Raw genomic sequence first — 57,671 nt, 5'->3', positions numbered from 1 at the left:
TGCTTTTCCTTAACGAACTGCTGAGCGTAACCAGAATGAACAGCGAGATGATTTTGAACATGCAAGTATTCCAGAAAGGGAAACGATCCGAAATTCACCAATTATGGACCAACCCTAAGGATCTTAGCAGGAATCGGCTTACGATGATGGGGGCATGACATACCTCAGTCATGCTCTCATAAACTCAGGTCATTAGGGTAGGGACTTTTGCACTAAGGCAAGCCAATCAGATTCGCTAAGAAGGGGGGCAATGGTCGCAGCAGGTTCATACTTATGGGCCTCGATCTCGCGGTCTGTATTGAATATCCGATAACAACTGCTGTGATGAGCCTCAGAATAGTCACCAACTGGTACAAAAGTGTAAACGCCATTCTCTATCCAGGATTTACTTCGCAAATCATTGCATTTTTTGATGCCAAATTGATACCCGTCCAGAGTTGTTTCATCATTCTTACCTAATATTGCATTTGCATCCGCTATCAAAAGTGGTTGCAAGCCGATTCCAGCGAGAGCTTCTGCAGCGAAGTCATCCGCTTCCTGCTCATATGTATATTGCCCAATGCGAAGGTCCTTGGCCCGTTTTAAGTGAAACAAGTTTTCTGAGTCCAACCTGTCGAGTGTCGCACTTGCTTGGATGAGTGCCTCCTTTAATGTTGAGTTCGAAGGTGCCGCCTTGCGGAGTCGTCCTGCCGTAATCTTGACTACACCTTTAAACCAGTCTGTCTCAAGAAAGTAAGCGAGGCTGCTCGGAACCCACAGGGAATCACGTGTCATACTTTCCACTTTCTCCCAGCTTATGCTTGAGGCGGTTAGCTTGCCATTCGCAGGAACCAGGCTGATCTTCTCAGCGCATGCGAACACTGCAGTCTCAAAGTCACTGTAATCTGAGGCGGCGATATCAGCGAACGGATACGCTGCCAATGCAGTATTGACCTTCGGATCATTGATATGGATTCGAGCCTGAGCGCACTCTTTCGGACAAGAGCCGACTGAGCAAACCTCCTGAACTGCCGAGCCAGCACCTATGAAGAGCTCCGGTCGCATCTTCTGAGCATTGATCTTCCCGTACGCTTGAGTGTTGTTCAAATCAATAGCGGCATTAACAGCCAAATCACCGGGTGTTTTGAGCGAAGGTTCTGCTATGGGGCGCCGGTCGCTGTTGTGTCGATCCATCGTATAGAAAAAGTCGTATTCCGACGAGTGTGCCGTAATATGGGAACGGTAGTAGTGCCCAAGCTCGTGTGCCAGGACTGCAACGAGAGTTGGCTCAGTCATCTCTTTAATGATTCCAGTATGAACGGTGATTTTATTTGACGTCTGAGAGATCACAAGTTTCTTTGCTTGAAGCACGTCAGTAAGCTCTGGATCGCGCTCGCAAGTCCTGTTGACGCCGAGTGCGACATTCGTCCCGTCCCCGCTCAAGGTCAACTTGCAAGCGGGGGACTTGCTGGTCAGATACTTTACCAAGGGACGTAACGTCTCTTCGGGCGAGGTCCCCTCGACACAAGGGTAACTGGAGTCCCAGGGATAAAACTTGCCATCAGAATCCATGTAAACGGTGTCAACAGCATTCAAGGGAGGGGGCATGGTATCCGCTGCAAAGTTCACTTCGATTTGATAACATACCGGCATTGGTGATGCGAACGCTTGAGGCTCACTATTTTCTATTATTTTAACCAATGGCTTCGGTACATTCGCGAGATCGTTTGGATGGCTCTTGCGCAAATATGCATCAATACCGTCTAGCCAGAGTTGTAATCTCTTTGTCATAGGATTGGAATCCGAGAGATAATCGATCGGTTCCTCTCCTGCGATGAGCTGGTGGAAGCTGAAGTAGTCCGGATCAGGTGTTTCCACCCACATCCAGGCGTCTCTGCCTCGCGTCGGCTCATCCGGAGTATGCTTAACGTGGCTGTCATTCACTTTGCTGTAACACCCAATAAAAAGGCCAGCAAGAGCAGTTGTTCCCAGGATGCTTTTCAGAATCGTCGATGTCTTCATGAATGAAATCCTCAAAATGAAAATCACACGTTCCACGGCTCGCCACTGTGCAAGCTTCAGGCCACCAAGGTTTTGAACCGAAGTCATTTGGGATCTGGTATCCAAGAGCGTCCACTTCGCTCCTACAGCTGTTTTTGCGCTGTATGACATCAACGGCTTGACCCATTCGTCTCCGAAGTGGAATCTGATGTCCGCTGTTCCTGTGAAACCCGGAAAGAGATTACGGGAAAGAGGAGCTTGGCTAACTTATGTCATTGCGATAGTTGGCTGTACAGGCCCTTAACATTGTTATGTCCGTGCTTTCGTCTCGTTAACGAGATCGAAGAAAGAAGCCCGCCATTCGATGAACGGCGGGCTCAAATTGGAAGTTCCAAGTTTCAACTGCTCATGAGAGCTTGAGCATGTGATAACAATCGGTGATTCGCAAACTCAGTGGGCAAAGACGTCAATGGAAGTATAGTTTTTGTAATCCTGGGCTTCCTTCAACGACCGACCGATCAAACAAATTCGAAAATTACCCTGTCCATTATCCGAAGGGGAAAGGAAATTACCCTTCAAAAAGTCGCCTGTCATTCGTTGGTCGACGCTTGGAATTTGGATGTATCCGCTTGGATCATCGCAATCGACAGACTCAAAGCGTCCAAATTTGACATCAAAAGCAGTTACACCCGAACCTGTGACTTGGAAGTCAATGTCATCCAGGCTGCTTAGGCGTGCGCCAGGTTCCGGATGTGCCTGAGCAAAGATGCCTCCATAGATGGCATTTAACGTATTGATATCTCCTTGGCTGAGCGAGAGCTTGTGATTTCTATAATTGGCAACGAAAACACGGCAGTAATTCATCACGGATTGGTCGTCGTAGTGTCCGATCTGAACAGAACTCCATTCCCCTTCGCCAGTCGTTTGGTCTAAAGGACAGCGTTCATCGTTGTCTCGCCTATTCATCTCATGATGCAAGCCAAGTAAGTGGCCGAATTCGTGCAGAGCTACATTATGCAGGCAGTTGGAATCGAGGTAGTTGGTATCATTGCCTTTTCCATCCTGGCAGAATGCGTTGATGCCTATTGCTACATTTTTGCCTCGAGAGCCGAAGTCGTCGACGATGGCAGCTTCAGACTTCACAAAGGTCATGGCGATGTCAGATTGAGTGTTGTCGCAATCATTAAAACCATGGAATCTAAAACCTATTTTTCCAAATTCCTCGTTCAAACCAGCAGAGATGATTTGAATGGCCTTTAGTCGACTCTCGTTGCTCAGGACGGCAAGTTCATTTAAGGAATCGTCCTCAAGGAAATTTACGCGAATGCTGTTGCTGACGCAAACGTTGAACTCGCGTTTGATCCAACGGTCATCTTCGGCGGAAACATAACCGTCTGTGTCCGATACTTGCGGTTCGCCATAGTTGCAGGCCGTCGTGGCGTTAAACAGAACCAAAGCTCCTGCCAACTTCAAAAAGTGTCCAAAGTTCTCGGATTTAATCATATGAATTGCCTCCATACACACGGATTATCCCGTGATTATGCTGATGACGTTATTGATCCATCGTAGAAAAGCAACGGGGTCCTGTGCAGCTGGTGTTTGAAGTAGACTAATGCATGGGATTTATCAAGCGTGTTTGAAGTGCAGTCTCAAATCTCTAACATTTTTTATTCCGTTAACGAAACGATCTGTATGTCGTTAACAAATCGAATCCATCTCAATAAGCTGGAGCCCGTTATCCAACGTCAACCGTCTATGATGGTGTTCACCAGGATGCTCAAGGGTAGGTTGGATGGCAGAGAAATGGCGTTAAAAGCTTAAAGAAGGATAGAGAGGGGGGTGAGTCCCCCTCCCAGACTCACGAGCATTGGCAGAAGTTCTCAGGACAAAAGCTTGGAATGTGATTGCAATTGACGTTGCACCACGCGTCATCAGCTTGGCTTCCAGGCAATGCGTTGCATTCCTTCAAATTAGGACGTGGCTGGTTATCCCCCTCGCAGCTACAGAGATTGGCTGGGCAAAAGCTGGGGCTATGATTGCAGTTTATGGTGCACCAGCTATCATTGGTAACAGAACTGATCGCCTTGCAGTTTCTGTCGCCTGAGCTGGGACTGATGGTACTACCACCCTCACAATTCGAAGTTGTGGGAAGTGTGGTAGTTTCTTTGGGAGTATCAGTGGGGGTGTTGCGCTCTTTTTCGGGCAGCACAATGTCGTTTGTTCCTGTGCCTTGGAATTGAACGTCAATGACTTGATAGAACGTTTTCGTCGTATCGCCGACATCCCAGAGGGCAAGAATCACATGATAACCTTGGCGTCCTGGTACATTGCAGACATGTGTGGTGTTCACAGACGGGACGGCCATACCGCCACTTTGCGTGCAAAAGGGATTGAGGTCAAAAGAATCACGGGTCAGCTGACTGTTGGGATTCCAATTGCTTTTGGTGATAAAGTACTTCCAATCCCTTGTTGCGTGGGGTGCTGTAAAGTGCCAGCTGAAGGAGTTGAAACCGGATTGTATAAGGTTTTTGCTCCACCGGGCAGCGGATTGTTCATTCAATTGCCCCCATTTTGCCAGTCCTGCTGATGCAATCTGTCCGTCTGGTACGCTAAATCCAGGGAACCCATCTTCCCCTTCGACGCTTTGGGGTTCATATTGAACGTGGCCGCAATTGATGTTGGCGTTTTGGTTGCAGAGTAAAGAACGGGACTTAGGAGAGCTGACATATCCATGGGAAAAGCCCGATTCGGGGAAAACCCAGGTTATTTGTAGGGCGCAGAGCGCGAACTGAAAAAAGCGGAAAATAGCTGATCTGTTCATCGTAGCCTCACTCATGTCGGTCTATGGGATTCTGATGCGGTTCGATTTATTGTAGCTCCCAAGCGGCCATCCAGTTCGATCCAAGGCCGGGCTCAAACCTGGTGGAAGCAGGCGACCACTGTCTGCAAAAGTTGCTGTAAGGAAGGCGCTTGCATCGATAGATTCGCCCATTTCTTGGCTGCATGACCGTCGTTCCTTCTCTATAGACGGATATGCCGTCCGGGAACACGAATTGATAGTCTCCCGGGGTATTAACAAGGGTCAAAGCATGAGGGTGAGCATGAGCATGGCATTGGGCATCAGCTTCACTTGATGCAACGCTTGCCTGTTGGCTATTGTCACAGGCAACATGAGCGAAATAAGCTAGTCCCAATATCAGGGACATACGGTGGATCGTTCTCATCGAATTCTCCTCTTCTCAATATTTTGGACCTTCAGCACAGCTGGGCTCACTCTGCATGAGACATTCCATGTAGAAGCGGAACACATTCCGTTGAATTGAGTTGGAAAATTTTAACGATGCAGAGCATCCAACCGTTACAGGATGGACATCGCAAAGCCGGGTAGACAGGCGTGATTCGGTTTGATTTCGTTAACGAAGCTTGTATTCGATCATGAAAGCGGGCAGAAGGTGGCGAAGGGAAACTAAGCTATCTCATAGCCCCCAATACTGCAGGATGGACTGGATAACTTTGGTTAGAGCCTCAGGGTTGGAAGGCTTGAGTACAATTGAATTTGCACCCAAAGCATAGAGTTCCTTGGAGTTTTCACTGGAAATTGTCGAAGAGAAAACGACAACGGGAATATCTTTTAAAGCCGGATCAGATTTGATCCGGCGCAGAGCTTCGTAACCATCCATGCCGGGCATCTGTAAGTCGAGAAGGATAATATGTGGCCTTGGAAAGTCAGGATCATTCTGTTTGGTCCGTGACAGATGCATCAGGAGCTCTTGCCCATTTCGGCAAGGGAAGAACGTGATCTTTCCTTTGAACAGTTCCTCAGCCCGTCTTGCTATCCCCTCAAGCAGGATTGGGTCGTCATCAGCGGAAAGGATGATTCGCGAATTGATTGACAGGGGGTCTTCGTCGGCAGTCGTGGCTGCATACTGCAAAACGAGTCTGACGACCTCAGCTTTGCTGCGGCACCCGACCTTGGTAAAGATATTGGAAAAATGTACATTGACCGTTGCCAGAGAGCAGCCGATTTTCGCCGCGATTTCTGCTGAGGCCATGTGTTCATTTTCAATAAAGTGCTTCAGGATCTCCCTCTGTCGGGAGGTCAGCTGGTGCTTGTCGGAAAACTTCTGAAGGGTCTCTTTCTTAATCATATAAGCATTATCTCAGAATCGGATTGGGAGGGCAATGATATCAGGCGGGAACCTTGAGCGGCCTCTGGTTGAATCCTGGAACCCAAGTGCTTCCGGGAAGCTCTATTCGGAAAAGAAAGGGAACTGAAACAGAGTCCGGAGTCGCTTTTTGAGGTTCGGGGAAAACCATGGTGATAGTCCCGCCAGCGTCTTCAAGCATCGTACGAACGGCGTCAAGCCCCACACCCCGCCCTGAAATCTCTGAAAGCTGTGAAGCTGTCGAAAATCCCGAATTAAAAATGGCACTGGAGATTATATGTATATCCTGACAGTTCTCGTCGATGATACCTTTTTCAAGAGCTTTTTCTCTAATCCTTTTCAGGTTCAGGCCCTGGCCATCATCTCCACTCATGATAATCAGGTTTTCGCTCTCGATCGCGCCGGATATCGTGATTAGCCCTTGGGGAGGCTTGTTTTTTGATACACGAACATCCGGTGTTTCCAGGCCGTGATCGACAGCATTGCGAAGAAGGTGAACGAATACGTTCTGGAGCAATTCGACTGTTTGAGGGAGTAAATCGACGTCCGCGCAGTTCACGATGAACTGGGGCTCGTTTTTGCCTAGCTCCATAGCTATCTTGGCAACTTTATCACAGCAGCCTTTGAGTATGGCTGCAAGGTCCTGATAGTACAAATAGTGAAGTGCGGCTTCCTCGTGGGAAAGGGCCTGCCTGTTTGTCGGTGAAAGATGTTGGAACATATCCAGCAGTTTCTTTATCTCCTCCTTTTTGAAGCTAATAGCGCTTGATGCTGATCGGCCAAGCTTATCCCGGGAAATGGAGATGTAGCTTTCAAGGATCGATCGTATTTGAGAATAATCAGCCTTAAGGCTCTCAATATTGACCAAACCCGGGTTGGATTGATACTGGCTGCAGAGATGCTCCGCCTTATGTATTTCGTTGGTAAGGTCCTTGAAACCCAGACTGCGGACATGCCCCTTCATCGTATGATAGTTCATGAAGATCGATTTCAATTTTGTTTCGTCGAAGGGCATGTCTGAATTCAAGATCCCATCGACATCGGACAGCATCCTGGTCGAAGTGTCAAAAAATCTCTGACAATTCTCTATATCGACCGCAAGGATTTCTGATATCCTGGAAATCTCTCTTGCGTGATCTTCGGCCTGTCCTCTCAATTTCTTGATTTCGGTCACATCTCTGATGGTTACAAGCAGCTTTTCTGTCTGATTGCTGTCGTCTTCAATCACCAGCCAGTCTATTTCCACTGACTTCCCGTGCATTTCCATTGCTCTGGGGAGATGGCTTTCATTCAGTTCGAATTCAAAAGGGGAATTCAACGAAAGGTCGACTGCAGACCTCATTCGGGCCACGTCATCATCGTTTAAATTGGAACCTTCGCTTAGAAGCAGGACGGGGTCGGTCCCTAAAATATCCGTTCTTCCGACAAGTTTGCAAAGATGCTGGCTATAGTCCTCGTGAATCCTGAACCCTGGAAGGATGGAGAAGATTCCTTGATTGATATGCCTCATGATGGACCGAATTTCGCGGGTCTTTTTTTCTACGATTTCTTCGACTTTACGAATATGTTTTTCAAGACTTAGGTTCAATGTTCGGAGCTGATCTCCCATGGCAATTGATAGGATGAGGGATTCTATCAACGAGCCGATCTCCATAATGTGATCCAGAAAGAAATAGCTGGGGAGAGATCCGCTCATCATCAACGCCTTGAGAAACGACCCTACCATAAAAACGAAAATAGCCAGTATATAGAAGTACGCTTGCCTGTCTTTCTTCGTCATAAGCCAAATGGCTGGACCAACAGCGATTGGTACAATGGTAAATATCATGAGGATGGCAATAGGAAGCATGGTCTCAGCAGAGCCTAGAATGTAGATAGGCGTTGCTATGGCAGCGATCCTTTGAGTGATCGTTGTCAGCCTGTTGAGTCTCTTGTAGGAGGCGAAATTGAGGAATTCCCGAGCGAAGGCCAGAAGGAAAATTCCATGAATGCCTAGAGCCAAAAGGAACTGATGAGTCCAGATTACGGCTGCGTTTTCAGTAAAGATATTGAAATAAAACCCATTGAGCTCGGCTGCCATGAGGAGATTGGTGCCAACAGACAAAACGTAGTACAGGTAGACTTTTTGCCTTGCGACCAGGAAAACGCCCAGATTATAGATCAGAAGTCCGACAGTGGCTCCAGTATATGCCCATTGGAAAGGGAGCCAGCCAGCAGTGGTCTCCTCAAGGTGTTGCTCGGAATGAAGCTCAATATTGAAATGATGAGGAGCGATCGAGGTGTAAGCCATGAAATAAACTTCGACCTCTCGTCTTTGGGAACTCAATTCCAAGACGAACGTTGTATTGTTTCCAGTGTCAAATTTGGATTTAAGTTCCTGGGGTTCCAGGAGGCTTCGTCGGAAAGTGGCTGCGATTGCATCACGATTCTCAACGACGAAATAGTGAGAATCAAGTACGAAGCCATTGAGATTAATGAGGATCTTCTTTGTCGATTGCTGTCCTTGATAGCCGACCTTAAGCCTGTACCAGATGGGGCGATTTATGAAACCAAAGTTGGGTCTATTCTGGTCAAAAACCAAAAAGCGGCCACGATTTTCTGGCTTCAAAATATCGGATATACTCAGGAGGGAAATCGATTCATAGAGGGAATCGTAGTAGGCAAAAAGCTTTTGCTTCTTCCGCTTAGGGTCTTTTTCCTGGATGAAATCAACGGCATCAATAGGGTGCCAGTCAACCTTCTCGTCCTGATAAAAATAACCAATATTCCCAGTTCCGGCCTGGAAGAATTCAAAATTATCATCAACGATTATGGTTTCCTGAGCAAACGCTTGTGTCTCAAGGGATACCATGATGAGAAAAAGGATGAATGTACAGGCCCGATACAATGGTAAACATCTTTCTTTTGGGTTGAGCGTCTGCATCAATTGCTGCAGCTTCATGATAAAGCCATATGGACGTGGTGGCAATATGAGGATTTACAAATGTCTGCTCGCGGCAAGATTGCTGTGGCAAGTAGCATGGGACACAATGAAATGGATGGGTGTCTAGGTCCTTTTAAAAAGCCCAGCAGAACTGATCGAGGCATAGCCTTACGACCAGCTCTGTTGGGATAAAACGGGGAAGACTGTGGTGCCAACCTAAGAGACTTCGCCCCAAGAAACCCTACGCTAGGAGCGTATTCACAGTTCCCTGATTGCAAAGTGCAGACCAAAGCCACCTTGGCTTTTCGCAGGTAAGTTGATGGAGTCTCGCCTGTCAGCAGCGAGGTCTATCGCTTTCATTAATGAATCGACTGCTGTCATACGAAGCTTCAGTGAAAGGAGATCAGACGACATTTCAGAAGAGGATTGAGGGAAGGCTGGAAAAACAAACGCTACACCCGTTTTTCGAGGGGGGATAACGGGCGATAGCGTTCTCAAGCGAGGTTTTTTTCGACATGTTTTCCTTGGCTGGTCAATTCCCGTACCCTAGGACATGTGTTCGGATACGGACCTGATTCCTGCCAAGAACTTTTCCATAGGCGTCTCTCCTATCTCGTTGAATTCAATATCTATGTGGGTATCGTTGTAGCGACTCATGAATGTATCCAGGTCGTGCTGGAGCTCGCTCAGAGACGAATAACTGCGCGTTCTTAACACAACATCGTAGAACGACTTTTGGATGTAGAGGTTCAGTTTGTCTATTTTACTCAGGGTCTCCAATGAAGCTGATTTGGAACGGATGTGTTCAATGTCATTAATGTGCAGAAAGACCTCATACGGATGACTTTCGCTTATTCCGCAGAATTCAGTGCCCAGGTCGGTCACAATGCGTTGCACACGAAGTCCGTAACTATCAAAGAAGGGTAGGACTTTATCATTCAGAAGATCCGCGGCAGTCAGAGAGGTGCGATCATTGTAGAGTTTCGCAAAAGCAACGCCGGAATAGAAATCGATGCCAGTCTGCTGATAAATCTTTCCAACGCCTTTGGCGTAGCCTATGAAGTAGGTGTCCTGTGCCAAAAGGTAAGCCGGGAGTTGGGGCTTGCCGCCGAGGGCTGACGCTGCCTTTTCTTCTTCTGCTTCCCGCCTTTTTTCATGGGGGGAATCTGTACTTTTGCCGAGCTGCTGCTGATGCTTGATTCGTTGATCCTTCCTTTCGAGCCTGTATTTCAACCAGATTCCTCTGACTGTGCCTGCACTGACAACTATACCCTTGCGCTTCATCTCACTGCTGACTCTGTCCTGGCCGTGGGTTGGGAATTCCAAGGTGTAGGCCAATATTCGATCTTCAATGTCTTTTGAAATCCGACCTGATGGCTTGGGGTGTTTCGTCTTTGCCTTCACCAATTCCAGAAATCTTTCTATCCCCACCTCTCTGAGGGTGTTTTTGATGTCGGTGTTGTCGTGCGATGTGAGGCTCAAGCGTTTATAGGCTTCAGCAACATTGAATAGGCATTTGCCGAGTTCCGTGATGTTCATTTTCCTTTGAATGATGTTCCTATCGTTTCTCATGATTCATACCCCAGGTATTAGGTGTGTGGTTTTCCGTTTTGTCGTCAGTCAAGTGGAGTGCTCGCCGTTCGTCACCCTGACCAAGGAATCTGGTGCGGGTGGTGGACAATCGTCCAAGGGAAACTGATGCCGTAACACCGATTTTTTAAGTCTTTGGTCAAAGAAGATTTCTTTCATTGTTAGCTCCGATCAGACGATTTGTTAATGGGTACTTTGCAAATGTCAATCCCGAGTCCGAGGTAAAGGAAATTAGTGGTTTGGGTTTGCACGCCTGATAAGACGTCTGTCACTGGGGATATCAGTTACACTTCTATAAATAATAATTTAGGCAAATATATTCGATGCATCGGGACGTGGAAACGAGGCACGACTCGACACTTTCATACCTTTGGTAGTATTGAGGGAAACTGCGCCTCTTCTGCGACCGCGTGTACCAATGAATTAATGTACAGGTGCGTTCGATGCTGCGGACGCCTTAAGATTGGTCCTTCGCTCTTCCATCTCTTTTTACATCCTCCTCGTCCGATGTGTATTTCGTTAACGAAGTGAAACTATTGCGGGTACGTGCGAACACATCTTTATTAGGAAACTGCAAAATCTTGTCAAGGTCTTGATTTCCTGGTCTTGTCAGCCTTGTCTTAGGCAGGGTCACTTATGGGTACTGAAGAGGAAATGGTGATGGAGTCGTATAATTTTCTTTTAAAATCTGAAGACACTTGGTATCTAGATGCGTGCAGGGGCAGAATAACTTCAATGATAGGAGCTTGTGCACCCACATTAATTGTCATCCTACTGCCGACATTTTCCTGGAAAGTGGCGGCAATTTTTGTTTTGGTGGGGAGGGGAGCCGCGTAAGGAAAAGAACCGCTTCATTCAGATGCAGCGGTCCTATCAAATGAGGGGAATCAGTCAACTACGGAAATCACGAACTTGTGGGAGTCGTAGCTTGGATTACGGGGATCAGAATCCCAGGCAAACAGATAACCTTTCCAGTCGCCGGACTGCCATGTTCTCACATAGTAGTCGCCGATTTTCAGAAATACTTCACTATTGTTCTTTATACAGCCACCATCGGAATGGGAATTCGCATCAATGATCTGAACTTTTTCCGCTTGTGGATAATAAGTCAGACCCCAGCTATATCCCCCCCTGGCTCCACCGTAGTAAGACAGCCCTCTGTCAAGGCCTTCATGGAGCAGGACTTGCGAATTGTTGGTGAGAGTGACGCCATCCCCGATCAGTGAAAACTTGCTGGGGTTCAAGCGACTTTCTGCTGAGTAGGATTCGTAATTTTCGTTGTAGCTGATATAATTGTCATTCTCCACGGACTTCAAAGTGACCCTTGACTGCATGGAAATACACTGACGGTCCATCCCATCAGGCTTAACATCGGGCGCTTTGTGGGTGATCACTGCGCCGTCCGCTTCAGCGATAAGACTGTCAGCTGATGCACATGCCTTCTCAATGCATGAGACAAGCCGATCCCTGATGTCGACCAGAGCCTTGATGTTGACCTCCACTTGATCCAGCAACGACGCGGGATGTCCTCCGGAAGCGTTCTGTTTTACTACAATATTGTTCTTGAGTTGCAGCCAGACCTTGTTGATCGCCGCATTCAAGGAATCCGCCGCAGGCAAAGGCTCGCTAGGAGCCTCTTCGAGGATCGTCGCGTAGGGCATTGTTTCGAAGGAGTAGACGGAAATATATTTTTCATTTTTGAGAGACTCTTTGAGGTCAGCCAGGTATGCTGGCAGGTTCACGATCTCATTCAAACATTTATCTGGTGTGGAAAGATCGCATTGAATCCCTTTGGCTGCTGCCAAACTGGACGCAGGGTCTCCCCCCATCTGGCTGATTTCAACTGATACCTTGATCCGTTTCTGCAGGGACTCATCGATCTTGCTGATTTCGTTTTTGACACCAGCCACTGGCTCTCCACCAAGGACGTTGGATAGGGAGGCCTGCAAGCCGGCCGAGACCGATGCTTTGTCTTCCAGGCTGCTGAATTGGAGTTTTAGGGTCGCCATCATCCAGGCAGCGCGGTTGACCCGGTAAACGAACTCATCGCCGCAGAATTGGGCGAAATTCTCTTTCCCGGCCGCATCCTGTCCGCCCGGCAGGTGCCTTTTGCCAAATTCAGACCATGTGATTCCCTCGGCAATTTGAGTCGGATAGTCGCCTTTCCAGAGGAGTGTATAGCTTTCCTCGAGTTCATTCGCAGAATGAGAGCGAGCGACCTTGAGAGACGCTTTGATATCAACGTACTGAACCTTGGCAGAAACTTCGCTTGAGATGTTCAATTCCTCCAGAATCTTGTCCATGCTCAAGTTTTTTTCAATTTTGGTATAGCTCTTTGTATTGCCGCGCAGAGCCGGGGTTTGCGTAATGCAGGAATTGGGAAGGATTTTCTTGATGTCGGATCGATAGGCATCTCCGAGCTTGTGGGTGTCATTCAACAGTGCTGAAATTGTGTCTTTGCTATTTGATGGGGACGATATATCGGAGCATGAGGTTGAAATTAGTAATATGAAAGAAAAATAACCTAACGTTTTCATGTGAAATCCTTTGATAATATGCCTCTCGTTAACGAAATGAAACTACTACTCTTCAGCTGAAAACGATCTCTTTATGGGAAACGATGAAGGGCTTGTCAAGTCATTGATTGCTTTGAGAGGTCGGTGCAAGTGAAGTGTGAAGAGTGTTCGCTCATTTTATTTTGTGAATTCATAACGCTTATCTTTTGCTGAGAGCAAAAATGAAAAGGAGTGGCCTTATAGGCCACTCCTCGCTAAGGGGATATGGGGCATAGTGCGAAGAGTCAGGGGGACTCTTTAAGCTATTGTTTCAGTGTCTGCTGATACTGTATTCTGACAAGGCTTGAGTGCATGGTTCCGTCTTTTGCCTTGGCTGAAACCTTGACCATGTGAGGGAACTGGCCGGTGCCCTCACCCAGCAGCACGAAGGGCTGGGTTTCAAAAACCCAGGCTTTGGGGTTATCAGGGTCCATTGCGAACCGATTGATTTTCAAATCGGCTTCCGGTTGATAGGGTTCCACTGTCAGGGACGCTTTGACGTCAGTCGCATCAAAGCTTCCTGTCAGGTCTTTGCTGACTTCGACCACTAGAGTCTCTGCAGAGTCAACCGTGACGACGCGATCGTCCGAACCAATGGTTTCCACAAGATTTTTGACGCCTACTGTATCCTCCTGAAGGCCAGCTTGCTTGTTCTGCAAGAAAAAGGCATTAAAGTACAGATTTTCAAGCGATTTCAAACGTGTTGCCGCTTCCTTGCCTGCCGCTACCGGATCCATGCCGCCTGCCGTCGGTCGACCATCCGTTATGAAGTATACTGCTTTGCGATCTTTCGTATTCTTCAGGAACTCGAAAGCTCGTTCGAAGGCAGCAGCATAGTTGGTTGAACTGTTAACCTCCGGGTTCGGGACAGCCATCTCCTGGTCGGCAAACGCGGGTTCCGGGGCGATGTAACTGCAAAAGCTCTTCAGTCCATTCGCTCCATCAAGGACACCTGTCCGGAACACACCAGCCTCGATTGGCGCTTTTGTATGGGTTTCGACAATGCCTCCGGCGAAAGCTACGGTGCCGACAGCGACATTATCTCCAGCTTTGACCTTGGAGAGGATGGCCTGTGCCGCTTGCAGGCGACCACACGTTTTGCCGGAAGCAGCAGCCACTCGAGGGTCATTGCCTATTGCCGGTTGAAAGGCCATATTGCTTGCGTCCGGTTTTAGCGGACCCATGGATCCAGAGAAATCAATGATGAACAGAATTGTGAGGCCGCTGGATATGGAGGGGCAGAATCTTCCCTTGACGCTCATGGCGACACGAGCATTGTCCTGGATCTTAATATCTGCACCTGCGCTTGGTGTTACTGTGATGGAATGCTCCGTTGTCGCATTACAACTCAGGTCCAGAGGGTGGTTCAGTAACGTGCCTGTTCCTGGCAAAGGACCACCCGCCTTCTTCTTTGCCTCGTTTTCAGTAAGTTCTGAGACATTAAGTGTTTGTTCATCGACATCGAGCCCTGGTGATGTAGGCTTATCCCTGGAAGGGCGGAATCCATTGAATTTACTGGGTTTACAACCCACGAAAAGTATGACCAGCACAAGAGCTGATGTCAGTTTGCAGAGGTTCATGGTTTCTCTCTTTTTCTCAGCAGGTGGAACATTTCGCAAGATGGATATGTGCAAGACCTGTTCCGCAGGGACATTATCCGGAAAATAGTGGTGCTGGTCATGCTGAGTGTAAGAATGTTGTGCCCGCTTAGTGGTTCTGCGATCGGAAGTTGTTGATTATGTGTTGGAGGGAATGCAGTGCGAACCAGAATGATCAATGAATTTTTGTTTAGGAAGGTTATACTACTTCGACAGTGTAAATATCTGGATTTTACAGTGCCTCATAAAACTCAGTTAGCCTAGTTCCTCTCAACGACAATCAAAGTTGTAGTTTATCGTTTCCGCGGGCCGGCATGCGTAGCAAACTACACCAGTTTTGACGTTTGATCTGACGGCTTTTAAAGTGTGGCAAGGAAGCTGCATGATAAGAGGCAAACAGATTGAGGAGAACGGATATGTTTGGTCAGTCGAAAATTTTTGGCGTCGCAGTACTGGGTTTTCTTGCGATGGGTGCATGGTCATGCTCATCGTCCAAAAAACATGCTGAGAAGAAAGAAGAAGGCGCTGCGCATAATGCTGCCGATTCATCCGATAAAGAGACAGCTGATGATGAAGGAGCCACTGATTCCGGCGCGGATGGAAAAAATGAGGAACCTAACAAGTCACCTGATTCTGCGGCTGATATAAACATACCGGTATTGATCACGAAGTTAACATGGTACATGGAAGGAAATTACTTCGGCGATAAAATTTTCACGGGATTCGATGGAACAAATTCGTTCAAGGTCCTGGTCGAACCGATGCTCTACGGAGGCCTTCCCGAATCAATTCAGTTGACAGAAGAACAGGAGGAAAGATTCTATAATAGCCCTGAGTTTAACGATGCTTGGAAGGCCGAGTTCAATAAGATCACCGTAGTGCCAGATCCTGCATTTTTCACGGTCAATCCTGTTGAGGTGCTGCCGGGGTGGAATGTTCTTGAATTGACGTCACTGAAAGCTGGTTCGTCCGTTGTAAAAATGAAGTATGGTGCGGAAGAAATTTCGTTGGCGGCGACTATCTCAGCCTATACGTCTGCGCAGGTGGCTGCTGGCAAGCAACGCTACAATACAGCAGTAGAAGGAGCGACACCGTCGCCATCCTGTATCACTTGTCATGGAGGAGGGGATGGGAGAAGCCATGGAGCATTTTCCCTGTACTCTGATGCTGGCCAACTTGCGTTCATAGAGACCGGCGTGAATAGCGACGATGATTATGAGACTGAAGCGCCCCACAAGATGACGTTTGCTAGCGCAGATGGCAAAGCTGGAATTGTCCCCTATTTGAGAAGTCTTGATCCTAAGTCTTTTTTCAATGGAGAGTAACAGGGATTTTGAGAAAGATGGTCGGATGTAACGGCCATCCATAGCGTAGGTTTTGTCCTGGATTTTTTGCCAGCAGCCGGGTCTGAACTGAGTTGTTTAACCTATGGAGTCGACAGTCACGGAATCGAAAGCGCATATCCCCATCCGGCTGCTGGCAACCCTGACCCTTGAAGATTTATCGAGTAGGCAGAGGCCTGAGTACCTCCACCTCCATTGTTTATTCCTGCGGCATACCTAACGTGACTTTCAGCAGGAATTCTATGCATGATCTTGCATCTCCCTCTCTCAATCTGATGTTCGGGCATCGTTGCTGGCTTCATCTTATGTTGCTTCTGTGAACATGTTCATCAGATCCACTATATTTTCTAATTTTGGCTTGAACAAACTCTTGAGTAGCGATAATCAAGCTTGTGTTGGAGATATCTGTGATATTACAAATGCCGCGATATAGATTTTTCATGGAAAGGAGATTTCGTATGTTGAAAACTAAGCTCGTCTTATTGAGTCTGCCTTGTTTGTTGATGAGCCATCTTTCTTTTGCTGGCAATCCTAAGCCCAATCCGGTTCCGCAGGATCCCGGGCAGCAGGATCCCGGGCAGCAGGATCCCGGGCAGCAGGATCCCGGGCAGCAGGATCCCGGGCAGCAGGGGCCTGATAAGAAAGTCTTCAAGTATCCTGAGTTTGGAGTGGAGCTAGGTGTTCTGATGCATCATAGCACTGCCTATGTGTATGTTCACAGGCTTATGCATGAATTCGGAACCCTCGCTCGTCTGGGTTTGCACGACGGTGATATTATCTATTCCATCGCTCACCAGAAGATGATGAACCCATCTCACGTGGCCGATATGATGGACAATCTCGAAGCGCAACGTGAAACCTTTGGTTTCCCCATGAAGGTTCATCTCACGATTGCAAGGGGTGGGCAATGGTACTCCTGGGAGGCAGAATTTGACTGAAATCAGCTGACGGTTTACTGGATACAGTTTTCAACCTTTCCTTAGGGAAAGGTTTTTTCAACTCTGGAGGGATGTGCCTCGATCCTGGAGTAGAATCTGTCGCCTAGCCACAGGAATCATGGAGCATGAGCTGTGGATCAACGATTCCTCGCTCGAAATAGGAACCATTATTCAGAATAACTCTGAAGTAGGCCGTGCCGTCCTGAACGGCTCTGGATCCAAAAATGGGCTTAAATTCCGCCGCTTGAGTGTCAAGAAGCTTTTGCCTGCCTCGCATGTCTACGATCCGGATGCAAAAAGTTCCAGAATCGGTTTGAACCTTTACATATTTTCCGCAGGCAAGACTGGCGTTTCCTTGACCGAAGACCTGGAAGATATCCTCATGTAAGGCTGCCACTGAATCGGCAGACCCCTTATCAGGGTATATACCGCAGGCATTGGTCGAGAAATCCTGGTGATAGGTGCTGGTTGCCTCGGTCGATATTGATTTGTTTGCGGTGTTCTCGCACAGAATGTTGCGTTGCAGGTGCGAAATGAAGCCTTGCGAAGTCACTCCATCAGCCTTGACGACGGACACTGCAACTGATCTTGACAGCGCTGATTTTGTGGCCAGGGAAATTTTAGGCCGCTCATGTTCGGGCCCCACGAGAGCCGAAATCTTCAAAGCATTGTCCACCGGCACGGCAAAAGCATTGAGGCCATGGAATTGGCCATTCTTATCCCAGGAGATCTCAAAAGTCCCTCCTTGAGACGTCTTGATATCCACAGGGATGCGGATGACGCCCGGTATTTCCGTCTCCCTGATGTCTGGAAGTCTGATGCTGCAGCTGGCAAAATCGCCCGGCGCGTTAAAGAGGGATTTCGAGTGACTGCTGGTGTTTTCGCAAGACCAGGTCAATAGACAGATCATCGATACTGCAAGGCTAAAAACGCTTTTCATGCTTTCCTCTGCTAAATAATACTTTAGGGATGAACGAGCCGACTTTCACGGGAAGTGTTGCAATGGGTATGCCGTGCTGATTGCGACTTCGCAGCAAGAACGGGGTTCACCTTTTTTGGAGCCGACTCTCTGGATGGAAAAAGAAGCTTCACTGTCTGCTTTAAGTCGACAGAAACCTTCCTTCGTTAGCAAGGTAAGCTTGATATCCAACAATCTTATTCCAGGCAATACCGCCTGCTCTGGACCTAAGAATTGTTCCATAAACAACGGTCCATGTTTTGCAGAAGCGAGCACTGGAAGGCGTGATCGCGCCTTGGTCGCTTTAAGAAGGTAAATTGCATGGATTGGAAAATTGCAGGTGCGTTTCATATGATTAGAATCGACTTGGCGAGTCTCTCGCTGAGTTGTGTTTCCATCCCCTTTCTTGCTGTGGTGGGGAGTGGCTGCAGAAGCCACTCCTCTTTTTCACCAAAAAATAAAGGTGAAGGTACGATTTTACCGTGTTTCAGGTGTCCAAGCGTTGTGTTGGAGGGAAGGCCGGGTTCTGGCCTTCCCTATGTTTTCCAGCAGAGCATGGGAGCGTTTTGAGTTGCTTTTTGTCTGATAGTCTGAAATGTCCGTCATGTTCGAAGTCGCCTCCGTCCTTCCCAAAAATGCTTCCCCTATCTACTCCATAAAGTCCTCAATCATCCTATCCATATCTTCCCACGGAGGCGGACTTTGAACCCCCGCTTCACTGCCAGAATAAAGCAAAATGAAGCGGGGTAACTCACGTGGATCGGAAACGCATGCAGAGTTAGGGCAGCGACAGATGTTACAGATAGAGGCCTACACTAAACGAAAGGTGCGGACGAACCTTGTTATCGTTAAGATAGACTTCACCACCGTCAACCTTTGAGTTTTCCTTAATGAGTTTCCTGTACTTATCATTTGACTCTTGCTCATTGATATAGGCAATTCCACCTTCCAACCCGATATAAAACACGCTTGCCCATACCCATTGGTAGCCAACGTTTGTGCTTAAACTATCAGCTTGTTGGTCTGATTTTTCGATGATGGTCTTGTCTTTTTTGCTTGTCACTGAAATTTGGCCTCGGCTGTGCATATACCTTGCACTAAACATGGCACTGTCTTCCAAAACTCCCGACAGAAAATATTTGATTCCAATTCCACCGCCTGCAAAATTCGACTGGATCCAATCATCTGAGTTCTCTCCATAGGTACCAACTAATTCGAGGAGGGTTTGCTCATTTAAGCTTATGCCTGTGGTACCTAGGAAGGACTTGTTGAGCACGGCTGTAGGCTCAATCCCAATTGAAAACACTGGGCGATCCGAGTCTTGAGCGAGTCTTACTGATGAACGCTTGGTTGATGCATAACCATTGTTGGACAAAGCCAGAGCAGAATGCAAGGCAATGCACGATGATAGGAGCCAAGACCGATTGATTTCCATAAGTTTCTCCGAAGTTAATGAAAGCAATGCGCAATGGCTTGTTTTGCAACTTCGAAGCCATATGGCTCATGGACAAATTCATATCGTGCAATTGGATGCTCTCATCTTTCAACTATTTGTAAATGCGGGGAGTGTTAACATGCAGTTCGAATTACGGACTTGATTTCTGTCAATTCCTTTACCGGTGATACAGGCTGAGCTTTGCATTGAGTAAAGAATTATTTAGGATCATCATTCTGGGTTTACGGACGTGAAGCCCATCTGTGCGACCGGGACGGCAAGGCGGTCGCCCGGTTCCTGGAAGTTGTTCCGGAGCAGAGGCCGGTATGACTGATGAAGGCCGCAGGGCCCGCTATGTCGTGCGGGCCCTTTTCTAGAGCGAGGAGGCGCGGAAGCGGCGGCCGAGCCTTGAGGCGAGAGTTCGCAGAAACAGCGGTAGCGCGATCTTCTGGAAACGCCGAGCCTCTGTCCATCACCGTAGATTCCCTTGCCTGGGTCAGGAGTGACCGAAAAGGTCACTCCTTTTCCTGTAAGGAAGCCGTGTGGGCTTCCCTAGCGGCATAAGTATACGCATCCTGCATCTCATAACCCTCGGAAACTTTGGAATCAAACAAGGGTTTGAAAGCTCTAAACCAACGTCGACCCTTGTGTGATTCGGCGATATCCGCGGCATCGTATTTATCGATTTTGTAAACATTTACCAGGTATTGGAACATATCGCCGAAAACCAGGAACCACTCCTCGCCCTCATCCGACCTGGTTCGAGCGAAATAATCGGCCACTTCCTCGTCAAATCCCCAGCTTTGCATCGAGCGTCTTATATTATCCACAAGCTTCAAGCGTTTCGTAGTTTCTGCTGCTGAATCTACATTCTGCTTGGGATACGATCCCGGCTTCGGTTCAGGCGTCGACTTAGGTTTCGGCTCGGGTTTCGGCTCAGTTGTCGGCTCGGGTTTCGGCTCAGTTGTCGGCTCGGGTTTCGGCTCAGTTGTCGGCTCGGGTTTCGGCTCAGTTGTCGGCTCGGGTTTCGGCTCAGTTGTCGGCTCGGGTTTCGGCTCAGGTGTCGGCTCGGGTTTCGGCTCAGTTGTCGGCTCGGGTTTCGGCTCAGTTGTCGGCTCGGGTTTCGGCTCAGTTGTCGGCTCGGGTTTCGGCTCAGTTTTCGGCTCGGGTTTCGGCTCAGTTGTCGGCTCGGGTTTCGGCTCAGTTGTCGGTTCAGGTGTCGGTTCAGGTGTCGGTTCGGGTTTGGGAGTTGGAGTAACATCCCTCACCGTCGGTACATGATCCGCGTACTCATCCGAAAGCGCGCTTGAATCGAGCTTATAGAGGGTATCAGAGTTCTTCTCCGCCAGGTTAAAGAAAGAAGCCAGGTCCTTGTATCGCATCGTGTTGGTGATCTCGGTGAGATGGGCAACACCGATGGCCGCGAATGAATTCACCATACTTGTCGTCATTCGCATCGTCTTCTTGCACTCATCCGAATCCTTGTCCGCTTTACAGAAGTACTCGTCGATAGCATTGCCGAGTTCCTTGGCATTTTTCTCGAATTTTTGCGCCTTCTCATGCTCCCAATGCGTATTGGCCGTCGGATGAAGAGTCATTGCTGATGCGCTGTTGGCCTGCTGCCGCAGGTTCACCGCGGCTTGCTCCAGAAGGTTCCGTTGAAACTGGTGGCTGATTTTATCAATAAAAGTTTCTCCTATTTTGTCCTGGAATTGCCCAGCTTCCGAAACGTGAAATTTGTAAATCTTGCTAATATCGTATTTTTCGAAGGAACCCTTTCCCCAAAAACTCATGAGCCCCTCGAATTCCCCTGCCACACTCATGTTCAAGGCTCTGTGCAAGTACTTAAGTTTGAGTTCGGCATCGACCTTCACGCTCGCAAAAAGGTCATAGACGGACGTCGCATTCTTCGGCCAACTGTCACCAAAGTTCTTCTCGACGCCTTTTTTGGTGAGTTCCTGGCTTCTATTGAAGACCTCACACGCCTTATCCATTGTCAGGGCCACATTGTAAGCCGTGGAACCGTTGAAATTCCTGGAGGGATCAGCCACCAATTTCCCGCTGACGCTCAGTTTGGTCCTTTTGAGCGGCAAAGGTTGCACCGCCCAAGTCGCCCCTGGATTGTGTTCCTTGAATCGGACCAACGCCTCCGGGCCTGGCAATGGGTCTTCGAAGTAGGCGACGACGCTGCCACCGGCCTCATTCTTTATCTTGTCCAATCGATCGGTTAAATTCAGCCAGTCGTTATCCTTGAAATGATCGACATAGTCCGTGTTCTGCAGCTCCTTCTCAATAGCCGCGATATCGCCGCAGAAAAGTATCCTGGGATCGGGACTGCCGCTCACGATGCGGTATGTGGATTCGAAGGCAGGTCCCAGATAAGCGACTTTACATGACTTATCAAATTCAACGGGCCGCTTATCATGGGGCACGGGCTTGTACGAACACTTCGCATAGATCTCCGGCGGACGAATGGTTTGCGACAAGGGACGACTGGCATTATCCGGCGTTTGAGCCACGTCTGTTCCCCTACTATCGTGCGATCCTGTCAACTTTTCAGGAATACGGAAAGAACCGCTCGCTGCCACTCCTTCTCCCGTTGCGCTCACGATGGTGGTGTCTTCCAGGGGAGCCGGCTGCACCTCGTCGATGGCGAAACTCTCCGGCTTGTAATAGTATTGTCCCTTATATTCATCGCAGTAGGATTTTTCTCCCAGGACGAACTTCACCTTCTTTCGACTGCTGAGCGCTTCAATCAGTAGGAGTTTCGATGCTTCAGGAAATGCGGACACATCCAACCATCCAGCCAGGTTTGACATGCGGCAACGCTTGTCCTTGCTCGCGGATGGATAACTCCAGGTTTTCGGCCGGACCAGCATCTTATTATACATTTCCATCGGATCGAGCGGGTAAGCGACGGGTTTCACATCTATCTGGCCCATTTCCATCTTGCCTATGCGAACGCCAACAAGGTATTGGCTATCCTGCTGGTCCGCCTGCGCCTGGCTGATAGCCAACAGCAGCAAGAGCATGGCCATGCTTTTCCTCTTCATTGTTTAACCTCGCTGGGATCGGGGTGGTATACGCAACGGAATCCGATGTTAAGCTTCTTCTCTTTGGCATGAACGATCATGTTGGCTGAGAATATGCCGGCATCCAGGGTACTGCCAAAGCTTCCCCCGCGGATAATACCCCCCTTGGATCGTTCGACGTTTTTGCCTTTGCTGTCCAGCAGGACCTCGGTACCCATATTTAGAGAGAGCCAGAGGCTGCCCAATGTGGGGACATCCAGAGCCCCATAATATTTCGAGGGACCTAGCCATTTACGGACCACTCCCTTTGCTGAAGAGACGAACCCATCCTTGAGGGGTGATTCCTGTTCCAGTTTATTGTTTTGATTGTAGAGATCTTTCAGCTCTATCTCATCGACATACGTTTCCAGTCCAAGCCTCAGCCACTCCCACACGTTCCCGGATACATCCCAGATGATGTCTCCGGATCTCAACTGATGGGTTCGACGGAAGCGACTCCAAACCCCATTCGAACAGCTTTTCCCTGTCAAATGGCAGGGATCGTATCCTGGTTCTTCGGAAGCCGGCAACGGCACATTGGGAAAGGGGTTCACATGCCCCTGATTGATCTCGCCGACGAACGGTTCCCTCCCGCTCCAGTTCTCTGCTTCATTTTCCAAGTCTCGAGCAAGGGTTTGCCATTCGGGTAGACTCACCAAATGATAGCCTTGTCCTATACTTTCGCATTTCTTCTCGGCTTCACTCCGGTCGATGGAAACCCAGACTTCCCCATCCGCGTTCGACAACGGCTTATCGGAATCCTTATCCCTCTTGGCTTCATATTTCATGATGCAAAAATCGTTGCCGAGGGGAGGGACTGTCCGATCATTGCTGACGCCGATGTCCTTACTAACAGCCACGTAACCTTCCGGACAGGACATCTTCCCATAAAGACTGCGACTCTCAAATAAGGCCAGAAGCATGAAGGGCAACATAGCGAATTTCATGGCACCACCCCCATCGTGATTTTTCTTTGCACGAAATGACTGCGAATGAATTCTTCTGTGGCAGCGTTATCCTGAAAGAGCGTGATCGCACGAAAGAGGTTCTCATTTGTCAGGATTTCCGTCATGGCGGATACCAGATGCTTGGGATAGCAATGCGCATCCATAAGGCTCTCGCTGTAATCCTGAAGATCATTCTCGTCGCAGGCTTCATTCGCTCTCATGACTATCCTCTTGAATTCGTCCTTGTTCTGAACCGTCGGCTTTCTGGAAGTCAGGTTGGGACCCGCATCACCGAGCAGCGTCTGAAAGTTGTCGTAGTAAGCATCATTCAACTTTTTCATCAGCTTGTACGATTCCTCAAGGTAAAGCCGATTGCGCTCGGTTATACTCAGGTCCGTGCCGTAGCTGTCGATGGTGAGGCTGAAGAAGTCGTGCTCCAAATTTTGGGTGTTCAGAAGGTTGAGCCGAAGCGAGATGAAGAAGAAGTCCATATCGAAAGTCGTGAAGAGAGATGAGAGCTCGCCTTTGTATTTCAGAAACGACTTGACCCGAACCTTGGACGAGAGCGTGTACTTCGCCGAGAGGACGGGCAGTACGGCGATCTGCATGGCTTTAGGCTCGGCGTTCCGCAAACCACAGGCTGTTTCCATACCAACCCTGACCGTCACGCTCGCATCCTGCTCGCTGAGCAAGGAATCGTAACGCACGTCGGGAACGCGGGCTGACGAGAAGTCCAAATTGGAAATAGGCAGATGATGCCAGACGAACTGTGGATTTGCTTCCACGTAAGGCTCGATCGCGTCGTAGAGACTGAAATCATAGACTTGAACGGCCCCATCGATTCTACGCACCTCATGGATCACTTCGTTATATTCCTCCTGGGCACTTTTAAGATGCCGATCGACGTCTTCGATTTCCTCCTGTGACAAAGCCCTTTGAATTTTTTCAAGGCCCACGCGCTGAATGGCCACTCTTCGGCTCACCAGACCATCCACAGTCGGACACACATCACCATTCAGGAACGTCGTCTCCTGGCGCTTGGGTTGGAGATCCGATTTGGGAGCCAGGAAAGCCAGGCCGCAATCCTCGGAAAAATGCACGCGATTGAACTGGCCCGGATGCTGTACAGTCGAGCAGTCGATCCGGGTCGAAGGCATCGCGCCCTGATTCTTCGAATTGTAGAAACCGGGATCTGCATGATCAAACTCATTGGGATTGTTCTGGTAGATATCGACCGCATGGGCTTTCTCCTCCGCAACCGACGCAGGCCAAGCCAAGTCAATCGCGTTCGGATCAGCTGGAACCGCATCGAGCGCGATGGCTGCTTCCAGCGCTTTCGGAGTCGGCTGATAGGCGGGCGCGAGGGATCGCTCGATCTGCAGGAGATCGGAGCGGAAATAGCGCAGGACAGCGATCGCTCGGCTATCCGAGAAATAATGCTGAATGCTCGAACGGGACGGACTATCCCCATCGGTATCGCCGATCCAGAATTGATCCTGGCAGGGCGTCTCGCTGAACCAATTACAATCGTTGAAGAGGTATTCCGGAGATTCCTCAGAGCCCGATGCGGGATCGGGATTCTCCAGCAGTTTTTTCAATTCCTTTTCCAAGGCCACCTTGAGGGTCTCCCGCATGATATCCTGTTCCATGGTGCCAAACGAGAAATCAGCATCGTCTTCGCCGAACGCGATGAAGCTGTTCTCGACGTTCACTAACCGTGAAAGCCAGGAGTATGCGATGGTGCCGTTCTGTTGGTAGAATCCCTGGGCGGTGAAAACCTTGATGAGATCAACCGTCGCCGTTCGTTCAAACCAGGGCCTATAGATGAAGCGCACCGAGCGGGACGCGGGAAGGGTTTCACCGCAAGCCAGACTGGGGGATATGGAGCGTTTCACGACAAAATCATTGACATCCAGGGGGATCGCCTTCTTATCGACTTCGGAACGCACGAGAGGACCTCCATTCACCTCGACGCGCGCGATCGGTTTCGTATCCACCTCGACACGCGTGATCGGCAGTTTTTCCCAGTTCTGGATTGGGCTATTCCTATTGAGTTCCCGATATTGAGCCACCGCCTCGCCCCATTTCATGGAATAGCGCGTTTCAATCGCCACCTCTTCGGCCGACTTCTCCCTGATTTGGCTCAGGATATCCAAGGCACTCTTGGACGCGCCCGCATCGAGACTTGCGAGACCGCCCTTCTCTTCCGAAGGCAGGGCCGCTTGCGCCTGATTCAACAAGGTCTTTAATTCCTGACAGACAGCCGGTTCTGGGGAGACTCTGGTTTCGACTGAGTCCTCAGGTGGAAGGACATAGGCCGTCTGGCAACTCCGGCTGAACATTACGCCTGCGGAGCCTGCCGGATGCTGGAGGCGAAAGCCGCAGCGGTCGCGGGAACTCAATTTTTCAGATTTTGGCTTCGGATTTTTCGGAACTTGCAGTTGGCTCTGATTCGACAGGATATCCGACAGGAAGACCGGAACAAGCCCACCTGGGCGCTGGATCAGCAGATCCGTTTTGTCATCGCCATCCATATCACGCAAAGACAGGCGTGCCTGACTCTGAAGGTCGATGCTGACTCCCAAGGTTTCGCTCTTCACTTGGGCCACGAGCTGCGGTACGTCCGTTTCCTGCCGAGGCATCTTGAATACATGGCTCGGATCGCGAGCGCGCTCGCCTTGAATCAACATGAGCAGCTCGGCCGTCCCTGCCTTGCCTTCATCGGTCGATTCCAGCCAGACGGCGCGCTGATCCACTTCCTTCCAGTCAGGACTCAGAAGAGCCGGGTCACTTGAGGAAACCAGGTGTGTATCAGCCGAACCATTGGCGATGGATAGGTAGTAGCTTTGGAACCTGGTCTGCGAGATGGGGGTGTAACTCAATCCATCCCATTGCATCCGGCTCTGGTTTTGCGCGACGAGAAGGTATTCGCCGTGCTGCCTCATATAGAGTTTGTGACTCCTCTGTGGCGCGAGCGCGGCGGCATATTCGCAAAACAGAAAAGTCGCAAGCGCCAGAAGGAATCTTGTCCGTCTTTTCATCTTTGTTCCCCTCCGTCTGCATAGAAAGCGATATTCTGGGGTAGGGCGATGGTATTGTCCTGGCTTGAGCTATCAGTAAAAGTGTAATCGTTCAGATACCGGGACGTGGCTGCGGTGATACCGATATTGATCATCATGGACAGCTGCGAGAGATCCGTCACGAGGGCACTGAGCTGCTTTCCGAAGGTCGTACTCGTCCCCACGGCGGAGGACAGCAGCTTCAGATATTCGTCGACTTTGAAGAGAGTGGGGGATATTTCGTCCCAATTCTCTCCGGCGGGCGCGAAAAATGCCGGGTACCATTGAGTATAGTTGAGATAACGGGTCAGAAGATTCAGTTTGGCCAGATTCATAAGGTTGACATAGTCTTCGTAACTATAGTTGACGGCGGGTGTTGTCACTTCAAATTCGAAGGTTGAATTGGCATCTCGAAAGTTCGTGGAAAAGGGTATGTTAAGCGTGAAGAAGAAGAGAGTTAATTTAACTTGACCGTCCGTGTTTGTGAAAATGTCCCTCCCTTTGATTTGAGCTTTATAGCTGATTGGGTTCTTAACTGTGTATTTGTACACAAGATTGAGCGGTTGTTTGGTTGCGAAGTTGCGAAGTGCCATGGGATCGAAGGCGCCTGTCTTGTCCCGCATCGCACAAGCTTTGCCGAGCGGAATCTGGATATAGCTACTCATTCGATTCTCCATGGCCAATCCATCGATCGCTGGAATATCAACGGCTCCATCCGTGAGATGGAACTGCGACAATGGCATGGGATGAAAGCTGATCGTCTTGTTCTTCTGCGAGAGTGTTCTGATAAGCGTGAGCCAGTCAACTTCCAGGGCAACCTGGACGCTGGCGCCCGGCAATCTGATCAAAGTGTCCAGCTCTTGTTTGATAGCCTTGTATTGGAGGCGTTCGAGTTCCGACAGAGCGTCCTCATCGCAGTTCGATTCTTCGCGGCTCGCTTCAATGCGCCCCAGCCACTCATCCACGGATGGTGCTTTACCAAAGTCTGAAGTCGGCGCGGGCTTGGAGCAGAACTTCTTTTTCTGTTCCTGCATGGCCGCGACGGTTTCGCAGAATTTAAGATTCGTCGCGTTCGGGGCATGCCCCGTGACTTCGAGACGGCCCGATGGTGGAGGCAGGACCCAGGCCGAGGTGCAGTCCTCGGAGAAATAGACCTTCTCCTTTCCCACCGGAACATGTTTGCAGGATGAGAAAAGATTTGGCCCGGGCGATGCCCGAAGCTCGCTGCCTACCAGGAAAACGGCAGCGAGCGCTAAAGATGGCAGAAAACCGTTTTTCGACTCCATATGGCAAACCTCAGTTGTTTGTTTTCCATCAGTTGTTTTTCTTTAATTCTTCAATCCGCTGCTGGACATGCGACTTAGCTGCGAGGAGTTGATGCAGTTCCTCCGTATTCCCATCGCCGAGTTTCTTGAGTAGCCCATGCTGGGCATAGTAGCGGTTGAGCCGCTCATCAGCCTCCTGCAGCTCCGCGAGGCTGAAGGCTTCGATATCGGCTTCTGAGGGAATGGCATCCTCAGTGAGTTTCTGCGCCGCCGGATGCTCTTTCTTCCAGATCCTTGGGACGACGAAGTAGGCGGCGGCTATCATGAGTACGAATGCGACGCTGATCCTGAAGAACATGGCTTCCTCCCTGACAAGCGGACAAAAGCCTCCCTTGGGCGACTTCTGTCCGCCGAATGGAACGATAAGATAAATAGCTGTATAGGCTCAGTTCTCTGGTTGAACGGAGAATGTCATCGACTGATGGGATTCGACGTAATCGATCGTCTGCATATGCTCTTTCGATTTATAATCGATGTTCAGTGAATTGATGTCGGCTTTGGCCACGATCTCCGAGAGCATCAGGATTTTACTGATCGCTTTCGCGTTCTTGCACTCCTTGTCCTCGACTTCCGCGGTTCCCTCCTTTTTCGTGCAATAGATTTCCGTAAGTTCCTTTTCCAAATTGTGCGTTTTTTCGCTGAGTTTGAGGTCCGCGTCAATCCCGCCGGGGAGATCGTCGAATTTAATGTTCTCGCAGAGTTCACCTACCAGCGCTTTCAGGCTGCCATTCTCCTCGACGATGTTTTTCACCACAGCTTTGTTCTCGATAGAGCAACCGACGAATTCCGCCATTTCCGTCAAATATTGCAAAAGTTTCTTATTGCCGATCTCCTGGAGCTTTTCGGCTGTGAAGGTTTTCCCTGGCGTGCCGGCTATTCTGAATTCAAAGAAGCGATTCACCTTGTAAGTCTTCGCCAGGACGTTGGCATCGCCGCGGAAAAAGTCGGCGAATGAACCCTTCACATTGGCCTTGAGGTCATTTACGAAATACTGACTATTGAAATCAGCTGTATATTCAAAATCGGTGTAAGGCCGATACGTGTAATAGACGGTGACGGGCAGGCTCTTCAGGAAATCACTTGCTTTCATACCTCTGTTTTCACAGACTTCTGTGGCACTCAGGTGCATAACCCCTCCAGCACCACCGACGATTGTATTCTCCGAATTGTCTGACACACCCGGAATTTCGTAGGCAGATCCCCCCGAGTTTTCCGTCTCCGCCTTGAAAATATTCATCTTATGCACTGATTTATTGGGATTCGCCTCTCTGGCAGACTCGACGATATCGTCCCAACCCGTTTCTGCAATGAAATTAATATCAGCACCACGCAGGTTATCGATCCTGTCCAACAACTCTGGATTCCCCGTTTTGTTGAATAGTTCGTTCAGCTGATCGTAGCGGCGACAGCTACTCCGATCAACGTATTCATTCGCCACAGTGAGCCTCCCGTGTGAGTGGGGTGCTATGAAGGCGCTGCCGCAATCATTCGAGAAATAGACATCGCCCCTGACATCGTTCAAGTTAAAGCCAGAGCATTTTTTTCCGTACATGGGAGCATTGCTGATGGCAGCCTGCGAAATCTGGCTTGTGGACAAAACTAAGAATGTGAATGCACTCAGTCTCAATAACATTTTAGACTCCTCGATGATTCGGTTCTGCAATTAAAGGCTTAACTCCAGCGCATCAAATGAAACGACTTGCGCCGTACCTGCACCGCAAAAAGGCGCTAACTTGGGATATCGGAGTCTCAGCTTGTTGTTCAAATTGAGACTCGTCATCAGCAATGAAAGGTAAGCCGACTGATTTCCTCCGACCTTAGGAAGAGAGAACTTCCGTTCGTCCTTGGTTTTCTTGCAGGTAGCGGGAACTTGCTCGTGATTGGACACGTTTGGATTGGAAACGGTGAATTCTATGGACAAGCCACTGGCCTCGATCTTTTCCACCCGGAAGGGTTCTGACCAGACATCCGCCGCGAAACCGTGTGAGCTGACGCAGCCTGTGGCCAGCACAGCCCCGATCCGGACATACTTCTTAAGCATGCGAAAACCTCCTTATTGACCTTTAGCAAATTGCGTTTCCAGATAGCTCAGGTGCAGATCGATCTTCCTGATCGCCAGGTCCAATCTGTACCGAACGACTTTCTTCGCTTCATTCTTCCTGCTCTCATCCCCATGAGGATCGTTCATGACTTCCACCAGTTTTTCCCTCTCGATAACCTCCTTGACTTTGCTGATCTCGGCCTCCAACTCGGGGAGGCTGAGTTCCTTGATATCCCGATGCACATATGTGGGGGCTGGCTCTGGCTTGTCCTGGGCAGCGCTGGAAGCTGGTTTCCGTACCGCATCAGAAGGTCGGCTGTTGATCCAGAACATTGTTCCCGCAGCGGCTGCGGCTAAGCATGAGACGATAAGGATTTTTTTCAAAAGATCACCTCCTGGACGAGCAAGTCAGTCTTGCGTTTCCCTATGCGACCAGCTTTGACTCTTTTCAGTTTTTTCGTGTTCGGTCGAACGTTGCATCTATCTGCAAATGAGATAGTAACCGTTCCTGATTTTGTGAATCATGGCCGCCTCTCCGGTTGCTTATGAATTTCGTTAACGAACTGGCCTCTGTTTCGAATGAATGGATTGTTTTTACTTCTGAACTCTGAATTTGTCAGCATCAGGATTAATGAATGGGATAGCAATTGTTTTTGGAGCTGAAAAGGAGAATGTGTGTGAGATCAGATTTTTTTTATCAATGTGAGCATATTAGCTTTCAATTCATTAACGAAGTCAAAGCTCTTATATTCAATAGAGGTAACGATTAAGATGTGGAGAGGCGAATCATCCTTGAAGTCGCAGGACATATGGATGGTGCGAAGGGCTTCGCACTATCCTGATTACTGAACGTACCAACTGAAGTTGCAATAATAGAGTCCGGGGTTCCTTAGGTCCCTCTCAACATCCAGGAACTTGTTGCTGAGTTCATAGAAATCATGGATCGCTTGTGCCTGAGCATGAAAAAATATGCCATGTCTCAGGCAGAAAAGCTTCATCGGATAATTATCCTCTATCAGGTTGCTACATCTCGGAGCAGTGATATCCCTTTGAAGATATTCAAGGGATATAAAGGCTACGTGCAGACTGATGGCTATGAAGGCTATGCTCAATTGGGTTTTGTGCCGGGCATCATTCATGTGGGTGACTGGGTCCACGTTAGAAGAAAATTCAAAGATGCCATTAAAGGCCAGAAGACCGGAAGCAAGGCGACCTTCGCTAAATACGCGCTTAGTGCCATCAAGGAGCTTTATCGGATTGGGAACGAATGCGCTGATGCGGAAACAAGGCTGAAAGCTCGACAGACGCAATCAAGTATCATAAATGATCTGAGAAATTGGCTAGATGAGGCTTTGCATAAGGTCCCGCCGAAGTCTCTTACGGGTCAGGCTCTTGCCTATATGAATGGCCAATGGCCGAAGTTGGTTCGCTTTCTTGATGATCCTGTCATCGGGCTTGATACGAATGTGGTTGAAAATGCGATCAGGCCGTTTGCTTCAGGCAGGAAAGCATGGTTATTTTCGGATACCATCAAAGGCGCTGCTGTAAGCGCAGCACTGTATAGTCTTGTGATAACAGCTCGGGCGAACGGCATCGATCCCTATGAGTACCTGACTCATATCTTCTCTGAACTGCCAAAGGCCTCCTCCACTGAAGACATCGAACGACTCCTGCCATGGAACTTTTCACATAGTAAAAAATTTGATCGGAACTTCCTGAACGGTCCTGGGCATGGCTGGTTGCTTACGTCAAACTTGAGTTCGAAAGGCCTCCTTTGGAGGCTTTCTGCAGATCGATCCAGCTTGCGAGTCAGCACAATAAAAATGGATCCGTTAACGAATAGAATATCATTTCATAAGCAATTATTTAGACATTCGCTTTGGAAACTAAAAACAATCAACAGGTGCCAACTCGTTAAGAGACTCCGCGAGGATTTGAAATGAGCGAAAAGTCTTTGTGCTCAATGCTCTAAGTCGCATCCCATGACCGGTTCCCATGCGGCGCACGTTTTGCATTGCGACTTTCAGAAGCTTAGTAACGATTGGTGATCAATCCGATCTTCAATACCATCGTGAATTAACGGAGTTGGATAATGAAAATGTACTTTCTGATCATGGCCATCCTTTTGTCTCTGTTTGGTTGTAACGCAATTGAAAGCACTTCATCGTCGAAGGGTTATTATCTTAGTAGATGGTTATGGAATAAGAAGGAAATAAGCGTCTGTTTTCTTCGAAATCCAACCATGCAAGATCAGGAAAGAGCCATTGTTAAGCGATTGGTAGATAGCACTTGGCACCAGCATATAGATCTTCGGTTTACTGGTTGGGGCTACTGCGATTCAAAGGACGCCGATATAACAATCGATATGGATAATGCCATCGGTGGATCCAGCTTCGTAGGAAGTAGCAGCGTTGGCAACAAACCGTCAATGTATCTGCAGAACCTGCGTAACCCCTCCTCGAGGAATATAGGCTATTATGAATTTGGTATTGTCCATGAATTTGGCCATGCATTAGGCATCATACATGAGCATCAACGTCCAGATCGGCCTGCCGATGAAGAGATTGCAGGTTGTCGAAATGGGCAGACCATTCATATTAATGGTGAAACTTTCAAAGAGTACGATCCGAATTCAATCATGAACTATTGCAAACAGCCATACCTTCCTATTTTGAGCGCAGGTGATATCGCAACTATCAAGCATATGTATCCTCGGGACAATTAATTCAGAGTTGCTTTGCTGCTGATAGGCTCCTGGAGAATCCGCCAGGGCCTATTTCTTTTTCGGGACTAAGGACAGCTGGATGGAGCTTCTAATTCAAGGTGGACAGCGAATAGGCATCACCGTTGGCGTGACTGAGCGTTTACGCGTATCTTTTCTTGATTTCATATCAAAATAAGCTTGATGAATAACCACCGCCTGCTTCAATATGGAATCCACCATTGAATGCAAAGCGTAAGTTAACGGCTAGTCTATCGTGGATGGCAGAAATATGAGCGACCTTCTGATGACTTCCATCGACCTCATAACCTGTTAAGGCACGCGAAAATTGGATATGAATCTGAGGAAAGCCGATATCATGTTGGCTTAAGTTGTAGTCATGATGAATATTGAGCCCGAATGTGGATGAGTTTCCTCCATTGAATCCAAACCCTATTCCGTTGTTCTCTTGGGGTGCGGGAGATGACTTAAACTCTTGCCCACTCACTTTGGATTCCTTGGCGAGACTCAGAGCCGGGCATACCAGAATTGCTAACGGTATCAGAAATGTCATTGTTTGGACCTCCATTCTACATTCAGCATCTGCTGCAATGAAGAGCAGGGTATGCAATTAGAATACCATGGCGTCAGAGTGTATGAGGGAGGGTTTGTTCTTGGATATTAGGAGAGATCGGGTGACTTCCTGTTTAGCTGATTTAAAATTAATTCACCGCTGTGTCGAATCATAAACTATTATTTATCTGCTCGCTATAAAATCTCGGACTGTTTTTACAGTGACACTTTCGTTAACAACCGGTGTCAATACCCTCCCAGTGAACTTTCCAGCCTTGTCAAATGCATGGATGCAAGCGGGCCACGCGATCATGCAGCATGCTCTTGTGGAACGAATCGTGAACTATAGCGAACCATGAAACCACATGAGGCATATGCACGATGACATTCGAATTGAAATTGCTGGTGTTTATGTGTTTGCTCGGCGGGGCTGCATGCCGCACCTATCATTATTACCCGACGTATGAAATCGGTCTGCAGCCAGCTCCAGGGCCTCAGGATCCGACGCTGAAAAGCTTACGCTTGCACTTCCGTTGTTTCATGGCTGATGAGCTTGGAGGTCTCTCGGTCGATCCGGCGCTTTGTAGTAAATTGGGCGAGTGGGCTGCTCTTCAACAGGCCTATGTTCTATCGAATGAGCTGATAACGTCTGAAGTTCCGGAAACCTCCGATCTTTACGTTGACGCTACGAGCACCTTACTCGCTAAACCCTCTGAGACCATCGATTCCATTTTGAATATAGCCAGTTTCGGATTTTATCCAACACGGACTGACCGTTGGTTCAAAATTGAAATTCGCATTTTCGATGCAGATCACCAGCTGCTGGAGTATGGCCAATTCAAGGCGCTGCTGCGTGAGTACTATGGATGGGGGTATTCCTTGCTCAATTGGGCGTTAAGGAGCACCCACATGATCGAAAGAGAGAATGCGGTGGAGCAGAACACTCGCGATTTTCTGCAGTACTTTGGAACACTCGCGCGTCGGGCTGGAAACCAGAGCCTGCTCTCCAAGGGAGATCCAAGGAAAGGAAGTATGCCATGAACGCCCTTTTCGTTATGGTTCTCATACTTTACTACTTGACTTCACCTTCCAGGGATCATGTTCGCAGCGATATTGACCTCTACGATCGTGGTCGTCTCGATTGCCAGTTCAGTTCGATGGATGGCCGCAAAACCCGACATGGTTCCAGTTACCATGACGATATCGATATTCTTTATCATTCAAGTGACAGTGTGGTGTCTTGTCAATCATTGATCCTGGCAGGCATCCATCGACCCTTCTTTCTTGATCTGACCCTCAGTCGGCTTGATGATTTCACCGAGGAGCTTCGGGTGCAACTCCAAACCCGATTTGCTCAGCAGATCAAGCTGTGGACTGTAACAGTATTTCATTCCAATGATAGCCTGCATGGCAAAGTCCTCACTGCTGTGAAGGTTGCGCTTGCTGAAGGATCCATCCCGGTAGCCCAGCAGGTACCCCAGATTCGTTTGTTTTCTGCAGAGGTTCCATTACTTCCGGAGGCCTGCGCTTTGATGGATTTCAAAGATCGTTCAATAGGATACCTCCTGATCGTGGAAACCAACCTTAAAGCCTCGACATTACAGGCTGCGGCCTGCACCGCGGAAGGCTGGATATGGCTATGATGAAAATTTTTCTGGCAATGATCCTGGCACTCCTGTGCATCCGCACTTTGCATGCCGCAGATGGTGATGCAGAGCTTATGAATAGAGCGAGAGGAGCTACTGCGATGAGCATTCAAATAATGTCCGCCGAGCTGCTGGATGAGTTGGTATATGGCTGGACGAAAAATCCGCCTTTGGGCCATAGGGCGCGCGTTGTCTTGATGGGCGTTTCCGTGCCATTGGGATTGAATGCTCAGCTGGCCAGCTTTATTGAGACCCATCTTACTCAATTACTCATTCAAAATCCGCAGTCCGGGATCATTCCGGTTTACTGCGCCGCCTGCGTAGCACTCACGAGTTATTCAGTGAGCGACAAAACCATTCTGGCCCGTGGGGTGGAAATCCCGGAGATTGCGCAAACCTTGAAAAATCAGGCTGACTTCGCTCTCTATATCGATTTCGAAGGGCAAGGGGCGCTTCTGGTTCTAAGATCCTACATCGTGTCACTGACTGATCATCGTATCGTCCATGGTCAAAGCCTTGTCACGAGTTCCAGTCAGCCGCCTCTGATGCGGCCTGCGGCCCAGCTTTTATCGGCAGAGGAGGCCCGTCGGGAGTATATTTCTGTTCTGGAAGGCCGTAAACGGCTCAGCTTGAGTCTGGGCCTTCGCGCCTCCATCATCCGCACCAGCAATAGTTCTGTCATGGCCCCACCTTTTATCTGGGCCACGTTCGGTGCTGAAACGTTTGTCAATCACCGCAAAAAATGGCTGGCTGATTTTCAATTCGGCGTTGCGTCATTGAAAGGTAATCATAATGCCTGGCAACTGTCCAGCCGGGTCTACCGTCATCTCTTTCTTGAGCATGCGGATCTCATCACCCCTGATGTTTACATCTATGCTGGCCCTGCCTACTGGGAAATCAGTGGAGCCGGAGCGGCACTGTTCAAGAGTGATCAACGACTTACCCCTGGAGACATCGCAGCTCAGTTGAGTGACGAAGCTCAACAGCCCAAAGCACACGTCATCGGCTTTACTCTTGGTCTGGAGGCCCGCGTCGCTGACTTCATGCGTCTGGGCCTTTTCGCTGAAAGCTTTGTCAATCAGGACCAAAATAGGAATTTAAGCCGGAACATCCATAGCTACGGGCTTGAACTGGGAGTGGTGTTATGAGAATGCTGCAGGGCTGGATGCTGTTCTTAATAGGCTTCGGATCTGCCCAACCCGGGCGATCTGAAGAGGTCTGGCTGCAGCAGGCCGCGCAGCATATCGGAGAACGATTACGCGAGCAGCGGGAGGACAGCCTTGTCGATGCGTCCCGGCTTGCGCCATTGACTATCGTGTCTGTTTCAAGTGAACAGAGCAATTACGAACATTTGATCAGTTTGCTGAGCAACAGCCTGCGGCAGTCTCTACAAACCCAAGTCCTGGTCTGCGAGCGTTGCATGGCCGCGGTGATCGAGAGTGGAGAACAAACTATTTATGAGAATGGATTTGCTGACCTGGACAAGGTTCGTGCTCTCTATCAGGACGAAGCTGTCAAACCAAAGGCTGCTGTCTGGATCCAGGCCGGTTCCCGGTTTCTTTCGATCCGTATTGTAATCCTGGCTACGGGTGAGGTCATCTATGCCGACACAGTGGATGCGCGGCTGGATTGGTCCAGCCGCAGCATGCGCACCTTTACTCGATCCAGGCTCCGTGAACGACAGGCGCGCGGGGAGCCTATCATACATACACATTGGGACATAGGCCTCAGCCCAACAGGAGGCAGTCACATCGGTTGGAGCCTGATGCAGCAGTGGGGCTCGTCGAATCAGTATTTGAGCGGCTTGTCGCTTAACCTGACTGATCCCACGGCTGGTGTAGGTTTAAACTTTTTCCAGATCATGTCGGGGCTGCGAAAAACGGCTTTAGGTGGAAAACTCCTCGTCAGTGTGCCTCGGCTCGTCTCGCGTGCTGCATCGGCCAAAGACGCGGAAAGCAGTGGATTCGAGGACCTTACTTTGGTGCTTATGGCGAAGTTGCCACTCTTCGAGCCACCAGAAAAATTCTATGCCCATGTGTTTTTCAGCACCAATGGTTATTTCGGATTCGGTTTGACGTTTTAGGAGGCCATCATGCGTATTGTCCTGTTAACAGGCGCTTTGCTGTTAGGCTGTTCTAGCAGCCACAAGCCCTATTCTCATTATCTTCTCGATCCTCAGGTTATCATCCCCGAGGATGTGGTGGAGAGGCCTGAAAAAGCGGAACTTAGCCGCTCCGGGAGCGACCGTACAGTAAAATCCAGGTGGAACGACGGCCAGACTTATACGGAAATCGACATCCCCGTTCTGGCCTCTGGTCAGCGGATTGTGATCGAGCATCGGACGGATAAGGCTGGGGTGAAAAAGCCTGGGCCGCGGATCGTCCTGCCGGCTCCGTCAAGCACGGATACGGGTCATCTTGTGATGCACAACGCCTATATCAGCAAGGGTTTTCAAGAGAACCCCAAAGCTCCCGAAATTAGCCTTTCGCAAGCCCGCATCAAACTTGATGAGGCTGTCAAACTCAATAATCATGGGCTGGCTTTGCAGATCATTGAAAGAACTCTGGATCGTTATCCATCCCATCCTGAGTTCCTTAGAGCCAAAGGTTCTGTGTTGCTCTTGCTGGGCGAAAAGGAAAAAGCAATCGAAACGTATGAGAGCGCTCAGGACCTTGAGCCGGATCCTTCTGTGGATCGCAAGCTTCGCGAATTAAACCCTTAACGAGATATACTGGAGACTTTATGCAGATCATAGGATTGGCACTGATAGCAACTGTTATCGCTCTTGGTTTCCTGAATAAGCCTCAGGCGCAGATATCGTTTTTTGATATCCACGCCCTCTGCATTGTGCTTCTGGGAACCGTGGGAGCCGTATTGCTCGGGTCAAAACCTCGGGATTTCATGAGGACGTTCGCCATATTGCAGGAGTTCCTGCCTTTCCTGGGTCACTACGGTCGCACCACGCGCCAAATGGAAGTTGAACGCCGCAGATTGGAAGCGCTCTGGATCCAAGGCAGGCGATGGGACGCTATCACGTTGGCGGAGCAGAGCTCACTCGCGACAACCAGGGAAATGCTTCAGCAAATTGCAGCTCGCGCCTCGGTTGCGCTCAGCGAAAACCGCTTTACCGCATTTGTTCATGAAGTCATGGATGAACATGAGAGCAGTCTTGCCAATTGGGAGATGATGGCCAAACTTGGTCCATCCTTCGGAATGGTTGGCACCATCACAGGCATGATTCAGTTCTTTAAGACCTTTGCATCCGGTACCAGTGATCTTGGAGCTGCCATGTCGCTTGCCCTGCTGGCGACCCTCTATGGAATTGCCTTCGGAGCAGGTATTGCCAGTCCCATCGCGACCTTCATTCAGCGGCTCATGAATGATCGCATCAGTGTGATCGAGCGCTGCGAAAAAACCGCCCGACAACTGATTAGCATGGGAGATTAACATGGGAAAGTATCGGCAGCATCGCAGCAAAAAATCGGACGAAATCTGGCTTTTGTCATATGCGGACTTGATTACCAATCTTCTGATCTTTTTCATCGCGATACTGGCCATGTCTGATATCAGCAGGGTCAGGATGGAGGCGATTCAGGAACGGATGTCGGGAAAAGCAGCCCCTGTATCGCTGAGTCGTATACAGAAGGAGTTGACTGAATATGTTCAGCAACAGGGACTGCATGAGGTCGTCAGTATCGAGCGCACCGATCGAGGCCTGGAAATTTCATTGAATTCCGGCGTCGTTTTTCCGGTCGGATCAGATCGCATCGAGGGACAATGGGTGCCTGTTCTGGATACGGTTTTGAGCAGGTTGCAAAGTTATGCCCACAAATATGAGTTTGCCGTCGAAGGCCATGCGGATAATACACCCATCCGCCCGGGTCTCCGCTTCCAGTCCAACTGGGAATTGGCGAGCGCCCGGGCGGAACAGGTGCGCATACGAATGGAACAACAGGGCATTCCTGGGCATAGGCTCCGTGTTGAGTCCTACGGTGATACGCGTCAGTTACCCAAGGTTCAACTGGAAAACCTGACAGAGATGGAAAGCAAGAGTCGGCATCGTCGTGTCGTTATCCGTGTTTTTTAAGGAAAAGACTATGAAACATCTTATCGGGATATTGCTACTCGTCATCACAACAGAGGGTTGGGCGCAAACCGCCAGGGTCCCCAAGGAAAAAATTCCGGATTTTATCCTGGGCCAGGTCAAGATTATTGAGGCTGACTTTGTCTTGGCACTGCAGAAGGACTGCGGGTTGGATCTTTGCAATCCAAGGGGTTGTGTCTATGTCTCTCATGAAAACGTATCCCTGCAAGGTGATCAGGTGCTGCCGGGTTTGCCTTCCGAGGGCAGGACACGGGTGAGTCCTGAGCCTCAATATATCCTGACGGCTGCGACCTGCGAGTATGTCTACGAAAAGGATCTTGACAAACAAATGGTTCAGGATCTGAATCGCCGTCTGGAATACAGGCTATCGAAAGGTGTGCTCCGCGTCGCGGCTCGGGGCATTGAAATTCCGAAATCAGCGACTCAGCACGGGAATGACCAGGCCGCTCCACTCTCCCTCCTGCAGAAAATCGAGAGTTTGCTGCTTGAGCATTTTCCGTGGATTCTTGCTGTCGCCTTGTCGATTTTAGTCCTGACTGTTGGGCTTTGGGCTTGGCGCCGTGTCGGCCGTGATACCAAGGAGGATGAGCTTCGTTTTCTTGCCTACAAGCGAGAGCTTGAAAGCGATTCCGTCCAAAACTCAGAGCAGGAGGGTGCCGGCATGCCACCAGAGGATGCAGAAGCCCGAAGGTTGCAGGAGCGAATCACCAAACTGACCAGAAGTCATGATCAAAATCCACAGCTCTTGCAGGCACTTTTGCATCTTTGGCTGGAGGAAGGTGAGCTGAGCAAAGTGGCCAGTAGCCTGCTTCTGCTCGCCGAAGCTAAAGAGAGTCCGCTGGGTACGGAAACTCAGATATCGTTGCAGGGCCTTAAACTCAGCGAGTTTATGCGTTCGTTTGTACCTGTTCAGGTGGAACAGTCGGAGGTTCTGCGGGAACTGGAGCAGGAACAGGCCTTAAAAGCTCATTTTGACCATCGAATGACTCTCCATGTTCGGCGCCTCTTTCAGGACCATGATGTCGAATCCCTGATGACATTAGGGCGTGAACATGGATTCGAATCGATGCGTGCCCTGCTGGCTCTGGCTCCCGGATTGAAAATTCGCGAGCTGGTGGATGCCCTTGCCCCTGCTGAGATTTTGTCTCTGGCGCAGAGCTTTTGGATCAGTAACCGCGTCCTGACTCGGGAGTTGGAGCGATGGTCTGCGGTGGGTGCTGGGTCTCAGGCCTCCATGCTGCCTGGTCCGGAGCGAAAAGGGGTCAGCCAGGAATGTGATGCCAGCTGGGTCGTGGGTTTCCTCTTGTCCAACCTTCGCGTGGACCAACGCCAGGAGGTCGAAGAGTTGCCGCGCAAACCCTGGACGCGTTTCCTGTTCTATCCCGAACTTCTGAATAAATTGTCAGAAAGCCAGGCGCGGGACATTCTGCTCAGCGTGGACGGTAACCATCTGCTGCATTGGTATGCATCCTTGGTAGGCAATCAGCAGAGATCCATTTGGAAGATCCTGCCGGATGCCTATCGAACTCAAATCCGTGCCTCAAGCCCTGCACGCGTGGATATGGGTAAGGTCATGGCAACGGTTAAGACTTTTGGGCGGGAAACAGCCAGACTCGTCGAAGAAGGAGCTTAATACCTTGCACCGCTGGATTTTCTCCATTGCGAGTTTCCTTTTTGCCCTGACGGCGTGCCGGGACAAGGTTGGTTTGCTGCGGGAGCCTTTGCATTTTGCGTTGGCCAAGCCTTTTTGGTTCGAGGACGAGAGCACATTTTTCCTTTTTTATCAGCTCGATAACCCACAAGCCTTCCGTCCGGAGGGGAGCCTCGAGCTGTCGTTTGATCAAGGGGAGACCTGGCAGGATATTGGGTTCTGGACTTATCTGCATCCCCATGAAGAGGTCGATTGTGGTCGTCAAAGTTTATGTGGCAGCTTAAGCATCCGCTGGACGGAACCCATCGCGAGTGTTCAGTTGCGCTACCGCTACCATCGTGATGCGGAGTTGGCTGAATCCCAGTCCATCCCCGTGGTATCTGTGCATAGAACCAGCCCTCTGCGGCGCAGCTTCTCTATTTATGGCGTCTTTGACGCGATGAATGCTTATGTCCAATGGCGTGGTCGGCATTCCTTCCCCGGTCTCTCCCATGAGGAGGCTGAGGCACTCGGCTTGCGACGTCCCTATCGAATCACGGGCATTCGCGCGCAGGTGGATTCCAGTGAACCCGATCGCATCAACCCTTCGCTGTATGGCACATCATCTGATTGTGGAGGCGCAGACCTTGGTCCTCATACCATGGGCAGTGAACAAGGAGCTGATTCATGGCTTATGGTTCGAGTCGGACCCGCTTTTGCGCAGGTCTGTGGATGGACGGAGGTTATGGATGGCGAAGGCTCTTACCATGCGGTTGCATACGGTCGGAAAAATCCTGTTGTTGAAAATATCGTGCAGGATCTGCAGTTGGCCTTTACAAAGGCCGAACAGGTGCGCCTGATATTTGCCACGTGCCAAGCCGTCAGTCAGGATTATCTGGACTATCAGGTCGATCGGCTGCATTTTACCACTAATAGAATCGACTATTGCATGGACCAAGGAAACTTCAATCGCGAGACGATTGTATCTTTCCTCTATGAAAAAGTGTTGGCAGCCAGGCAGAACACTGGTCAGGATCTGGCCCTTGTGCTGATTCTTCATTACAATCTGAGGGAACTCTCCCCCGTGATTGTTGATGTCGTTGGCCAAAGCCTGGCTGCCATTGCCAATGGCGAGCAGTTCCCTCGGGTTGCCGCAATATTTGTCTATGATAGCTTTCCTGCGGTATCCTCCTCGGGTATGACCCCAACTTCTCTCATTTGGTGCCCCACTGAAGTCCAGGATGGGGAGACATCGACTCTGAGCTCCTGTGCGTTCCAGCCGTCAAAATTCGTGTTGGGCCCTCTTGAGGTTCGAAGTGCGCCTGTTCTTCCCGACTATGAAAGCTTTCAGGAGATGGACGACGCTCAAAAATGGGGTGCGAAAATTGACGAATTCGCAATCTACACGCCGCGGGAGCCTGACAGTGGTGGCCGGCTCACCTATGTTCGTGCAAATGATCTTCACTATGTTTTCAATCCCTTTGACCAGCTTCCGATCCTAGCTCGCGAATCCCTAAGTTTTTGCCCACTTCATGATTTCGCGCAGGTGTTTGCCTATCAGATTCTGACGCAAAGGGGGATTCGGGGAGGAAGCGAAGCGGCCAGTTCAGTCAGCCTTCTGCCTATGGAGCATCGATTGCGGAATGAGGATAGGGTCTATAACCTTGGTCTGCGGCTTCAGGCCCCGTTCCTGGTTTCCGTCCGCTATACAACCAGCTCAGCCATTGGGCCCAAAGACTTTGTCAGTTACATCTCCATACGTGGTCAGCAAAGCCTGACGGACGAGCTTGGCGAAGCGGCTTTGCAGAACAAGCCTCTGCCTTTCCGTTCCGTACTGACCAAGTGTACTCGATATTGTCAGCATCCCGCCTTTGATGAGACTGGTCGATACATACTGAATGGTCCCTGGTATGAGGAATTCGCTACGCGGTGTTATCAGCCGCAGCTCCCTCGGCCAGAGGGGAGGTGAGTATGAAGTGTCGAATATTCGTTCTCCTGGTTTTTATGGTGTCGTCTGTCGCTCGGTCGGAAACCGCGGCTGCGGACCGGAAGGTTCCTCTGGAGTCTCTCATTGATCGCAGCATTGCTTATGTCAAGCGCCCGTCTATCGTGGAATGGAGGAAGAGGCCATTTATACTGAATATTGAGTTGGGTCAGTTTATAGAATACAACAATTTTGAATCGAGCTACGGGGGTATTGCTCTGCGCTTGCCTTCGGATAGCTTTGTCGTGAAGTCCACATTGGTTGATGTCAAGACTTACGAGTCCGAGGCCTCACGGCAAATAGGTAAAACGCCTTTTCAACAGACGGGTCGACCATCAAGGTTGGAATGGCAGAATGGAATCGAGGTCCCCATTCTGGAAGGTATAGGGAATCCCATGGTTTCCTGGGTCCCCGCTTCGCAGTTCGTGCTGAGCAGCGTTGCCCAGGTTAATTCACACCTCTATTCCAATGCCGTGGAGGATCCGGTTGAGCTGTTTACGAGATTCCATCGGCTTAATCTTTCCGACGACGAGTTGAGAAGACTTCAGGAACATGCCCCCCCCTCCATGCGCATTCTGCGGAGCCGTCACAGCTTAGGGTTTGGACTCCAATGGGACAATTATTATCGATCTGGCATCAATTGGAACACACGGTTCTTGTATGAAATGCCTATGGCGTCTCCCGATCGTAAACTGAAAGCCTGGTACTCCTTAACGCTTGGGGTGGGCTATGCTTCCTAAGGTATTTGCTATTCTTGCCCTGAGTCTGCTGTTATGGGGGCGAGCCGAAGCCCAGACGGGCCTGCCTGAGGCGGTTTACCGCAATGCCTTTTTATCGGCCAGAGATTATGATTTTCAGAAAGTACTCCAGCATTGGTATTTGTTTCAGAGCCTGGATCTCGAGAGCGAAAAGTCTCCCTACGTTCCTCGCTTTGCTTCGCTGCTTTGGGCCAGTGTTGATGCCCTGGATTTATGCCCTGAGAATTTGGAAGCCGATCAAGAAGGCGATCAGCTTTGGACTCTGGTCCTGCATAATTATCTGGTTCGACACCGCCGGGATCAGAAGGCATCCACCCGTGCGGTTTCAGAAGGCCTGGAGGCCTTCAAGTTGGGTTATCAGCTACGGCGCATAGATTTTGGCCAGACTTTGGCGCCTGAAGAAATCAAGAACCTCTCACTTCAACGGTCGGGTTGTGGTGCCGTCTCCCGGATCGAAAGAAGCATGCCCGAATGGGATAAGAAGCGGGACTTTGTATTGGCTGACAACGCCCGGGCGCTGGTCATGCTGGACCTTCTCGAGAAGGCTCGCCAGGCTTGGAAGCACCCCGACGAAGTCCAGCTCCTCGAACTTCGTATACAGGCCCTGCGCCTTTTCTTGAATCAGCAATCAGAGGATGCTGCCAGCCAGGATCAATTCATTCGCGATTCAGCTGCTGTATCCAGTGAGGCATACCAACGCCTGGAAAGCGAGACCAAGGCTTACATTCCACAGTTAATCGTCGACAGTGGGAATGAAAAGGAGTTGAAGGTCAAGCTGCTTCTCCGCTGGCTGGATCTGGCACTTTCTGCGGAAGAAGAGTCCCAGGTGGAACGTCTGATCAGCCTGATCGATAAGTTGGATTCCGGGCTGCGGTCGGCAATCTGGTCTGGTTCCCGAGGAGAGACTCTGATTCAGCTTGGCGAAAAGGGGGTTTTTGCCAAGGGATCGGCCATCGCTTTGCATCGTGGCGTGGAGCACTTTCGAAAAGGACAGGTGATCCCTGCACTCCAGGATTTTGCTCGTGTCCTTCGTTTGTCGAGGAGCTTGGAATCAGGCGATGCAGCAGCACTCGCCTTGAAATGGATCAAGTATGCACTCCTGCAGTTTCGATTTGAGAAGCGCTTCCTGGATTTTCTAAGATCGTACCTGGATGCTGGAACTTTCAAACTCATGGCCCAGGATATTTTCTGGACGAGTGCATTCTATCATGAGCCCTATCTCCTTGACAGTTTAACCAGTCAAGACACGTTGGGCTATCGCCTGGACCAAGTCAAACCCAAGGTCGTATTGCTGGCCCAAGGTCGTGAATCGATATTACTTCAAGAGCTAAAAAATGAGATGAAGAATGAGCCCCGAAAAGCACTGAAGTTCATGCAGATGTTCCTTGAGCATTTGAGCGCCCAGTCGAACCCAGTGATCGAAAGTTTTCAGCCGTTTCTACGCCACCTGGAAGAATTGCTTGATTACCACTCAGGTCATCGGCGACAGTCAAAAATTCAACAGGACGTAAGAAAGGCCTTGGATGGTCTTCTGATCCAAAGGTCCGGGTTCAATCAGGGACGGCAGGATCGTCAGGTGAGAGGTCAGGGTTATGCTCATCTTGGTACGATCGCTATGGAGCCAGGTGATGTCCTTCCATGGCCTTTTCCCCAACCTGACCGTGTGATGCTTAATGTTTTTCGGGTTATACGTCTGGGGGCCCTGGTCAACGTTCAGGCTGACCAGTCACCAGCGTATTCATGGCGGATCAGCGAGAAATGAAGGGCTGGCAGGACTATTATGCGGAGAAGCAACGCAGGCGTAGGCGCCGGTGTTTGATGGCCTGCGGACTGATCATCGTCCTGATCCTTCTGGGCCTGTTCCAGTGCCAGGAATCTCGATCGCCTTTGGTATCAAACTTTCCGGGCAGGGGTACTGCCAGAACTCCGCTCAATGAAAGGTTTCTGGTCTTCGTCCCTGAGCGACGAAAATTTGAGAATGATCAAAAGATCGCGGCTCCATGGGCTAGGGATCTATACAATGCCTTGAGCCGGCGCGAATCGAGACTGCGGGCATGCTTTCAAGGCCATCCAAGCTATTCCTTTGACTGGTGGTTCAGCTATCAGCCGTCTACGGGGCGCTTCCTGCATCGGGCCTTTCGGTGGCATGAAGAGCATGAGCCGGGGCAACAGATTTTGCAGTGTATTGAGTCAATTCTCGAAGAAAACCATCGAACCTCGTTAGCAAACCCTCGAGACGCAAGCTGGTTTTTCCTCAGTATTCGGTATTCCGATGATGTGGGGCGCTTCTCGCGCGAGAGTGGCCTTCCCATTGAAAGGTGACCGCCTCGAGAAGGGTGAATGATTGTTTTGCTTCAGATGCCGCGAAAAAATCCATGGCCTGGGTTACATCCGAAGCAGAAACGACAAAAGATGTGTTTGAAAGCTTGCCATTAAATCCCTCATCGCCGGCGCTTATTTTCTTCCCGTTCTTCATCAGTTATCAGCTGGATGCATGAAGCAGTCGCTGATCAAAGTTCCACACCCAAGTGCATCCGGGAAGTTCAATTCTAAAGTAAAATGCCGCCGCCTCTGAATCCGCGGCAACCTTGTGCGCCTCATAAAAGACTATATCGATTCGCCCCCCAGCTTCCTCCAGCATCGTGCGGACTGCATCCATTCCCACGCCGCGGCCAGAAATTTCTGAAGTTCGTGTCGCCGTGGAAAATCCTGAACCAAAGATGGCATTGGCAATGACCAGCGGGTCCTGGCTATCACCTTCGATGATGGATTTTTCAATAGCTTTTTCTCTTATTCTACCCAGATTCAAGCCCTGGCCGTCATCACCGACCGATAGAATCAGTACTGTTTCTTCTATCGACCCGAGTATTTTGATACATCCATGAGGAGTTTTGTTCCTGCTCATGCGTAAATCAGGTGTTTCCAGACCATGATCCAGGGAATTGCGCAGGAGGTGGATAAAAACATTTTGAAGCAATTCAACAGTTTGAGGCGGCAAGTCCAGGTCAGGGCAATCGATAATGAATTTAGGTTCGAGTTTGCCGAGCTCAGCTGCCAACGGCACAGCTTTTTGGCTACAATCCCACAGAACGGCGGTCAGGCTTTTAAAGTACGCGCGATGAAGTATGGCCTCCCCTTCCGAAACGACCAACCTGTCTGATGGCGGCAGGCGTCGGAAGGCTTCAAGCACTTTCAAGATTGCGTCCTTTCTAAAATTGACAACGTTTGACGCTGAGCGCCCGAGTTTTTCGCTAAAGAGAGAAATGTAATTCTCCAAAATCGAGGCGACGATATCATAGTCTGCCCTCAATCTCTCTATCTCGACGGACCTTGGATTCGATTGATAGAGACTGCAAAGATGCTCTGCCTTATGTATGGCATTAGCAAGCTCTTTAAATCCGAGGCTTCGAACATGGCCTTTCATCGTATGATATTTCATGAAAATGGCCCGAATCTTCGCCCCATCACACGGCGTGCCTGAGTTCAATAGCGCACGAACCTCTGTCAGCATTTTCTTCGAGCTTTCAAAAAAGCGCTGGCATTCCTCTGCGTCTATTGCCAGAAGCTCCGCTATTTTTGCGATCTCTTTCTCATGTTTGTCGGCCAATCCTCTAAGCTTCTTGATTTCCGTTACATCCCTCAGAGTGACAAGCAATTTTTCCGTGTCATTGTTCTCGTTTTCTATCACCTGCCAGTCAATTTCCAGCGATATACCATCTCTTTCGATTTCCCTCGGAAGATGGTTCTCATTAACCTCGAATTCCAAGGGCGAGCTTAATGCCAATTCAATCGTCGTCTTCATGCGCGATATATCGTCTTCGTTCAGGTTGGACCTTTCAGTGAGAAGCTGAACTGGATTCGCCTGTAGGATTTCCGTCGTTCCGACTATGCTACACAAGTGCTGGCTGTATTCGTCGTTGATTCTAACTCCCGGCAGTATGGAAAAAATCCCCTGATGGATGTGTCTCATAATGGAGCGGATCGCTCTGGTCTTTTCTTCCACAATTTCTTCAACTTTGTTGATGTATTTTTCGAGGCTCAAATTCAATGTCCTCAGCTTGTCACCCATGGCGATGGACAGGAAGAGTGCTTCGGTTACGGAGCCAATCTCCATAATGTAATCCAGCACAGGAAAACTGGGTAAAGCGCCCTGAATCATTAACGTTCTTAAGAAAGAACCGAACAGATAGGTTGAAAAAGCCAGCATAAAAAGTATCGCCTGTTTTTCCTTCTTGAAAATGAGCCAGACCGCAGGACCAACTATCAAGGGAATAATGGTACAAATCATCGCGAAGCCAAGGAGAAGCATATACTGGGCTGAGCCAATCGCGTAAAGAACGGCCGCTGCTATGACCATTTTCTGGGCGATTCCTGTGATTCTCTCAAGTCTTTGATTCCGATCGAAGGGCAGGAATTTCCGCGCGAATGCAACAAAGAAAATCCCATGAATCCCCAGGGAAAGCAGGAGATAATGGGTCCAATAGACAGCAGTATTTTCTGTGAAAAAATTAAAATAAAACCCGTTTATCCCAGATGTCAAGAGAAGGGTGGTGCCAACGAAAAACACATAATACAGGTATACCTTTTGTCTTGATATGAGGAATATTCCGAAGTTGTAGATAAGCAGTCCGAGCGTTGCACCCGCATAAGCCCACTGGAACGGAAGCCAACTTTGCAAGGTCTCATCAAGATGCTCTTCCGAATGAAATTCCATATCGAGCTGATGGGGAACGACTGAGGTATAAATCAGAAAATACAGATCAACCTCCCTTTTTTCCGAACTCAATTCGATGGCGTAGGCTACATTGTTCCCACTATCAGCCCGCTCTTTTAGTACTTTGGGAGTCTGAATACTTTTTCTGTAGGAAACCAGGACCCTATCGTCCTGATCAACGAGAAAGTACTGCGCATCAAACAGATATCCCTTGACGTTGAAAATAATTTTCCTTTTCTCTTGCTGCCCTTGGTATTTTAGCTTGACTTTATACCAGACAGGCCGATTGATGAGTCCAAAATTGGGTCTGGGCTGCTCAAGCTTCAGGAATCGATCTCGTATTTCCGGTTTGAGCACGGCAGTAATCTGTGTGAAGGGAACGGATTGATAGAGTGCATCATAGTAGGCAAAATTCTTGCGACGTTTCTCCTCAAGATTTCTTTCTTTTAGATAGTCGATGGCGTCAATCGGAAGCCAATTTATTGTCTTGTCCTGATAAAAATACCGTAAATTACCTTTATCAAGTCGAACAAACTCAAACGTATCGTCAATAACGACCGGCTCTTGCGAAAACGCCTTACCCCAAAACCCAAGTGTCGCGAGTAAAAAGAAAATCGCGCTGAATCTCTTCATTGATGAGTGATTCCTTGCATGATTGAACTTTCAAAGGGGCATCAAGGAGTTTGAGTCTTCGAATGTCTCACACGGGCGAAGCCTCTTTACTCAATCAAGTAATCATTCTAACAATATGGCGCGACGCATAGCAACTTGAGGTTCTTGTGTCGCTATGTCTCGGAAGCTCAACGTCTGAGAATCGGTCTACGATCCGATACGAGAAAAGGCCAACGGACGATCATTAGGTCCTGGGCAGAATGAAGGACCTGCTCGAAGAGCGTCCAGGATTCGGCTGTCCTCGCGTGCATCTTGCTGTGCAGAGCGCGGGCCTTGGGCAAAATCATAAGCGTACGGAGTGGATATATTATGGCAATGGCCTGCAGCTCAAGAAACGCAAGCCGAAGTCAATTGCCACGAAAGAAGGCCTCACACATTGTTAAACGATCGGACGATGAGAAAGGATTCAAGGTTCTCCCAATAAAGTGGATTGTGGAGATAACTTTTTGGATGGCTTGGAAGAAATCGTCGACTGAGCAAGGATTATGAGCGGTGCCATCAACGAGCGGAGCCTTTATATAATAGGTATGATCCGTCTTATGCTGCAGCATTTGGCATGAAAGCATTGACGGACAACTTCTTAAACCAGCTCTTATGGAGAGGGGGGCAAGTGAATTACCCTGGCTCTCAGTCGACCTCCCAACGATGTGTTCGGACAGCTCCGAGAGCAATGGGGAATATTCTTGATTCGATACGTGTCCGATGTCATTATGGATGGAATGATCCGCATATTGTTGCGTTCTTCGTTTTCGTGTCTCGATCAACCTTGGGACGACAGCATGATTGCGAGCCTTCTGAAAAAGTTCAGTCTGCCGGTCTTTCTCTCCATATCGCCTTCCGCCTCGGCTCAGGTTCTGGTTCCGGTCGTCCCGGGAAAGCAGAGCGCTGTTATTAGCTTCTCAAGCGAGAAGGCTTTGAATAGCATACGTTCGGATCGTAATGGGTGGGCACAGTTTTGCCAGAGATTCGGCGATGCCTTGCTTGCGTCTCCGTCTCGCCTTGGATTTTTGGACAGTTTTGAGTGTGTTGGGCTGGGCACATCAGAGATCAAGCGATCAGACGCTCATCGTTGGCACATTGCTCTGATGGAGAGCAAACGGCACTGGGAAATTCAGGTCAGTTTCGAAGACGGTGCCCAAGTTCATAGGGTCCAGAGGCTCAGCTTTCGTGCGAGAGACAAGTTTTCGATCCTTCTTCAGGATGAGAAATCAGCCTCGATGTTGTCCGCAATGCTCATGGCCAACCTGCCCACAGGGTGGGCTTATGAACATGGAAAAACCAATGCGCGGATTCTGCTTCCCTCACTCCCTCCTATATTCCGGCCAGGAAAAGAGCTGTTAGTCTATGATCTTTTCTATCAGAGTCCGGGTATTTTCCTGCCACGTGTTCGGTCCCGCCTTTTGAAGGATGAATCGGAAAGCTTTTATCAAGCTGCCAACGGCTATTTGCCTCTTCGGAAAAAACAAAAATACTGGATTCAAAATACTGGGTCAAAAACCCGCGACTCAAATCCCTGCAACGCTGTTCATGCTGACCACTCTCAGCCTCTCTGCGCTCTATCCGAACAGGAACTTTTACATTTCAGAAGATGGGATGCAAATTATGTAACCTTTTTCTATGGCTATTCCATCTTGCGGGGATCATCGCTCTTGACGAAAGCTGCGATGAATGCTTTGCAGGTGGAAATTCGGAGTGGTCCGTGGGAGGGGCTGCGTGTTGGTTATGAAACGGTCCCCAATGTCAGCCGCGCGACCGGGCTTGGTCAGGAAGCCTTTAGCATGCAGAGGATTTCCCTGGGGCGCGCCATCGAATGGGAGCCACCCAAGGCTTGGCAATTTTATATGACGCGTATGGAACTGCAACCAACTTTGGAATTCCTGCAAATCAAGTCGCATTTCATGGTTGAGCATGACAACGGCCTTGGTAGCAGCCTGACGATCAACAGTAAGAATATCTATGATATGGCATTGACTTTCGGCGTGGAGAAGGAATTTGAATCATTCCGCAGCAGGTTCTGGATGGACTTTAGTATACCTGGAAGCTCCAAAATCGGACGTCAGCTTGTGACGGCTATCAGCCACAAAGCGGGTCTAAGCGCTCACTATCATATGCCTTCGCTGGATCAATCGCCGGGTTGGGAGCTATTCCTATCAGGAAGTGCGGAGAATCTTGAAATTAATACGGATTCGGGTGACAACCGTAGTCAGAAGAGTTTGAGTGTCGATCAAGCTGATATCAATTTGATATTCATCAGCGGAGGTGTCGCACTATCATGGTGAAATTATTTACTATTTTGTGTGTACTGCTTGCGACGAGCGTGCCGTCACATGGTGGCGTTCCTGATCCTCGTCAGTGGTTTGAGGAAATTCCTGACATCGTTCTGCTGCAAAGTCCTGGCCTGGTGCGCACCTTCACAGTCGAAACGTCTCAAGTTGATCAAATGGACAATTGGCGAAGAATCGGTTTGGAACTGGCCAGCATGAGCTTCATACAATATTTCGATGGATCCTATCTTGGCTTCAGTAAGGAGTTGACTCTGATGGCAGATGGGCAGCCGTCAGAGAGCCAACTTCTCAGTATCTCCCCGGTGCATCTGATGTTCCAGGACAACCGGAAAACCATATCTGTGTTTAAAAAGGAACTCGCTGGACTGGTTGCGATTGGCCAATGGTCTATTACAGACAAAGATAGGCTGAGCGCGTCGACCTTCCTCAAATGGCTGTCCATGCATTTGGCTTATGATGCCGTTGTACTCGCCAGGAAAGGCCGCTTTATCCTGGCGGCGCTCCTTGAAAAGCGAAATGAACTCGCGCAGGCTCTGCTTCTGAACAATAGCGCTTTATCCTTATCCGTTCGAGGTGACCAGCACAAGGACGGCCTGTTGCTGCAGATGGTCCGATTGAATGGAGAATTGGCAGTTTTTGAACTCCTGTATGAAGGAGAAGCCGGAGATATCACCCCCGGTACCAAAATTATCATCGGGCAGAGCGCCAATATGAAAAGAATGCTGAAAGATCCTAAGCCGCTTCCTTCTCATGGGCTACGATGACAACTGTCAGGTCGTCCGCAAAGTGATCCTGCTGCGCATTGAATCGCATCACTTCCCGTATCAATTCATCACATAGCTGCTGTGGATCACATCGCGCGTGCTTCTTCAAAAACATCTGCATGTTTCGATTGCCCCATTGACGACCGCGGCTGTCCGCTGCTTCGGTCAGTCCATCAGTATAGAGCAAAATCTTGTCTCCATCTCTCAACTCACAGGATTCATTAAAGTATTCCGTCTCCGAGTCTATGCCGAGGATATTGGATGACTTCCTTTTTTGAATAAGAAACCGGAAAGGAAATTTGCCATTTGGCATCAATCGATTGTCATCAGCATGAGCAGGCATAATAACCGGAAAGGGATGACCTCCGTTGGAGAAGATAAGACATCCCTTGCGGCTATCAACGACCATTGACAGAAACGTCATGCAATAAGATCCCGAGAATGTATTGTGAAGCATGCGGTTAATCATCCGCATGATCTGGGCTGGATCATCCTCACTGTGACCTCCCTCCCTTATCCGCTGGATATGCGTGTGAGCCGCAGTATAGGCCATAGCTGTTACCAGGGCCGCGGGCACACCGTGTCCCGTGGCATCTCCAATCAGGATCAGCTCCTTGCCATGGGACAGCGAAAATCTTCCCCACCAATCACCACCGCATTCCGAAGCCGGTTTATAGAAACTTGTGATATTCAATCTGCCATTTCTTATACGTGTATCCTTGAAGAAGGTATTCTGGACAGTCTGCGCTGTGCTCAAAGCCTGGCTCAGTCGGGTTTTTTCCCTTTCCCGGGTCAGCAGCTCGACAAGTTTGTTTGACATAATGTTGAAAGAGGCAGCCAGTTCGCCGATTTCGTCGCGGGATCGCACGCGTATCAACTGACCGAAATTACCGGCCACGGCACGCTGGGTTGCGGCATGAAGCTCCCGAAGATTTTGGAGTAGATTCGATGTTATCCACCGGGCGCAGAGGATGGCGCACAGGACAAAGAGTACGGTCCATTGTAGCATCTCGATGATAAACGAAAGGATGGCATTCTCAATCGCCGATCCGTTCAAATGCACAAGAACGTAAAGAGGATAGGCCGGCAGTTGGTGAAAAGCAACAAACACCCTTTCCCCATCCATGCTGAGTTCACCCAAGTAGCCTGATGAACCCTTTCTTTTCATTCGCGACTGAGTCAGCGCCGCAAATTTATTTTGCTTGATCAGGTCTCCATAAGAGCGCTGTTGCAGTATATCGTAAAAATCATGATTTAAGAGGTAGATTTCCACACTGTCGCTTGGCTGATTATCCTGGATCAATGCTTTTAACTTGAAATAAAGCAACACCCCAACCGGATCAGTGCCGTCCTCGACAGCGATTGTCCGCATAAAGACGCCGAGAGAGGGATCGGTGGGATGATGTTGGATGCTGTTATCCGCCGTTTTCATGACCTCGCTCAGTCCAACCGTGTCCAAGGTCAAACCCGGGTCAGTCATGCCACTGGCAAGGATAACCGGTTCCTCAGCCAACTGGATGATTTGAACTGCCACCACGCCCGCTTCACTCTTAATGAATGAATCAATCAAATGCGAACGCATTTCCTGTGGGGCTCGCAGAAGAACGTGGGAGAAGAGTGTGATCTTGGTTTCCCAGCGGTTTAGCAGCCCGTTCATGCGCAGTCCAACCAGTTGAGTGCCGTCAATCAAAGTCTTCCTATACTGGCGACTCAACGAGTCATGGATATTCAGGATATTCCTGCCAGTTATAAATGCAACAACGAGGACAACAAGCAGCACAACGAAAATGAAGATCCTGGTGTGGAACCTGTTCCTGATTCCGAAAATCATGGTGGCCTCCTGAATAGGATGTCCACCGGGTGTCGGAAAAGATACGGGTTCAATTGTCGGACAAAGCGATCGACAGCATCTTGGGACGCAAAGAAGTCAGAGTCTATCCTGAGGACGTTTTCCCCTTTCAGATAGTATACAGGCTGGCCGCTCTGCAGTGCTGTGAAAAGGTCGAATTGCTTCCCAATGCCGAGATAGGAAGCGCGTGACCCTCGGAATACCAAGTCAGGTTTAAATTGCTCATAGAAATTAACCGGTATCTTCTGAATAGATGCATGGTCCGTCATGATAATGAGTTGTGAGTTGCGTATGATTCCCGTATCAAACGAAGTGTGAGCGCCCGGGGCTGCCTCGATGTGGAAAGAATCGGCTCCCTGTAAGAGCCCTTCAAATTCAGGGATAATATCTGGATTTGGGATCCAATATTTGGCTAAATATTCAGTTTTCGTGCGTGTTGCAAGCCAGGAATTCCGAGAAACCACCCATTTCCCAGGGTTCACTAGAATGTTGACGGGTGAACGAAACTGGAGCGTCTGGATCTGAATGTTATGTTTCAAGGGAGCAAAGATAGGGCCACTCTTCTGATTCCCTGAACTTTGCCATCCGAACTCGATGGTCAATGCTTGCGATAGTCCCCAGTCTGCATGCAGAATGGATTCAATGGCCTTGAGTGAAAGCGTTATCGCGGTGCTCTCAAGGCCCAGTGAGAATACGAGCGATCGTCCAGTTGCTACGCTTTGAACCCTGAAAGCAGCATTCCAGCCCGGCAGTCTCTTCATCGGACGCCAAATCAATTCAATTCCGATTGGTAGATTGGCCGCCTCCCGTAGGGAAGTTTTGACCCAATAGTGGGTGTGTTTGAGAGAGATTTCTGGGTGATCAGGCCGTTTCATCTCCTCACTCGCAGCCGTTGTCCAGGGTGGGGTGCCCGGTTCCAAAGGTCGTTGGAGTCGTTTTGCGGCAAGGATAGGGCGAGGCTTGGCGATTCGAGTTGGTTCCACCTTTTGCGGTTGTTGCGGTTGTTTTGTATTCTGGAGGAGGATGTCGTTCATTCCAGGGGACTGCATGATGCGTTCGTCTATGGCGCATCCTTCCTTCATGTCGCAATCGCGCAAGGCATGAATGAGACTGCGGCTCTGCTGCGGTCCAGCAATCGTTATGCTGCCTGGTTGATCAGCTTGAATGCCCAGGTTTGGATGGATACGGAAGATTCCGATCATATGGGATAGATCGAAACTGTATGTGCGCGTTGTTAATTTTATGGGGTATTCAAGGGCGATTGCGTCCTTGCCAGACTGCTTGGGAGCCACGACGGAAACCCCTCCCGCCTGCAGTACAATCTCAAATCCAAGGCTGAGCTTTTGCGCCAGAATCTTAAGCTGGGTGTCGCCGGGAACCAGGACGAGGCTTCCATTGTTCATCTGCAGAACGGCACTGCTATTTGAACCCGTGGAGATGGAGTCCAAGGAAAATATGCTGCCGCCGTCCTCCATGCGCTTCCACAAGAATGCACCGGACTTTTTCAGCTCAACACGACCGCTGCTGCTGGCCAGTAAGGCCAAGGGAATACCTTCCGTCTCGTCAGGAGGCCGGAAGCGCATCCAGAGAATGGTCCCCATCGTGAGAGTCGTCCATACTATGAAGAACCGAAATCGCAACGTGATCTCCCGATCCTATTGTCAAGCAGCAAGATCTTTGATTTTAACGAAATCAACAAACACGATTGTAAAATCATCGGCAAACTGATGCTTCTGAGCATTAATATCAATCACATGGCTTATCATGTCCTGACAGAGTTGATGAGTTTCGAGATGGGCATGATTCTTCAAGAATCGCTCCAGCCCTCGATTGCCCCATGGCTGCCTCTTTTCGTCAGCCACTTCCACAAGGCCACGGGAATGAAGAATAAACCTATCGCCCGGAGAAATGGCAAAAACTTCATTCGTGAACCGGGTGTCGGCATCAAGCCCGAGCACGTTCGAAGTATTATTCTTTTGAATCAGAAAGCGGAATGGGTACCTGGCCGGTTGAGTGATGCGGCTGTCGCTGGCGTCGGTTGGAATGAAGACGGGAAATGGATGGCCGCCGTTGGCAAAAATTAATTTTTCATGCACGCTATCCATAATTGCCGCTAAAAACGTCATGGAATACACGCCTTTAAGGGTTTGATAGAGCGTGTCGTTGAGGATTTTCAAGACAGCGGCAGGATCGTCGGAACTGCATCGACCCTCCTTTATGTCCTGAACGTGGATGTGGACCGTCGTATAGGCAATAGCAGTGACCAACGCTGCAGGCACGCCCTTACCTGTGGCATCACCCATTACGATGAGTTCTTTTCCAGGGGCGAGAGAGAACCGTCCCCACCAGTCACCACCACATTCTGCAGCGGGCTGGTAGAAGCTCGAAATGCGCAAACTCCCATTAGTGGCGGATTTGTCCTTAAAGAATGCATTCTGCACGACCTGCGCTGTCGCTATCTCTGCCCCAAGCCTGGCCTTCTCTCTTTCTCCTGCCATGAGTGTCAGAACTCTCTGGGTCATGAGGTTGAACGACGCAGAGAGCTGTCCAATCTCATCGTCTGAGCGCACGGGTACAACATGATCGAAGCGTCCGGCTGCCAGTTGCTGAGTTCCAATATGCAGTCCACGAAGGTCACGCACGAGGCTCCTGGCCATCCATTTTGCAATCAGGACAGCCACGAGCAGGAACAGCAGGGTCCATTTCAACATTTCAAAAATGAAAGACTGAATTCCCTTCTGAATGGCTGAAGCGTCGAGGTGGATAAGCAGATAGACGGGATAGATTGACGGGCGGTAATAAGCCACAAGATACTCACGCTGGTCCTGAATCAGCTCTCCCAGATAACCGAACCCTAACTCCTGCTTGATGAGATGCAAAATTTTTCCAGCAAAGGCCGTTTGATCCACGAGGGCGCTGTAATGTTTCCGTTGGGTAAAATCGAAAAAATTTTCATCAAGTAAGAAGATTTTCATCCCTTTGCTTTTCTTCATGCCCGCCAGCAGGACCCGGATATCAAATTGCAGCCATATCCCCACCGGTGGACCTCCCCCTCGGACCTGGATTTTGCGAAACATCAAGCCTGAGTTTGGCATGCTGGGATGGATGACAATCGAAATGTCCGAATTTCCATTAGGTTCCGTAATTTCGGAGAAAGGAGGTAAATTTTCGCTTCCTGTCATGGCGCTCACAAGGATAACCTGATTCGGGTCGAGGCGCTGAAGTTGCAATCCAGTAAGGCCCTTTTCGCTTTTCATAAAGCGGTCGAGCAGATCGGGCCGCTCAGAAGCCGGAGCCTGCATGATGCGCTGGGCAAGGAAATTTAGTTTTGTGTCCCAGCGGGATAATATCTCACCAACTTGAAGTCCAATAAGCTCGGTGGAGTCGATGAGAGAGCTTTGATATTGGCGACTTAGAAAACTACTCAGACGCTGCGTATTTTTACCGGTGATGGAAATCACCAGGACGCAGACCAATATGACGACGAAACAAAATATCTTTGCTCCGAAACTTTTGCGAAGACCCAATAACATCAAAAATCTCCCGATTCCATATCGATATGTCGGTACTGGAATCAGGAGATTGAGGTCTTTTCGTGGTCGGGGCTGGCATTTAGAGGATGGAATCATCGATTGGAGTCGGAACACCACGGTCGGTATTGCCGCCATCCCCGATCTGACCACGTGAGCCGGCCCCCCAGCAAAAGCCGCGGCCATGACTTGTAAGCCCGCAGGTCAGCGTCCCACCGGCGGTGATCTGACTGAACACCTCGCCACTGGCGAGCGATGAGACATCGACCGCAGTCGGTATCCCCTTGTCCGCAAGAGTGCTGCCATCCCCAAGCTGACCCGAACCGTCCGAACCCCAGCAAAAGCTCCGGCCATGGCTCGTGATGCCACAGCCATGTGAAGCTCCGGCCGTCAGCCGGGTGAAGCGTTCGCCTGTTGCAAGGGAAGTCATGTCGAGTGCGGTCGGAATATTTTTGTCGGCAAGGGTGGCCCCGTCTCCCAGTTGACCTGAACTGTCTGAACCCCAGCAGAAGACATTCCTGAGACTTGTCA

At 49.6% G+C, this 57,671-nt stretch carries 44 protein-coding genes; 17 read left to right on the top strand and 27 right to left on the bottom strand.

What is annotated here, in order from left to right:
- Window positions 1-192: 192 nt before the first annotated feature.
- The 8 genes from OLTU_RS17270 to OLTU_RS17235 all read right to left on the bottom strand — a co-directional run bounded on the left by OLTU_RS17270 (window position 193) and on the right by OLTU_RS17235 (window position 14,794).
- Window positions 193-2,001 (bottom strand): M48 family metalloprotease, encoded by a 1,809-nt coding sequence (locus OLTU_RS17270; RefSeq protein ID WP_176736716.1) that lies wholly within the window; start codon window positions 1,999-2,001, stop codon window positions 193-195.
- A gap of 429 nt (window positions 2,002-2,430) precedes the next feature.
- Window positions 2,431-3,483 (bottom strand): M12 family metallopeptidase, encoded by a 1,053-nt coding sequence (locus tag OLTU_RS17265; RefSeq protein WP_176736715.1) that lies wholly within the window; start codon window positions 3,481-3,483, stop codon window positions 2,431-2,433.
- A 355-nt stretch (window positions 3,484-3,838) separates the two neighbouring features.
- A complete protein-coding gene (locus tag OLTU_RS17260) occupies window positions 3,839-4,816 on the bottom strand; it encodes a lytic polysaccharide monooxygenase (RefSeq protein WP_218110090.1) in 978 nt (325 codons plus the stop codon).
- 640 nt (window positions 4,817-5,456) lie between these two features.
- Window positions 5,457-6,128, bottom strand: a complete 672-nt coding sequence (locus OLTU_RS17255; protein ID WP_141734005.1) for a response regulator — start codon at window positions 6,126-6,128, stop codon at window positions 5,457-5,459.
- A 40-nt stretch (window positions 6,129-6,168) separates the two neighbouring features.
- On the bottom strand, window positions 6,169-9,087 hold the full coding sequence (locus OLTU_RS17250) for a 7TM diverse intracellular signaling domain-containing protein (protein WP_141734004.1): 2,919 nt from the start codon (window positions 9,085-9,087) through the stop codon (window positions 6,169-6,171).
- A gap of 528 nt (window positions 9,088-9,615) precedes the next feature.
- Window positions 9,616-10,641: a transposase family protein gene (locus OLTU_RS17245; protein WP_141734003.1), complete on the bottom strand. Its 1,026-nt coding sequence runs from the start codon at window positions 10,639-10,641 to the stop codon at window positions 9,616-9,618.
- Between the two features lie 905 nt (window positions 10,642-11,546).
- Window positions 11,547-13,196 carry a hypothetical protein gene (locus OLTU_RS17240; protein WP_141734002.1) on the bottom strand — a complete coding sequence of 550 codons (1,650 nt, stop codon included), beginning with the start codon at window positions 13,194-13,196 and terminating at the stop codon, window positions 11,547-11,549.
- A 281-nt stretch (window positions 13,197-13,477) separates the two neighbouring features.
- The gene (locus OLTU_RS17235; protein ID WP_141734001.1) at window positions 13,478-14,794 is read right to left on the bottom strand and encodes a vWA domain-containing protein; all 1,317 of its coding nucleotides are present in this window, start codon (window positions 14,792-14,794) and stop codon (window positions 13,478-13,480) included.
- A 434-nt stretch (window positions 14,795-15,228) separates the two neighbouring features.
- On the opposite strand from OLTU_RS17235, the gene OLTU_RS17230 reads away from it, so the two are divergent.
- Both OLTU_RS17230 and OLTU_RS17225 read left to right on the top strand, forming a co-directional pair.
- Window positions 15,229-16,137: a PLP-dependent aminotransferase family protein gene (locus OLTU_RS17230; protein ID WP_141734000.1), complete on the top strand. Its 909-nt coding sequence runs from the start codon at window positions 15,229-15,231 to the stop codon at window positions 16,135-16,137.
- A gap of 476 nt (window positions 16,138-16,613) precedes the next feature.
- A complete protein-coding gene (locus OLTU_RS17225) occupies window positions 16,614-17,093 on the top strand; it encodes a hypothetical protein (RefSeq protein ID WP_141733999.1) in 480 nt (159 codons plus the stop codon).
- 103 nt (window positions 17,094-17,196) lie between these two features.
- On the opposite strand, the gene OLTU_RS17220 is transcribed toward OLTU_RS17225, so the two are convergent.
- From OLTU_RS17220 to OLTU_RS17175, 11 genes are all read right to left on the bottom strand, one after another.
- The gene (locus tag OLTU_RS17220; RefSeq protein ID WP_141733998.1) at window positions 17,197-18,033 is read right to left on the bottom strand and encodes an RlpA-like double-psi beta-barrel domain-containing protein; all 837 of its coding nucleotides are present in this window, start codon (window positions 18,031-18,033) and stop codon (window positions 17,197-17,199) included.
- 45 nt (window positions 18,034-18,078) lie between these two features.
- On the bottom strand, window positions 18,079-18,402 hold the full coding sequence (locus OLTU_RS32385; protein ID WP_218110089.1) for a hypothetical protein: 324 nt from the start codon (window positions 18,400-18,402) through the stop codon (window positions 18,079-18,081).
- 445 nt (window positions 18,403-18,847) lie between these two features.
- Window positions 18,848-19,486 (bottom strand): hypothetical protein, encoded by a 639-nt coding sequence (locus tag OLTU_RS17215; protein ID WP_141733997.1) that lies wholly within the window; start codon window positions 19,484-19,486, stop codon window positions 18,848-18,850.
- 515 nt (window positions 19,487-20,001) lie between these two features.
- Window positions 20,002-22,524 carry a hypothetical protein gene (locus tag OLTU_RS31965; protein WP_176736714.1) on the bottom strand — a complete coding sequence of 841 codons (2,523 nt, stop codon included), beginning with the start codon at window positions 22,522-22,524 and terminating at the stop codon, window positions 20,002-20,004.
- 11 nt (window positions 22,525-22,535) lie between these two features.
- Window positions 22,536-23,504, bottom strand: coding sequence for a hypothetical protein (locus OLTU_RS17205; RefSeq protein WP_141733996.1), 969 nt, complete (start codon window positions 23,502-23,504; stop codon window positions 22,536-22,538).
- On the bottom strand, window positions 23,501-26,545 hold the full coding sequence (locus OLTU_RS17200) for a hypothetical protein (RefSeq protein ID WP_141733995.1): 3,045 nt from the start codon (window positions 26,543-26,545) through the stop codon (window positions 23,501-23,503). The genes OLTU_RS17205 and OLTU_RS17200 overlap by 4 nt, the downstream gene beginning before the upstream one ends.
- The gene (locus tag OLTU_RS17195; protein WP_141733994.1) at window positions 26,542-27,732 is read right to left on the bottom strand and encodes a hypothetical protein; all 1,191 of its coding nucleotides are present in this window, start codon (window positions 27,730-27,732) and stop codon (window positions 26,542-26,544) included. Before OLTU_RS17195 ends, OLTU_RS17200 begins: the two co-directional genes overlap by 4 nt.
- A 145-nt stretch (window positions 27,733-27,877) precedes the next feature.
- Entirely contained in the window at window positions 27,878-28,186 is a 309-nt protein-coding gene (locus OLTU_RS17190; protein ID WP_141733993.1) for a hypothetical protein, read from the bottom strand.
- 87 nt (window positions 28,187-28,273) lie between these two features.
- Entirely contained in the window at window positions 28,274-29,551 is a 1,278-nt protein-coding gene (locus OLTU_RS17185) for a carbohydrate kinase family protein (protein WP_141733992.1), read from the bottom strand.
- Window positions 29,552-29,929: a hypothetical protein gene (locus tag OLTU_RS17180; protein ID WP_141733991.1), complete on the bottom strand. Its 378-nt coding sequence runs from the start codon at window positions 29,927-29,929 to the stop codon at window positions 29,552-29,554.
- A gap of 12 nt (window positions 29,930-29,941) precedes the next feature.
- Window positions 29,942-30,313: a hypothetical protein gene (locus OLTU_RS17175; protein WP_141733990.1), complete on the bottom strand. Its 372-nt coding sequence runs from the start codon at window positions 30,311-30,313 to the stop codon at window positions 29,942-29,944.
- Between the two features lie 575 nt (window positions 30,314-30,888).
- On the opposite strand from OLTU_RS17175, the gene tnpC reads away from it, so the two are divergent.
- Window positions 30,889-31,872: an IS66 family transposase gene (tnpC, locus tag OLTU_RS17170; RefSeq protein WP_176736713.1), complete on the top strand. Its 984-nt coding sequence runs from the start codon at window positions 30,889-30,891 to the stop codon at window positions 31,870-31,872.
- Between the two features lie 149 nt (window positions 31,873-32,021).
- On the top strand, window positions 32,022-32,654 hold the full coding sequence (locus OLTU_RS17165) for a M12 family metallopeptidase (protein WP_141733988.1): 633 nt from the start codon (window positions 32,022-32,024) through the stop codon (window positions 32,652-32,654).
- A 166-nt stretch (window positions 32,655-32,820) separates the two neighbouring features.
- On the opposite strand, the gene OLTU_RS17160 is transcribed toward OLTU_RS17165, so the two are convergent.
- Complete coding sequence (locus OLTU_RS17160; RefSeq protein ID WP_141733987.1) at window positions 32,821-33,204, bottom strand: hypothetical protein; 384 nt, start codon at window positions 33,202-33,204, stop codon at window positions 32,821-32,823.
- Between the two features lie 380 nt (window positions 33,205-33,584).
- On the opposite strand from OLTU_RS17160, the gene OLTU_RS17155 reads away from it, so the two are divergent.
- The 10 genes from OLTU_RS17155 to OLTU_RS17110 are packed head-to-tail and all read left to right on the top strand — an operon-like array spanning window position 33,585 to window position 43,308.
- The gene (locus OLTU_RS17155) at window positions 33,585-34,244 is read left to right on the top strand and encodes a hypothetical protein (protein ID WP_141733986.1); all 660 of its coding nucleotides are present in this window, start codon (window positions 33,585-33,587) and stop codon (window positions 34,242-34,244) included.
- Window positions 34,241-34,846 carry a hypothetical protein gene (locus OLTU_RS17150; protein WP_141733985.1) on the top strand — a complete coding sequence of 202 codons (606 nt, stop codon included), beginning with the start codon at window positions 34,241-34,243 and terminating at the stop codon, window positions 34,844-34,846. Before OLTU_RS17155 ends, OLTU_RS17150 begins: the two co-directional genes overlap by 4 nt.
- Entirely contained in the window at window positions 34,843-35,997 is a 1,155-nt protein-coding gene (locus OLTU_RS17145; RefSeq protein WP_141733984.1) for a hypothetical protein, read from the top strand. The genes OLTU_RS17150 and OLTU_RS17145 overlap by 4 nt, the downstream gene beginning before the upstream one ends.
- The gene (locus OLTU_RS17140) at window positions 35,994-36,932 is read left to right on the top strand and encodes a hypothetical protein (RefSeq protein ID WP_141733983.1); all 939 of its coding nucleotides are present in this window, start codon (window positions 35,994-35,996) and stop codon (window positions 36,930-36,932) included. The genes OLTU_RS17145 and OLTU_RS17140 overlap by 4 nt, the downstream gene beginning before the upstream one ends.
- 9 nt (window positions 36,933-36,941) lie before the next feature.
- Entirely contained in the window at window positions 36,942-37,571 is a 630-nt protein-coding gene (locus OLTU_RS17135; RefSeq protein WP_141733982.1) for a tetratricopeptide repeat protein, read from the top strand.
- A 20-nt stretch (window positions 37,572-37,591) separates the two neighbouring features.
- Window positions 37,592-38,296 carry a MotA/TolQ/ExbB proton channel family protein gene (locus OLTU_RS17130; RefSeq protein ID WP_141733981.1) on the top strand — a complete coding sequence of 235 codons (705 nt, stop codon included), beginning with the start codon at window positions 37,592-37,594 and terminating at the stop codon, window positions 38,294-38,296.
- Between the two features lies 1 nt (window position 38,297).
- Window positions 38,298-38,936, top strand: coding sequence for an OmpA/MotB family protein (locus tag OLTU_RS17125; protein ID WP_141733980.1), 639 nt, complete (start codon window positions 38,298-38,300; stop codon window positions 38,934-38,936).
- 10 nt (window positions 38,937-38,946) lie between these two features.
- Window positions 38,947-40,587, top strand: a complete 1,641-nt coding sequence (locus tag OLTU_RS17120) for a hypothetical protein (RefSeq protein ID WP_141733979.1) — start codon at window positions 38,947-38,949, stop codon at window positions 40,585-40,587.
- Between the two features lie 4 nt (window positions 40,588-40,591).
- Window positions 40,592-42,553 (top strand): hypothetical protein, encoded by a 1,962-nt coding sequence (locus OLTU_RS17115; RefSeq protein WP_141733978.1) that lies wholly within the window; start codon window positions 40,592-40,594, stop codon window positions 42,551-42,553.
- 2 nt (window positions 42,554-42,555) lie between these two features.
- A complete protein-coding gene (locus OLTU_RS17110) occupies window positions 42,556-43,308 on the top strand; it encodes a hypothetical protein (RefSeq protein WP_141733977.1) in 753 nt (250 codons plus the stop codon).
- Window positions 43,309-43,741: 433 nt separating this feature from the next.
- Here OLTU_RS17110 and OLTU_RS32380 read toward each other — a convergent pair whose 3' ends face one another.
- Window positions 43,742-43,954, bottom strand: a complete 213-nt coding sequence (locus OLTU_RS32380) for a hypothetical protein (protein ID WP_218110087.1) — start codon at window positions 43,952-43,954, stop codon at window positions 43,742-43,744.
- 198 nt (window positions 43,955-44,152) lie between these two features.
- Between OLTU_RS32380 and OLTU_RS32375 the strand changes: the two genes are divergently transcribed.
- Window positions 44,153-45,088, top strand: coding sequence for a hypothetical protein (locus OLTU_RS32375; RefSeq protein ID WP_218110086.1), 936 nt, complete (start codon window positions 44,153-44,155; stop codon window positions 45,086-45,088).
- Window positions 45,089-45,580: 492 nt separating this feature from the next.
- On the opposite strand, the gene OLTU_RS17100 is transcribed toward OLTU_RS32375, so the two are convergent.
- Both OLTU_RS17100 and OLTU_RS17095 read right to left on the bottom strand, forming a co-directional pair.
- On the bottom strand, window positions 45,581-45,802 hold the full coding sequence (locus OLTU_RS17100) for a hypothetical protein (protein WP_141733975.1): 222 nt from the start codon (window positions 45,800-45,802) through the stop codon (window positions 45,581-45,583).
- A 6-nt stretch (window positions 45,803-45,808) separates the two neighbouring features.
- Window positions 45,809-48,673: a 7TM diverse intracellular signaling domain-containing protein gene (locus tag OLTU_RS17095; protein WP_141733974.1), complete on the bottom strand. Its 2,865-nt coding sequence runs from the start codon at window positions 48,671-48,673 to the stop codon at window positions 45,809-45,811.
- A gap of 749 nt (window positions 48,674-49,422) precedes the next feature.
- Here OLTU_RS17095 and OLTU_RS17090 point away from each other — a divergent pair.
- Together OLTU_RS17090 and OLTU_RS17085 are read left to right on the top strand one after the other, a co-directional pair.
- Complete coding sequence (locus OLTU_RS17090; protein WP_218110085.1) at window positions 49,423-50,991, top strand: hypothetical protein; 1,569 nt, start codon at window positions 49,423-49,425, stop codon at window positions 50,989-50,991.
- Window positions 50,985-51,761, top strand: coding sequence for a hypothetical protein (locus OLTU_RS17085; RefSeq protein WP_141733972.1), 777 nt, complete (start codon window positions 50,985-50,987; stop codon window positions 51,759-51,761). The genes OLTU_RS17090 and OLTU_RS17085 overlap by 7 nt, the downstream gene beginning before the upstream one ends.
- Here the strand turns inward: OLTU_RS17085 and OLTU_RS17080 are convergent.
- The 4 genes from OLTU_RS17080 to OLTU_RS32370 all read right to left on the bottom strand — a co-directional run.
- Window positions 51,730-53,592 carry a SpoIIE family protein phosphatase gene (locus OLTU_RS17080; protein WP_141733971.1) on the bottom strand — a complete coding sequence of 621 codons (1,863 nt, stop codon included), beginning with the start codon at window positions 53,590-53,592 and terminating at the stop codon, window positions 51,730-51,732. The two genes, OLTU_RS17085 and OLTU_RS17080, sit on opposite strands and share 32 nt — an antisense overlap.
- Window positions 53,589-55,211, bottom strand: coding sequence for a FecR family protein (locus OLTU_RS17075; RefSeq protein ID WP_141733969.1), 1,623 nt, complete (start codon window positions 55,209-55,211; stop codon window positions 53,589-53,591). Before OLTU_RS17075 ends, OLTU_RS17080 begins: the two co-directional genes overlap by 4 nt.
- A 60-nt stretch (window positions 55,212-55,271) precedes the next feature.
- Window positions 55,272-57,143 (bottom strand): PP2C family protein-serine/threonine phosphatase, encoded by a 1,872-nt coding sequence (locus OLTU_RS17070; protein ID WP_176736711.1) that lies wholly within the window; start codon window positions 57,141-57,143, stop codon window positions 55,272-55,274.
- Between the two features lie 79 nt (window positions 57,144-57,222).
- Window positions 57,223-57,671, bottom strand: a 449-nt coding sequence (locus OLTU_RS32370; RefSeq protein ID WP_218110084.1) for an RCC1 domain-containing protein, incomplete at its 5' end; no start/stop codon positions are given.

Origin of the sequence: Oligoflexus tunisiensis (assembly GCF_001748245.1) — a bacterium.
GTDB lineage: Bacteria > Bdellovibrionota_B > Oligoflexia > Oligoflexales > Oligoflexaceae > Oligoflexus > Oligoflexus tunisiensis.
This window is presented reverse-complemented; position numbering and strand designations above follow the sequence as displayed.

Coding starts and splice junctions, on each gene's coding strand:
- OLTU_RS17270 (WP_176736716.1), bottom strand. CDS start 2,001: ATGAAGACATCGACGATTCTGAAAAGCATCCTGGGAACAACTGCTCTT.
- OLTU_RS17265 (WP_176736715.1), bottom strand. CDS start 3,483: ATGATTAAATCCGAGAACTTTGGACACTTTTTGAAGTTGGCAGGAGCT.
- OLTU_RS17260 (WP_218110090.1), bottom strand. CDS start 4,816: ATGAGTGAGGCTACGATGAACAGATCAGCTATTTTCCGCTTTTTTCAG.
- OLTU_RS17255 (WP_141734005.1), bottom strand. CDS start 6,128: ATGATTAAGAAAGAGACCCTTCAGAAGTTTTCCGACAAGCACCAGCTG.
- OLTU_RS17250 (WP_141734004.1), bottom strand. CDS start 9,087: ATGAAGCTGCAGCAATTGATGCAGACGCTCAACCCAAAAGAAAGATGT.
- OLTU_RS17245 (WP_141734003.1), bottom strand. CDS start 10,641: ATGAGAAACGATAGGAACATCATTCAAAGGAAAATGAACATCACGGAA.
- OLTU_RS17240 (WP_141734002.1), bottom strand. CDS start 13,196: ATGAAAACGTTAGGTTATTTTTCTTTCATATTACTAATTTCAACCTCA.
- OLTU_RS17235 (WP_141734001.1), bottom strand. CDS start 14,794: ATGAACCTCTGCAAACTGACATCAGCTCTTGTGCTGGTCATACTTTTC.
- OLTU_RS17230 (WP_141734000.1), top strand. CDS start 15,229: ATGTTTGGTCAGTCGAAAATTTTTGGCGTCGCAGTACTGGGTTTTCTT.
- OLTU_RS17225 (WP_141733999.1), top strand. CDS start 16,614: ATGTTGAAAACTAAGCTCGTCTTATTGAGTCTGCCTTGTTTGTTGATG.
- OLTU_RS17220 (WP_141733998.1), bottom strand. CDS start 18,033: ATGAAAAGCGTTTTTAGCCTTGCAGTATCGATGATCTGTCTATTGACC.
- OLTU_RS32385 (WP_218110089.1), bottom strand. CDS start 18,402: ATGAAACGCACCTGCAATTTTCCAATCCATGCAATTTACCTTCTTAAA.
- OLTU_RS17215 (WP_141733997.1), bottom strand. CDS start 19,486: ATGGAAATCAATCGGTCTTGGCTCCTATCATCGTGCATTGCCTTGCAT.
- OLTU_RS31965 (WP_176736714.1), bottom strand. CDS start 22,524: ATGGCCATGCTCTTGCTGCTGTTGGCTATCAGCCAGGCGCAGGCGGAC.
- OLTU_RS17205 (WP_141733996.1), bottom strand. CDS start 23,504: ATGAAATTCGCTATGTTGCCCTTCATGCTTCTGGCCTTATTTGAGAGT.
- OLTU_RS17200 (WP_141733995.1), bottom strand. CDS start 26,545: ATGAAAAGACGGACAAGATTCCTTCTGGCGCTTGCGACTTTTCTGTTT.
- OLTU_RS17190 (WP_141733993.1), bottom strand. CDS start 28,186: ATGTTCTTCAGGATCAGCGTCGCATTCGTACTCATGATAGCCGCCGCC.
- OLTU_RS17180 (WP_141733991.1), bottom strand. CDS start 29,929: ATGCTTAAGAAGTATGTCCGGATCGGGGCTGTGCTGGCCACAGGCTGC.
- tnpC (WP_176736713.1), top strand. CDS start 30,889: ATGAAAAAATATGCCATGTCTCAGGCAGAAAAGCTTCATCGGATAATT.
- OLTU_RS17165 (WP_141733988.1), top strand. CDS start 32,022: ATGAAAATGTACTTTCTGATCATGGCCATCCTTTTGTCTCTGTTTGGT.
- OLTU_RS17160 (WP_141733987.1), bottom strand. CDS start 33,204: ATGACATTTCTGATACCGTTAGCAATTCTGGTATGCCCGGCTCTGAGT.
- OLTU_RS17155 (WP_141733986.1), top strand. CDS start 33,585: ATGACATTCGAATTGAAATTGCTGGTGTTTATGTGTTTGCTCGGCGGG.
- OLTU_RS17150 (WP_141733985.1), top strand. CDS start 34,241: ATGAACGCCCTTTTCGTTATGGTTCTCATACTTTACTACTTGACTTCA.
- OLTU_RS17145 (WP_141733984.1), top strand. CDS start 34,843: ATGATGAAAATTTTTCTGGCAATGATCCTGGCACTCCTGTGCATCCGC.
- OLTU_RS17140 (WP_141733983.1), top strand. CDS start 35,994: ATGAGAATGCTGCAGGGCTGGATGCTGTTCTTAATAGGCTTCGGATCT.
- OLTU_RS17135 (WP_141733982.1), top strand. CDS start 36,942: ATGCGTATTGTCCTGTTAACAGGCGCTTTGCTGTTAGGCTGTTCTAGC.
- OLTU_RS17130 (WP_141733981.1), top strand. CDS start 37,592: ATGCAGATCATAGGATTGGCACTGATAGCAACTGTTATCGCTCTTGGT.
- OLTU_RS17125 (WP_141733980.1), top strand. CDS start 38,298: ATGGGAAAGTATCGGCAGCATCGCAGCAAAAAATCGGACGAAATCTGG.
- OLTU_RS17120 (WP_141733979.1), top strand. CDS start 38,947: ATGAAACATCTTATCGGGATATTGCTACTCGTCATCACAACAGAGGGT.
- OLTU_RS17110 (WP_141733977.1), top strand. CDS start 42,556: ATGAAGTGTCGAATATTCGTTCTCCTGGTTTTTATGGTGTCGTCTGTC.
- OLTU_RS17100 (WP_141733975.1), bottom strand. CDS start 45,802: ATGAAGAACGGGAAGAAAATAAGCGCCGGCGATGAGGGATTTAATGGC.
- OLTU_RS17095 (WP_141733974.1), bottom strand. CDS start 48,673: ATGAAGAGATTCAGCGCGATTTTCTTTTTACTCGCGACACTTGGGTTT.
- OLTU_RS17090 (WP_218110085.1), top strand. CDS start 49,423: ATGGATGGAATGATCCGCATATTGTTGCGTTCTTCGTTTTCGTGTCTC.
- OLTU_RS17085 (WP_141733972.1), top strand. CDS start 50,985: ATGGTGAAATTATTTACTATTTTGTGTGTACTGCTTGCGACGAGCGTG.
- OLTU_RS17080 (WP_141733971.1), bottom strand. CDS start 53,592: ATGATTTTCGGAATCAGGAACAGGTTCCACACCAGGATCTTCATTTTC.
- OLTU_RS17075 (WP_141733969.1), bottom strand. CDS start 55,211: ATGGGGACCATTCTCTGGATGCGCTTCCGGCCTCCTGACGAGACGGAA.
- OLTU_RS17070 (WP_176736711.1), bottom strand. CDS start 57,143: ATGTTATTGGGTCTTCGCAAAAGTTTCGGAGCAAAGATATTTTGTTTC.